This window comes from Kitasatospora brasiliensis, from assembly GCF_032654805.1.
GTDB lineage: Bacteria > Actinomycetota > Actinomycetes > Streptomycetales > Streptomycetaceae > Kitasatospora > Kitasatospora brasiliensis.
On record NZ_JAUOOW010000001.1, the window covers coordinates 115343 to 172402 of the forward strand.

General features: G+C 73.5%; 51 protein-coding genes (2 of these 51 only partly in view). 26 read left to right on the plus strand and 25 right to left on the minus strand.

What is annotated here, in order from left to right; all coding sequences use genetic code 11:
* The 3 genes from QWJ13_RS00420 to QWJ13_RS00430 form a co-directional block, all read right to left on the minus strand.
* Window positions 1-1864 carry the 5' portion of a non-ribosomal peptide synthetase/type I polyketide synthase gene (locus QWJ13_RS00420; RefSeq protein WP_316519758.1) on the minus strand. 7379 nt of this gene lie to the left of the window's left edge, so 1864 of the gene's 9243 nt are visible here — the first part of the coding sequence; the start codon lies at window positions 1862-1864; its stop codon lies off the left edge, out of view.
* A 70-nt stretch (window positions 1865-1934) separates the two neighbouring features.
* A complete protein-coding gene (locus tag QWJ13_RS00425) occupies window positions 1935-2792 on the minus strand; it encodes a sterol desaturase family protein (protein WP_432277400.1) in 858 nt (285 codons plus the stop codon).
* A 283-nt stretch (window positions 2793-3075) separates the two neighbouring features.
* The gene (locus tag QWJ13_RS00430; protein WP_316519760.1) at window positions 3076-4503 is read right to left on the minus strand and encodes a helix-turn-helix domain-containing protein; all 1428 of its coding nucleotides are present in this window, start codon (window positions 4501-4503) and stop codon (window positions 3076-3078) included.
* 357 nt (window positions 4504-4860) lie between these two features.
* Here QWJ13_RS00430 and QWJ13_RS00435 point away from each other — a divergent pair, with 357 nt between their 5' ends.
* Window positions 4861-8070, plus strand: a complete 3210-nt coding sequence (locus tag QWJ13_RS00435; protein ID WP_432277401.1) for a M28 family peptidase — start codon at window positions 4861-4863, stop codon at window positions 8068-8070.
* Window positions 8071-8151: 81 nt separating this feature from the next.
* Here QWJ13_RS00435 and QWJ13_RS00440 read toward each other — a convergent pair whose 3' ends face one another.
* Both QWJ13_RS00440 and QWJ13_RS00445 read right to left on the minus strand, forming a co-directional pair.
* The gene (locus tag QWJ13_RS00440; protein ID WP_316519761.1) at window positions 8152-8808 is read right to left on the minus strand and encodes a hypothetical protein; all 657 of its coding nucleotides are present in this window, start codon (window positions 8806-8808) and stop codon (window positions 8152-8154) included.
* A 257-nt stretch (window positions 8809-9065) separates the two neighbouring features.
* Entirely contained in the window at window positions 9066-9779 is a 714-nt protein-coding gene (locus QWJ13_RS00445) for a hypothetical protein (RefSeq protein WP_316519763.1), read from the minus strand.
* 184 nt (window positions 9780-9963) lie between these two features.
* Here QWJ13_RS00445 and QWJ13_RS00450 point away from each other — a divergent pair, with 184 nt between their 5' ends.
* Both QWJ13_RS00450 and QWJ13_RS00455 read left to right on the plus strand, forming a co-directional pair.
* Window positions 9964-11211: a cytochrome P450 gene (locus QWJ13_RS00450; RefSeq protein WP_316519764.1), complete on the plus strand. Its 1248-nt coding sequence runs from the start codon at window positions 9964-9966 to the stop codon at window positions 11209-11211.
* A 210-nt stretch (window positions 11212-11421) separates the two neighbouring features.
* Complete coding sequence (locus QWJ13_RS00455; protein WP_316519765.1) at window positions 11422-13254, plus strand: penicillin-binding transpeptidase domain-containing protein; 1833 nt, start codon at window positions 11422-11424, stop codon at window positions 13252-13254.
* 88 nt (window positions 13255-13342) lie between these two features.
* Here the strand turns inward: QWJ13_RS00455 and QWJ13_RS00460 are convergent, their stop codons facing one another.
* Together QWJ13_RS00460 and QWJ13_RS00465 are read right to left on the minus strand one after the other, a co-directional pair.
* A complete protein-coding gene (locus tag QWJ13_RS00460) occupies window positions 13343-13609 on the minus strand; it encodes a hypothetical protein (RefSeq protein ID WP_316519766.1) in 267 nt (88 codons plus the stop codon).
* Between the two features lie 154 nt (window positions 13610-13763).
* On the minus strand, window positions 13764-14204 hold the full coding sequence (locus QWJ13_RS00465) for a nitroreductase family deazaflavin-dependent oxidoreductase (RefSeq protein ID WP_316521575.1): 441 nt from the start codon (window positions 14202-14204) through the stop codon (window positions 13764-13766).
* A 230-nt stretch (window positions 14205-14434) separates the two neighbouring features.
* Here QWJ13_RS00465 and QWJ13_RS00470 point away from each other — a divergent pair, with 230 nt between their 5' ends.
* Entirely contained in the window at window positions 14435-15118 is a 684-nt protein-coding gene (locus QWJ13_RS00470; protein WP_316519767.1) for a TetR/AcrR family transcriptional regulator, read from the plus strand.
* 33 nt (window positions 15119-15151) lie between these two features.
* On the opposite strand, the gene QWJ13_RS00475 is transcribed toward QWJ13_RS00470, so the two are convergent.
* The 3 genes from QWJ13_RS00475 to QWJ13_RS00485 form a co-directional block, all read right to left on the minus strand.
* Window positions 15152-16399: an RNA polymerase sigma factor gene (locus QWJ13_RS00475; protein ID WP_316519768.1), complete on the minus strand. Its 1248-nt coding sequence runs from the start codon at window positions 16397-16399 to the stop codon at window positions 15152-15154.
* A complete protein-coding gene (locus tag QWJ13_RS00480) occupies window positions 16396-16767 on the minus strand; it encodes a YciI family protein (RefSeq protein ID WP_316519769.1) in 372 nt (123 codons plus the stop codon). The genes QWJ13_RS00475 and QWJ13_RS00480 overlap by 4 nt, the downstream gene beginning before the upstream one ends.
* Before the next feature lie 148 nt (window positions 16768-16915).
* Window positions 16916-17428, minus strand: a complete 513-nt coding sequence (locus QWJ13_RS00485) for an NUDIX hydrolase (RefSeq protein ID WP_316519770.1) — start codon at window positions 17426-17428, stop codon at window positions 16916-16918.
* Between the two features lie 552 nt (window positions 17429-17980).
* Here QWJ13_RS00485 and QWJ13_RS00490 point away from each other — a divergent pair.
* Window positions 17981-18688, plus strand: a complete 708-nt coding sequence (locus QWJ13_RS00490; protein WP_316519771.1) for a hypothetical protein — start codon at window positions 17981-17983, stop codon at window positions 18686-18688.
* On the opposite strand, the gene QWJ13_RS00495 is transcribed toward QWJ13_RS00490, so the two are convergent.
* Window positions 18682-19920: an FAD-dependent monooxygenase gene (locus QWJ13_RS00495; protein WP_316519772.1), complete on the minus strand. Its 1239-nt coding sequence runs from the start codon at window positions 19918-19920 to the stop codon at window positions 18682-18684. The genes QWJ13_RS00490 and QWJ13_RS00495 overlap by 7 nt on opposite strands.
* Window positions 19921-20399: 479 nt before the next feature.
* Here QWJ13_RS00495 and QWJ13_RS00505 point away from each other — a divergent pair, with 479 nt between their 5' ends.
* Together QWJ13_RS00505 and QWJ13_RS00510 are read left to right on the plus strand one after the other, a co-directional pair.
* Window positions 20400-21215, plus strand: coding sequence for a glycerophosphodiester phosphodiesterase family protein (locus QWJ13_RS00505; RefSeq protein ID WP_316519773.1), 816 nt, complete (start codon window positions 20400-20402; stop codon window positions 21213-21215).
* On the plus strand, window positions 21212-22624 hold the full coding sequence (locus QWJ13_RS00510) for an MFS transporter (RefSeq protein WP_432277402.1): 1413 nt from the start codon (window positions 21212-21214) through the stop codon (window positions 22622-22624). Before QWJ13_RS00505 ends, QWJ13_RS00510 begins: the two co-directional genes overlap by 4 nt.
* Window positions 22625-22697: 73 nt before the next feature.
* On the opposite strand, the gene QWJ13_RS00515 is transcribed toward QWJ13_RS00510, so the two are convergent.
* Together QWJ13_RS00515 and QWJ13_RS00520 are read right to left on the minus strand one after the other, a co-directional pair.
* Entirely contained in the window at window positions 22698-23063 is a 366-nt protein-coding gene (locus QWJ13_RS00515) for a hypothetical protein (protein WP_316519774.1), read from the minus strand.
* 381 nt (window positions 23064-23444) lie between these two features.
* Window positions 23445-24491: an alcohol dehydrogenase catalytic domain-containing protein gene (locus QWJ13_RS00520; RefSeq protein ID WP_432277403.1), complete on the minus strand. Its 1047-nt coding sequence runs from the start codon at window positions 24489-24491 to the stop codon at window positions 23445-23447.
* Window positions 24492-24959: 468 nt separating this feature from the next.
* Between QWJ13_RS00520 and QWJ13_RS00525 the strand changes: the two genes are divergently transcribed.
* Window positions 24960-25892, plus strand: coding sequence for an ROK family protein (locus QWJ13_RS00525; protein WP_316519775.1), 933 nt, complete (start codon window positions 24960-24962; stop codon window positions 25890-25892).
* Window positions 25893-26064: 172 nt separating this feature from the next.
* Here the strand turns inward: QWJ13_RS00525 and QWJ13_RS00530 are convergent, their stop codons facing one another.
* The 6 genes from QWJ13_RS00530 to QWJ13_RS00555 all read right to left on the minus strand — a co-directional run bounded on the left by QWJ13_RS00530 (window position 26065) and on the right by QWJ13_RS00555 (window position 31158).
* On the minus strand, window positions 26065-26460 hold the full coding sequence (locus QWJ13_RS00530; RefSeq protein ID WP_316519776.1) for a DUF2267 domain-containing protein: 396 nt from the start codon (window positions 26458-26460) through the stop codon (window positions 26065-26067).
* A gap of 247 nt (window positions 26461-26707) precedes the next feature.
* Entirely contained in the window at window positions 26708-27310 is a 603-nt protein-coding gene (locus tag QWJ13_RS00535) for an acyl-CoA thioesterase (protein ID WP_316519777.1), read from the minus strand.
* Window positions 27307-27504, minus strand: coding sequence for a hypothetical protein (locus QWJ13_RS00540; RefSeq protein ID WP_316519778.1), 198 nt, complete (start codon window positions 27502-27504; stop codon window positions 27307-27309). The genes QWJ13_RS00535 and QWJ13_RS00540 overlap by 4 nt, the downstream gene beginning before the upstream one ends.
* A gap of 566 nt (window positions 27505-28070) precedes the next feature.
* A complete protein-coding gene (locus QWJ13_RS00545) occupies window positions 28071-29456 on the minus strand; it encodes an NAD(P)/FAD-dependent oxidoreductase (RefSeq protein WP_316519779.1) in 1386 nt (461 codons plus the stop codon).
* A gap of 106 nt (window positions 29457-29562) precedes the next feature.
* Window positions 29563-30054: a flavoprotein gene (locus QWJ13_RS00550; RefSeq protein ID WP_316519781.1), complete on the minus strand. Its 492-nt coding sequence runs from the start codon at window positions 30052-30054 to the stop codon at window positions 29563-29565.
* 147 nt (window positions 30055-30201) lie between these two features.
* Entirely contained in the window at window positions 30202-31158 is a 957-nt protein-coding gene (locus QWJ13_RS00555) for an FAD-dependent oxidoreductase (RefSeq protein WP_316519783.1), read from the minus strand.
* 128 nt (window positions 31159-31286) lie between these two features.
* On the opposite strand from QWJ13_RS00555, the gene QWJ13_RS00560 reads away from it, so the two are divergent.
* Window positions 31287-32207, plus strand: coding sequence for a LysR family transcriptional regulator (locus QWJ13_RS00560; protein WP_316519785.1), 921 nt, complete (start codon window positions 31287-31289; stop codon window positions 32205-32207).
* Here the strand turns inward: QWJ13_RS00560 and QWJ13_RS00565 are convergent.
* Window positions 32204-32689 carry a cysteine/serine endopeptidase inhibitor gene (locus QWJ13_RS00565; protein WP_316519786.1) on the minus strand — a complete coding sequence of 162 codons (486 nt, stop codon included), beginning with the start codon at window positions 32687-32689 and terminating at the stop codon, window positions 32204-32206. The two genes, QWJ13_RS00560 and QWJ13_RS00565, sit on opposite strands and share 4 nt — an antisense overlap.
* A gap of 266 nt (window positions 32690-32955) precedes the next feature.
* Between QWJ13_RS00565 and QWJ13_RS00570 the strand changes: the two genes are divergently transcribed.
* From QWJ13_RS00570 to QWJ13_RS00615, 10 genes are all read left to right on the plus strand, one after another.
* Window positions 32956-33210 (plus strand): hypothetical protein, encoded by a 255-nt coding sequence (locus tag QWJ13_RS00570; protein ID WP_316519787.1) that lies wholly within the window; start codon window positions 32956-32958, stop codon window positions 33208-33210.
* Window positions 33211-33759: 549 nt separating this feature from the next.
* Window positions 33760-34749, plus strand: a complete 990-nt coding sequence (locus QWJ13_RS00575) for a TauD/TfdA dioxygenase family protein (protein WP_316519788.1) — start codon at window positions 33760-33762, stop codon at window positions 34747-34749.
* Window positions 34750-34777: 28 nt separating this feature from the next.
* A complete protein-coding gene (locus tag QWJ13_RS00580) occupies window positions 34778-36037 on the plus strand; it encodes an ROK family protein (protein ID WP_316519789.1) in 1260 nt (419 codons plus the stop codon).
* Window positions 36034-37623 (plus strand): ABC transporter substrate-binding protein, encoded by a 1590-nt coding sequence (locus QWJ13_RS00585; RefSeq protein WP_316519790.1) that lies wholly within the window; start codon window positions 36034-36036, stop codon window positions 37621-37623. Before QWJ13_RS00580 ends, QWJ13_RS00585 begins: the two co-directional genes overlap by 4 nt.
* A gap of 22 nt (window positions 37624-37645) precedes the next feature.
* The gene (locus QWJ13_RS00590) at window positions 37646-38590 is read left to right on the plus strand and encodes an ABC transporter permease (protein ID WP_316519791.1); all 945 of its coding nucleotides are present in this window, start codon (window positions 37646-37648) and stop codon (window positions 38588-38590) included.
* 4 nt (window positions 38591-38594) lie between these two features.
* On the plus strand, window positions 38595-39443 hold the full coding sequence (locus QWJ13_RS00595; RefSeq protein WP_316519792.1) for an ABC transporter permease: 849 nt from the start codon (window positions 38595-38597) through the stop codon (window positions 39441-39443).
* Window positions 39440-41050, plus strand: a complete 1611-nt coding sequence (locus QWJ13_RS00600; protein ID WP_316519793.1) for a dipeptide ABC transporter ATP-binding protein — start codon at window positions 39440-39442, stop codon at window positions 41048-41050. The genes QWJ13_RS00595 and QWJ13_RS00600 overlap by 4 nt, the downstream gene beginning before the upstream one ends.
* A 29-nt stretch (window positions 41051-41079) precedes the next feature.
* Window positions 41080-43425: an arylsulfatase gene (locus QWJ13_RS00605; protein WP_316519794.1), complete on the plus strand. Its 2346-nt coding sequence runs from the start codon at window positions 41080-41082 to the stop codon at window positions 43423-43425.
* A gap of 108 nt (window positions 43426-43533) precedes the next feature.
* Window positions 43534-44187, plus strand: coding sequence for a 4'-phosphopantetheinyl transferase family protein (locus QWJ13_RS00610; RefSeq protein WP_316519795.1), 654 nt, complete (start codon window positions 43534-43536; stop codon window positions 44185-44187).
* A 31-nt stretch (window positions 44188-44218) separates the two neighbouring features.
* Window positions 44219-44602, plus strand: coding sequence for a barstar family protein (locus QWJ13_RS00615; RefSeq protein WP_316519796.1), 384 nt, complete (start codon window positions 44219-44221; stop codon window positions 44600-44602).
* Window positions 44603-44726: 124 nt separating this feature from the next.
* Here the strand turns inward: QWJ13_RS00615 and QWJ13_RS00620 are convergent, their stop codons facing one another.
* Window positions 44727-45635, minus strand: coding sequence for a polysaccharide deacetylase family protein (locus QWJ13_RS00620; protein ID WP_316519797.1), 909 nt, complete (start codon window positions 45633-45635; stop codon window positions 44727-44729).
* Window positions 45636-45854: 219 nt separating this feature from the next.
* On the opposite strand from QWJ13_RS00620, the gene QWJ13_RS00625 reads away from it, so the two are divergent.
* Together QWJ13_RS00625 and QWJ13_RS00630 are read left to right on the plus strand one after the other, a co-directional pair.
* Window positions 45855-47510, plus strand: a complete 1656-nt coding sequence (locus tag QWJ13_RS00625; protein WP_316519798.1) for a CehA/McbA family metallohydrolase — start codon at window positions 45855-45857, stop codon at window positions 47508-47510.
* Between the two features lie 216 nt (window positions 47511-47726).
* The gene (locus QWJ13_RS00630) at window positions 47727-48221 is read left to right on the plus strand and encodes an ATP-binding protein (RefSeq protein WP_316519799.1); all 495 of its coding nucleotides are present in this window, start codon (window positions 47727-47729) and stop codon (window positions 48219-48221) included.
* Window positions 48222-48228: 7 nt separating this feature from the next.
* Here the strand turns inward: QWJ13_RS00630 and QWJ13_RS00635 are convergent, their stop codons facing one another.
* Window positions 48229-48687, minus strand: coding sequence for a DinB family protein (locus QWJ13_RS00635; protein WP_316521580.1), 459 nt, complete (start codon window positions 48685-48687; stop codon window positions 48229-48231).
* Window positions 48688-48938: 251 nt separating this feature from the next.
* Between QWJ13_RS00635 and QWJ13_RS00640 the strand changes: the two genes are divergently transcribed.
* The 3 genes from QWJ13_RS00640 (at window position 48939) to QWJ13_RS00650 (ending at window position 51387) form a co-directional block, all read left to right on the plus strand.
* Window positions 48939-49511 (plus strand): carboxymuconolactone decarboxylase family protein, encoded by a 573-nt coding sequence (locus QWJ13_RS00640; protein ID WP_316519800.1) that lies wholly within the window; start codon window positions 48939-48941, stop codon window positions 49509-49511.
* 32 nt (window positions 49512-49543) lie between these two features.
* Window positions 49544-50404 (plus strand): RNA polymerase sigma-70 factor, encoded by an 861-nt coding sequence (locus QWJ13_RS00645; RefSeq protein WP_316521582.1) that lies wholly within the window; start codon window positions 49544-49546, stop codon window positions 50402-50404.
* A 170-nt stretch (window positions 50405-50574) separates the two neighbouring features.
* Window positions 50575-51387, plus strand: a complete 813-nt coding sequence (locus QWJ13_RS00650; protein ID WP_316519801.1) for a class I SAM-dependent methyltransferase — start codon at window positions 50575-50577, stop codon at window positions 51385-51387.
* Between the two features lie 76 nt (window positions 51388-51463).
* Here the strand turns inward: QWJ13_RS00650 and QWJ13_RS00655 are convergent, their stop codons facing one another.
* Both QWJ13_RS00655 and QWJ13_RS00660 read right to left on the minus strand, forming a co-directional pair.
* Complete coding sequence (locus tag QWJ13_RS00655; RefSeq protein WP_432277441.1) at window positions 51464-52006, minus strand: ADP-ribosyltransferase; 543 nt, start codon at window positions 52004-52006, stop codon at window positions 51464-51466.
* A gap of 297 nt (window positions 52007-52303) precedes the next feature.
* Window positions 52304-53605 carry an MFS transporter gene (locus QWJ13_RS00660; RefSeq protein ID WP_316519803.1) on the minus strand — a complete coding sequence of 434 codons (1302 nt, stop codon included), beginning with the start codon at window positions 53603-53605 and terminating at the stop codon, window positions 52304-52306.
* A 215-nt stretch (window positions 53606-53820) separates the two neighbouring features.
* Here QWJ13_RS00660 and QWJ13_RS00665 point away from each other — a divergent pair, with 215 nt between their 5' ends.
* On the plus strand, window positions 53821-55224 hold the full coding sequence (locus QWJ13_RS00665) for a condensation domain-containing protein (RefSeq protein WP_316519804.1): 1404 nt from the start codon (window positions 53821-53823) through the stop codon (window positions 55222-55224).
* Between the two features lie 98 nt (window positions 55225-55322).
* A complete protein-coding gene (locus QWJ13_RS00670) occupies window positions 55323-56132 on the plus strand; it encodes an AAC(3) family N-acetyltransferase (RefSeq protein ID WP_316519805.1) in 810 nt (269 codons plus the stop codon).
* 80 nt (window positions 56133-56212) lie between these two features.
* Here QWJ13_RS00670 and QWJ13_RS00675 read toward each other — a convergent pair whose 3' ends face one another.
* On the minus strand, window positions 56213-57060 hold the 3' portion of the coding sequence (locus tag QWJ13_RS00675) for a M1 family metallopeptidase (protein WP_316519806.1). The gene runs 676 nt beyond the window's last position; the window shows 848 of its 1524 coding nt (coding positions 677-1524); its start codon lies off the right edge, out of view; its stop codon occupies window positions 56213-56215.

Consider the following 57060-nt stretch of genomic DNA (forward strand, 5'->3'; position numbering starts at 1 on the left):
GGCCGTGGCTTCGCCAGAGCGCCGAAAGGCCCACCTGGACGGCGAAGTTGGCGGGCTGGGCGAGCCAGGTCTCGGCCATCCGGGAGTCCGCTTCGCTGCGCTCCAGCTCGGTCAGCAGCGACCAGCCGGCCTGCTCGCGGATCTCCCGGTCGACGGCCCGCACGGCTTCCCGGTAGACCGGCTCGTGCTCGTACAGTCCCCGGCCCATCCCCCACCACTGGGGGCCCATGCCGGTGAACACCCAGGCCAGGCGCCGCTGTTTGCGTTCCCGGGCGCGGCCCTGGACCACCCGCGGGTGCTCCTCGCCGCGCTCGTACGCGGCCAGCGCCTCGTCCAGGTCCTGCCGGGTGGAGTAGACCACCGCGAGCCGCTCGGGCAGGTGCTGGCGGCGGTGCGCCAGGGTGTGGCCGAGGTCGGCGAGCGGCGCCCCGTCGGCGAGCTCCTGCCGTACGGCCGCGGCCAGTTCGGGCAGTCCGGCGGCGTCCTTGGTGCTCAGCGGCAGCACCGTGCGGACCGGCTCGGCCACCGGCTGGTCGGACTCGGGCTGCGGCGGCTCCTCCAGCAGGACGTGGGCGTTGGTGCCGCCGAAGCCGAAGGAGTTGACGCCCGCGCGGGCCGGGCCCACGTGCTCGGGCCAGACCGTCGGGACGGTCGGGATGTCGAACGGCAGCGCGTCAAGGTCGATGCCGGGGTTGGGCCGTTCCAGGTTGAGGTGCGGCGGGATGCTGCGGTGCTTGAGCGCGAGCACCGTCTTGATCAGCCCGGCGACGCCGGCCGCGGCCTCGGTGTGCCCGATGTTGGTCTTGACCGAGCCGACGTAGCAGCGGTCCCCGGGGCGGCGGCCGATGCCGAGCACCCGGCCGAGGGCGGCGGCCTCGATCGGGTCGCCGACCGGGGTGGAGGTGCCATGCGCCTCGACGTACTGGAGACTGCCGGGCACCACCCCGGCCTCGGCGCAGACCCGCTCGATCAGGGTGACCTGGGCGTCCGCGCTGGGGACGGTGATGCCGTTGGTGCGGCCGTCCTGGTTGACGCCGCTGCCGAGGATGACGGCGTGCACCGGGTCCCCGTCGCGCAGCGCGTCGGAGAGCCGCTTGAGCACGACCACACCGACGCCCTCGGCCCGGACGTAGCCGTCGGCGGAGGCGTCGAAGGCGCGCGAGCGGCCGTCCGCGGAGAGGAATCCGCCCTTGGTCTCGGCGATCGTGTACTGCGGCGTCATGTGCAGCAACGCCCCGCCGGCCAGGGCGAGTTCGGTCTCGCCGCGGAGCAGGCTCTGGCAAGCGAGGTGGACGGCGACCAGCGAGGAGCTGCACGCGGTGTCGATCGAGACGCTGGGCCCGCGGAAGTCGAAGCAGTGCGAGATCCGGTTGGACACCATCGTCATCATGGTGCCGGTGGCGGTGTGCGCGGCGATGGTGGAGAAGTCGAGGTCGGCGAACTGGAGGATCTTCCAGTCGAGGGTGAAGGCGCCCATGTAGACGCCGACCTCCCGGCCGGCCAGTTCGTCGGGGCGCAGGCCGCCGTCCTCCAGGGCCTCCCAGCTGACCTCCAGGAGCTTGCGCTGCTGCGGGTCCATGTGTTCGGCCTCGCGCGGGCTGATCCCGAAGAAGTCCGGGTCGAAGGTGTCGAAGCCGTCGATGTAGCCGCCCCGGCCGCCGATCAGCCGCCCCGGCTTGGCCCGGTCCCTGCTGCCCAGGGTGCCGGTGTCGTAGCGGTCGGCGGGCGTCTCGGTGAGACAGTCCCGGCCCTCGATCAGGTTGCGCCAGTAGGAACGGTGGTCGTTGGCGTGTCCCGGCAGGCGGCAGCCGATACCGGTGATCGCGATGCGTTCGCGGGGCACGGCGAAGGGCGAGGAGGTCATGATCCAATCCGAGGGTGATGGCGTGGCGCCGGGGACACGGGCAAGTGGGGGCGGCCTCGCGGGCCGGGGTTCAGACGGACTGTTCGGTCGTCTTCACCCGGCGCCAGGGATGCAGCAGGGTGGCGCCGAGCTCCCCTGTGGCGGGGAACGCGGCCGGGTCGGTGAGGCCGACGGTCTTCGGCGCTCTGCCGGGCCGCCACGTGAAGCTTCCGAACACGTGATCCCAGAGCGAGAGGTCGGAGGCGTAGTGGCCGGCTTCGGCGAGGTCGGTGCTGTGGTGCAGGCGGTGGAGTTCCGGGCCGGCCAGGACGTGGCTGAGCGGGCCGATGCGGACTTCGATGTTGGCGTGGACGAAATACCCCTGAGCCAGGACGAATATTCCGACCACGAACACCGAATCCGGTGAGAATCCGATGAGCGCCAGCGACAGTTGGACCACGGACTGCGCGACGAAGACGTCCAGGAAATGGTTCACGCCGTTGTTCGCGACGTTCACCTTGTCCGGGACGTGATGCACGCCGTGCAGCCGCCAGAGCCACCGATTGCGGTGGGACCACCGGTGCACGAGGTAGTCGCCGAGCGAGCCGACCAGCAGCGCGAGGGGGATCTCCACTGCGAACGGCAGCGCCGGATGGGCCGGGCCGAGCACTCCCACCAGCGTCGCCACCAGCCCTTGGGCCAGTGCGCCGCCGACCATGCTCAGCACGAAGTAGACGCTGTACCAGCGTAGTTCACGCCGACTCGGATGCCAGTCGATCCGGTACGGGATCACCCGTTCCAGGACCGCCAGATATCCGATCAGGGCTATCAGGAAGAGCGGCGAGACCCGATCCGGCGCCCAGTGGAAGTGCAGGGTGGCGATGGCCGTGCACAGCACACCCACGAGCAGGAGCGGATGGGCGAGCCGGCGGGCAATGGCTGACAGCACGCGCCCCCCGTTCTTCGCGGACTAACGACTGGAAACGTCAGAGACTCTAGGCGGAGTAGGACCGTCGTGACAGTCATTCGACGTGTTAACTCCATGAATGACCCGATCGGCGGACTATACGCGCACGAAGTTGACGTCTGTACGGCGCGAAGGGGGCGCATTTTCGAGAAGTAACGGGAGTTGACGGGGCGTGGACGCGACCGTGCCACCTTTCGGGCGCTGTTGCGCGCCCCTCCTGCGCCGGTCTGCGCCGCGACCGATCCGGCCAACCCTCCGCCCCCGGTCAGGAGCGGGCCGGCTCCGCCAATCGGTGCGCGGCACTGGGCGCGCACGCCGTGAGGCGGTCGCGCAGGCCGCGCAGCTCGTACTCGACGAGGGCGGGCAGGGCGGTGGCCCCGGTCGCCTCCAGTGCGGGGCCGAGCAGTTCGACGGCCGCCGCCGGATCATGGGCGCAGGCATGGCAGTCGGCCGCCCGGACGATGAACAGCAGTCGACTGGACGGCAGTTGGTTCGGACCGAGCAGGCCGAGCGCGGTCTCGGTGGCGCTCAACGCCCGGCGGGCCAGCCGGGGATCGTCGGTGGCCGCGGCGAGGTCGCGCAGTGCGGCGGCCGCCGCGGACTCGACCCGCATCCGCATCGAGGCGATGGAGAGCCAGGGCACGTCCAGTTCGTCGTCCGCGCCGATGTGGTCCAGGTGCGCACGGGCCAGGCCGATCTGCCGGACGGTCGCCGGCACGTCCCCGGCCAGCGCGTACGCCCGGGCCCGGCTGATCCGGCCCATCGCGCCGGCCCAGTGCCGGTCCGGGGCGACCCGGTCGATCTCCCGGGCGTAGCCGAGGGCGGCCGCCGGGTCCCCGTCCAGCCGGGCCAGGATGCTCATGTCGCTGAGCGTGCCGACCTGGGTGGCCTGGTCCGCGGCCAGCCCGGCCCAGGTGAGCGCGCGGTCGTAGCAGGCCATCGCGGTGGCGTTGCGGCCGTCCTGCATCCTCAGCGCACCGGCCGCGTGGGCGTGTTCGGCGGCGAGCCGGACCAGCGGGCCGCGCTGTGCGGCGGGGGCGGCGGCGAGCCGGGCGAGCACGGCGTGCAGGGTGCGTTCGACGGCGGCGGCCAGGCCGGGCCGGTCGCCGGTCTCGCCGGAGCGCAGGTGGGCGGCGAGCAGCCCGGTCAGCGCGTGCGCGGTGGCGGCGTCCAGCGGTCGCGCCGCGGACGGGTCGGAGAGCGCCCGTGGGGCGCAGAACTCGGCGTGCAGGGCGGCGATTTCACCGGGTTCGGGGACGGTGCAGCCCGCGGCGCCGTGCAGCGGGCAGAGCAGGCCGTAGTCGGGCAGCCGCAGCGGCGCCGGGGCGGGGACGGGCGCACCTGACGACGGTTCGCCCGGCAGCGGGTGGCGGAGCAGGGCCGGTGCGAGGGCCTCCAGGAAGCAGAGTTCGGCGCTCTCGGCGCGCTGGCAGGCGGCGCTCAACTCGCCGCCCGCGCCGAGCAGCTCGTCGATCCGGTCGGCCATCCGGGGAGTGACCCGGCGGGCACCGTGCTCGATCTTGCTGACCGCGGTGTGGTCGTAGCCGATCCCGGCGCCGAGCTGCGCCTGGGTGAGGCCGGCCCGGCGTCGCCAGTGCCGCATCCGGGCGCCGAACTCCCGCCAGGCGTCCCGCCCCCGGCCGGTCGGCGGTGCCGGCACCGCTGCCACAGGGGCCACCCGGTTGCGCTGCACGGCTGCCTCCCCGGGCGCGGCGCCCCGGCCGGTCGCACGGCCCGCCGACGATTCCAGTGGTTCCGACGACTCCGATGACGAGGACGGTACTCGATGGAGACCCGCCCCGTACATGACGTGGTCTCAACCACTTGAAGAAAACCCCAGCTTGACGCAAAGCCGAACCGGCGGGCTTGACGGAATTTGCCAACCCTATGCCCCGCGCGCACCGGCCATTGACCTGATCATGACGCCGTGTGAGGGTTCGGGCACCCGAGCGCGGACGGCCCGCACGGTCACCTCCCCCAGACCCGGCCCTGCGGTGCGCCACCAGCCTTGCCGTCCGCGGTCGAGGACCCCCACATGCGAGGAGCCTCGATGCAACGCAGAGTTTCCGCAGGTCGGTTGCTGACCACGGCGACCACCCTGACCGTGCTGGCCGGCATGATCGCCGCCACCGCCGGGCCCGCCACCGCCGCACCCGCCCCGACCCCGGCGCCGCCGAGCGCCCTGGCCGCCGCCGTGAACGCGGCCGACGCCGCGGCCGCGGCCGGGCTGGACGCGCTGGCCAAGGGGCCGGACGAGACCTACGAGCGCAAAGCCGTCACCCCGTGGGTCGGCGGCCTCTACTCCGTCGCGTACGAGCGCAGCTACCGCGGCCTGCCGGTGGTCGGCGGTGACGCGGTGGTGCTCGCGGACGGGCAGGGCAAGGTCCGCGGGCTCCAGTCGGCGGCCTCCGGCCCGGTCGGCGGCTCGACCAAGCCGCAGGTCAGCGCGGAGCAGGCGGAGAAGACCGCGCGGACCAGGCTGGCCACCGTGGACGCGGTGGAGTCCCGCCGCCTGGTCGTCCGGGTCAAGGACGGCGGCAGTGGCCGGCTCGCCTGGGAGACCGTGCTCACCGGGCGCACCGCAAGCGCCCCGAGCCGGCTGCACGTCTTCGTGGACGCCGCCACCGGCGAGGTGATCGACAGCTACGACGACGTCCGGGCCGGCACCATCAACAGCGAGTGGAACGGCCCGGCCCCGGTCACCATCAGCACCACCGGCTCGGGCGGCTCGTACTCGCTGCGCGACCCCAACCGGCCCGGTCTGTCGTGCTCCGACTACAGCACCGGCCAGGTGTTCTCCAAGTCCAGTGACTCCTGGGGCACCGGCAGCGCCTCCAGCAAGGAGACCGGCTGCGGCGACGCGATGTTCGCCGCCCAGAAGGAATGGGACATGCTCCGCGACTGGCTCGGTCGCAACGGGCACAACGGCAACGGCGGCAGCTGGCCGGTCAAGGTCGGCCTCAGTGACGTCAACGCCTACTGGGACGGCAGCACGATATCCATCGGCCACAGCCAGGCCAACAAGTGGATCGCCTCGATCGACGTGGTCGGCCACGAGTTCGGCCACGGCATCGACCAGTACACCCCGGGCGGCGCCAACAACGAGGCCGGCCTGGGCGAGTCCACCGGCGACATCATGGGCGCGCTCACCGAGGCGTACGCCAACGAGCCCGCGCCGTACGACAGCCCGGACTACACCGTCGGCGAGATGATCAACCTGGTCGGCAGCGGCCCGATCCGCAACATGTACAACCCCTCGCTGGTGAGCAACAACCCCAACTGCTACTCCGCCTCCATCCCGCAGACCGAGGAGCACGCGGCGGCCGGCCCGCTGAACCACTGGTTCTACCTGCTGGCCGAGGGCTCCAACCCGGGCGGCGGCAAGCCCACCAGCCCGACCTGCAACAACTCCTCCGTCACCGGCATCGGCGTCAAGCAGGCCGGCCAGGTCTTCTACGGCGGCATGCTGCTCAAGACCAGCGGCATGACGTACAAGCGCTACCGCACCACCACCCTGACGGCGGCCAAGAGCCTGGACGCGAGCTGCACCTTCTTCAACCGGGCCAAGGCCGCCTGGGACGCGATCAGCGTGCCCGCGCAGACCGGTGACCCGACCTGCACGCCGTCCGGCAACAACGACTTCTCGCTCTCGCTGAACCCGGCCTCCGGCACCGTCCAGCCCGGCGCCTCGACCTCGGCGACGGTGGGCACCGCCGTCACCTCGGGCACCGCGCAGAGCGTCAGCCTGACCGCCTCCGGCCTGCCGTCCGGCGTCACCGCGAGCTTCAACCCCTCGTCGGTGCAGGCCGGTTCGTCCTCCACCCTGACGCTCGCCGCCTCCTCGGCCGCGGCCGCCGGGACGTACCAGATCACCGTGACCGGCACCGCCGGCACCACCACCCACACCGCCCAGTACGGCCTGACGGTCGGCGGCGGGGGCAACCCCGGCGGGCCCGCGCCCGACATCGACGTCGCCAAGGTCCAGGCCCACCTGTCCCAGCTGAACAGCATCGCCAACCAGAACGGCGGCAACCGCCGGGCGGGCAGCGCCGGGCACAGCCAGTCGCTGGCGTACATCAAGGGCAAGCTCCAGGCTGCCGGTTACAGCGTCACCGAGCAGACCTGCACCTCCTGCACCTACCAGTCCAACAACCTGATCGCCGACTGGCCCGGCGGCCCGTCCGACCAGGTCACCATGTTCGGCGCCCACCTGGACAGCGTCTCGGCCGGCCCCGGCATCAACGACAACGGCTCCGGCTCGGCCACCCTGCTGGAGAACGCGCTGGTGCTCGCCCAGCAGAACCCCAGCCTGACCAGGCACGTCCGGTTCGCCTGGTGGACGGGTGAGGAGCAGGGCCTCCAGGGCTCCCAGTCCTACGTCGGCCAGCTGGGCTCCGCCCAGCGCTCCGCGATCAAGGCCTACTACAACTTCGACATGATCGGCTCGACCAACGCCGGCTACTTCATCAACAACGTCTCCTCCTCGGCCTCCGCGCCGATGAAGGCCTACTGGGACTCGCTGAACCTCCAGCCGGAGGAGAACGTCGAGGGCCAGGGCCGCTCCGACGACTACTCCTTCCAGCAGGCCGGCATCCCGACCTCGGGCTACGCGGCCGGCGCCAGCGCCGTCAAGACCTCGGCGCAGGCCGCCAAGTGGGGTGGCACGGCGGGCCGCTCGTACGACTCCTGCTACCACCAGTCCTGCGACACCACCGGCAACGTCGACGCGACGGTGCTCAACCGCAGCGCCGACGGCGTGGCGTACACCATCTGGAAGACCTCGGTCGGCGGCAGCACCCCCGCCAACGACTTCTCCCTCTCGGTGAACCCGGCCACCGCCACCGTCGCGCCCGGGGACACCGCCACCGCGACGGTCGCCACCACGACCACCTCCGGCTCGGCCCAGACGGTCAACCTGACCGCCTCGGGCGCCCCGGCCGGTGTGACGGTCTCCTTCAGCCCGTCCTCGGTGCAGTCCGGCGGCTCGGCGACGCTCACCGTCGCCACCTCCGCCTCGACCGCCGGCGGCACCTACAACATCACCCTGACCGGGACCGGCTCGGCCACCCACAGCACCAGCTTCTCCCTGGTGGTGGGCAACGGCCCGACCAACCCCGGCGGCACCTGGACGCCCGGCACCACCTACCAGGCGGGCGACGTGGTGACCTACAACGGGGTCGGCTACCGCTGCCTCCAGGGCCACACCGCCCAGGTCGGCTGGGAGCCGCCGATCGTCCCGGCGCTCTGGCAGCAGGTGTGACCTAAACCTGCCGGTCAGCGGCTGCGCCGCGGTCCGTCGAGGGGGACGGACCGCGGCGCAGCCGTGTCCGCGGGCGGGCGCTCAGCCGGCGTGGAAGGCCACCCTGGCGTTGGCGTCGACCGGCAGGACCAGCACGTTGCCGGTGGCCCAGGTCCATTGCCGCGGGATCAGGAACATCCGGTTGTCGGACTGCGCCAGCAGCCGCAGGCCTTCGTAGCGGTACCGGAAGTGCGCCCCCGCGCCCTCGGCCGGCAGCGGCGTCTCCCGCACGCCGGACCAGTCCAGTGCGAGCCGCTCCGACGTGTCGAGCATGACGGCCGGCCGCACCTGGAGGTTATGGGAGAGCGCTTCGGCCTCGGCCTGCCCCTTCTGCTGGGCGTAGTTGCCGACCGCCCAGTAGGCGCACAGCGCGAGGATACCCACCGTGACGCCCAGCGCCACCCGCTCCCCCGACACGGGGAACGCCGCGCCGGCGCCCCGCACGTACAGCAGCCGCGCCAGGAGGGCGAGCAGCAGGGCGCCGCCGATCAGCAGCGGGGTGCCCATCGGGCCGGCCTCGATGACCTCGAACCCCGCCGCCACGCCGAGCACCAGCAGCACGGCCGTCGGCAGGACGGCGGCGAGGCACACCCGGCGCAGCGCCCGGGTGGCGCCCGGGCCGCGGCGGGCGACGCCGGACACCAGCGGGAACGTCAGGGCGGCCACCAGCACCCCGGTGAGCGCGACCTCGGCGGGCACGTAGAGCGCCGAGGAACTGCGCAGGAGCAGTTCCTGGGTGGAGAAGCCGATCGTCGCGGCGTCGAGGCCGAAGTAGCCGTAGTACGCGTCGGCGTAGGCGTAGCCGAAGAAGAAGAGGAGCGCGGTGACGAAGGTGGTCGGGGCGATCCAGCGCGCGGCCGCGGTGATCCACCCGCCCCACGGGCTCGCGGCGGGCGGCTCCGCGGCGCCGGACGGCCGCGCCGCCGCTTCGGCGGGCCGGTCCTCCCCGGCAGGGCTCAGTGGGGGCTCCCGCTCTCGGGGCCGGTCCCGCCACCGCTCTGGTACGAGGTCGCGCTCGCGGTGCCGGTCACCCCGCCGCTCTGGTACGGGGTCGCGCTCTCACTGGGGCTGGTCGATTCGGTGCCCGGAGCGGTCGCGCCGGTGATGGGCGCGGTCGGGCTGGGAGACGTCGTACTGAGGACCACTCCCTCGGCCTTGAGCTGCCGGCTCTCTCCGCCGATGGTCACCGTGTAGCAGATCGGCCGGTTCTTCTCGCTCTCCGTCGGGAGGGCGAACGCCAGTGGTTCGCTGCCACTGGAGGTCACGGTCGTCGTGGCCTGGCTCGGGGTGGCGGGCACGGCGTTGACCGTGCAGTCGGTGACGTCACTGACGACGGCCTGGACCGGGGTGGGCGTGGAGCTCTTCAGCGTGACGACGGCCCTCGTGCCCCAGCCCCGCCCGGCGGCGGACACCGAACCGGCTTCCTGGAAGCTCGCGTCGGTCGCGCGGACCTCGGTCCGCTGCTCCTCGGGCGGCGGGCTGGTGGTCTGCGCGCCGGCAGTCTGTCCGTTGCCGGTCTGGCCGTTGCCGGTCTGGCCGTTGCCGTTGCCGTTGCCGTTGTTGCCGGAGCCGCCACCGCAGGCCGCGAGGGCCGGTACGAGCAGGGCGGCCACCAGCCACCAAACCGCCCGGCCGGTCGGGCCGCCTCCGAAGTGCCGGGTCCCGGGCATGCGTTCTCCCATCCGCGCAGCGCGTCAGGGCCGGTCGGCCCCGCCGCACGGTACCCGGGCCGGTCCCGTATGGCGGGTCACCGCGCTGCCCGGGCCACCGCCCGCCGCCCGTTCGGCGCAACCCGGGCCGGGCGGCCGTGGCATAGAGTCGGACGGTCCGTCAGTGACCGGAAGGAAGCGAACCGTGAGCACCGACACCCGCCCGGTACCGGAGCTGGCCGCCCAGATCGTCGAGCAGTGGCGGGCCGAGGAGGCCGAACTCGTCGACCTGCTGGCCCGCGCGCAGCGCGGCGTCGGCGGCGTCGCCGCCTTCCGGCTCGGCCCGACGCCGACCGTCCTGGTCACCGACCCGGCCGCCGTGCAGCACGTCCTGGGCCGCCACCCGGACCGGTACGTCAAGCGCTCGCACCGCGCCCGGATGCTGGTCGGGGACGGCATACTGTCCGCCACCGGGGACGCCTGGAAGCGTCAACGTCGGCGGCTGCAGTCACAGTTCACCGGCACCGGGATGCGCCGCTACGAGCAGCGGATCGCCGCCGCCGCGCGCCGCACCGCCGAGCGCTGGGAGGAGTACCGGCGCACCGGGGCGACCTTCGACGTCGCCGAGGAGATGCGCGGCTTCGCCCTGGACACCGTCTGGCGGGCGCTCACCGGGATGCCCCTGGACGACCGGACGGACCACGAACTCCGTTCGGTGGAACGGGTGGTGGCCGCGATGCCGACACTGCCGAGCAACGCGGCGGACGCCCGGGACGCGGTCGCCGAGGACCTGGCCCGGATCGACGCGGTGGCGCACGCGGCGATCGACGCGGCGCGCTCGTCGGGTTCGGCCGGCTCGACCGAACCGGCCGGGCTGCTTCGGGAGTTGGTCGAGGCGGGTGAGCAATTCCCCGAGTACACCGACCGGTTGATCCGCGACGAGCTGGTCACCCTGCTCGTCGCCGGGCACGAGACCACGGCCACCACGCTCACCTGGCTCTTCCTGCTGCTGGACCGCCACCCCGAGGCCCGGACGGCCGATCCGCAGACGCTGGTGAGCGAGACCCTGCGGCTCTACCCCTCCGCCTGGCTGCTCCCCCGGCACGCCATCGAGGACGACGTGATCGCCGGGCACCACATCGCGGCCGGGACGGACGTCCTGGTCTGCCCGTACCTCACCCACCGCGACCCGGCGCTGTGGCCCGACCCCGAGCGATTCGACCCGGCCCGCTTCGCCCCCGGCGCGGACCGCCCCGGGCAGCTCGGCGCCTACTTCCCGTTCGGCCTCGGCGCCCGCGCCTGCCTCGGCACCCAGTTCGCGCTGCGCGAGACCACGGCGCTGCTGGAACTGCTGCTGCCGATGGGGCCGTTGACCTTCGAATCCCGGCCGAAGGGCGCCGCGTACAGCATCACCGTGCGGCCGGACGGGCCGACTCCGGCCGTGCTGCGCTGAGGATTCCCGCTTTCTCCGGTGACGCATGCAACCTTCCGGGCGCGCGCCGCATCAGGGGGGTGGGCCGGTCCGACTGTCGACCGAGCACCCGTCTCGGCATAGGCTGATCCGCGCCCGAACGGACGTCCGTCCGTCGTCGGGCCTGGGGGGCCGATCCGCCGCAGGGGCGCGGGCCCGCAGTCCACGAAGGATCGCAGGGGGGATGGAAGCGTGTTCGAGGAGAACCGGGACAACCGGCACGACGGCTACCAGGAGTTCGACCAGCTCGCGGACGACGATGCCGGGTACGACCGGCACGCCCCGCACGGCTCGTACGACCCGCACGACTCCCATGACGCGGAGGAGGACGGCGACGGGCGCCCGCGCGGCTCGACCGCCCGCCGGGCCGTGATGGTGGCGGCCGGCGGGGTGTTCGCCGCGCTGCTGGCGGTCGGCGGCTACGGCGCCTACAACGTGATGAACGCCGTGTCGGACGGCGGCTCCTCCGGCGACGGCGGCCACCAGACCTCCGACACCGCGGCGAAGGCCCCGCAGTCCCCGCCGACCGCCGAGCAGGCCGAGTCGGCGGCCAAGGAGTTCCTGGCAGCCTGGGGCCGCGGCGACCTCACCGCCGCCGGCGGACTGACCGACCGGCCGGAGACCGCCCGGGCCGCGCTGGCGGCGTTCCACGACCAGGTGGGGGCCCGCGCGCTCACCCTCACCGGGACGGGCCGCGCGCCGGGCGACAGCCCCGGCGAACCGGCCCTCGGCTTCCGGGTGAAGGCGGAGTTCGAGGGCGTCCCGAACGCCTGGGAGTACGACAGCGTGCTCAGCTTCGTCCGCTCCGAGGAGGGGCGGGCGGTGGTGCGCTGGAAGCCGACCGTGATCCACCCGCAGCTCACCGCGGGCCGGACCATCGCGGTGAAGGCACTGCCCAACGCCGTGTCCAAGCCCGTCGACCGCAAGGGGCGGCCGCTGGACGCCTTCCCGTCACTGCGCACCGTCCTCCCCCAGATCGCCCCACCGGACGGCTCCGAGATCGTCACCGGCCGGGCCGTGGTGCTCTCGGGCGCGAGCGGCGGCGGTACCGCTGCCGACACCGGCACTGGCAGCGAATCGGAGCAGCTGTTCGTCCTGACCCCGGGGAGCGCCCCACAGGTCAAGCTCACCCTGGACGCCGACCTCCAGCAGGCGGCCGAGGACGCCGTCAAGCAGCAGTCGGCGAACGGCAATCCGGCCTCGCTGGTGGCCATCCAGCCGAGCACCGGCAACATCCTGGCGATGGCGTACTCGCCGCAGGGCGGGTTCAACCGCGCGGTCGCCGGCGGCCAGGCGCCCGGATCGACGATGAAGGTGATCACCTCGGCCGCCCTGCTGGAAGCCGGGGTGAGCCCCGACACGGCGGTGCCGTGCAAGGCCACCACCTACTCCCCTCGCGCCTGGCACAACGACGAGCCCGGCGACTTCCCGTCCTACACGCTCGCCGACGACTTCTCCCACTCCTGCAACACGGGCTTCATCGACAAGGGCCTGGAGAAGCTCCAGCCCAGCGTCCTCGGCAAGGTGGCCCGCGAGCAGTTCGGCCTCGGCCTGGAGTGGCACATCGGCATCCCGAGCCGGGACGTCACCATTCCGACGCCAGGGAACAAGGACGAGGCCGCGGCCCAGTACATCGGCCAGGGCCAGATCCAGGCCAACTCGCTGGCGATGGCCTCGGTCGCCGCCACCGTGCAGAACGGGACGTTCCACCAGCCCGTCCTGCGCGAGGACGCCAAGCGCGTGACGGCGCCCGGCAGGCTCCCCGCCGATGTCGCCCAGGGCCTGCGCGCCATGATGGCCAAGACCGCCACCCAGGGCACCGCCCGTACCCCGATGGCCGGCCTGTCCGGCCAGATCGGCGCCAAGACCGGCACCGTCGAGGCCGGCGGGCAGGCCACCAACAGCTGGTTCATCGCCTACCGCGGCGACCTCGCCGTCGCCGCCGAGGTCGAGGGCGGCGGCCACGGCTTCAGCGCGGCGGGGGTGGCCGCCGCCCAGGTGCTGAAGGAGGGCGGCAAGGGCTGAGCGGCAAGGGCTGAGCGACAGGGGCTGGGAGGCCAGGGCTGGGAGCGGCGGACGGCCGGGCCTGACCGAAGGGGTCGGACCGGAGACCTCAGGCCCGGCCTTCGCCCTGGATGAGGCGGAGGTTGGGCAGGCCGGGGAGCAACGGGGTGCGCTCCCCGGCCTGCCGGATGTCCTGTTCGGCGGCGTGCTCGTCGGCCAGGTCTTCGAACATCCAGGCGCCCCACGCGCGGAAGCGGGCCTTGCTCCCCTCGTCGGCCTCCTCCTCCCCCGGGTAGGGGACGACGTGGACGACGCCCTGTTCGCCGCCCCAGGTGTAGCCGCGGTACGGCGGCAGGTGTTCGGGCTCGTCCGTCATGGGGTGCCTCCGGTGGGTGTCCTCGGGTGGGTGTCCTCGGGTGGGGTTGACCCGGGGTTTGGGTTTCCTCGGCTGATGTGCCGCCGCGGGAAACGATTCGGGAGCACGAAGGGCCCGCCGACGCAGCGCGATTCCCTCTTCCGGTGCGGGCGGTTCAGTCGCTCGTGACGCGGAAGACCGGGTAGCCGGGGGCGATCCGGAGCAGCTCCTCGGCCGGGGCGTCCGGGCCGGTCCCCTCGAAGAAGGTGCTGACCTCCCAGTTCCAGCGGCGCAGGTAGGCGCGGAGGACCTCGGGCTTGTCGGCGTCCGGGAGTTCGATGGCGTGGAAGACCTCGGTGCGACGGCCGACCCGGAGTTGGCCGGTTCCGGCCGCTCGGAGGTTGCGGACCCACTGGGTCTGGCCGCGCGGGGCGACGAGGTAGCGCTCGCCCTCATGGGTGAGCAGGTTGACGGGGGTGGTGCGCCACTCGCCGCTCTTGCGGCCGCGGACGGCCAGCACCCGGGAGCCCCAGAGGCTGACCCCGGCCTTGGTGAGGGCGGCGACCATGTTGTTGAGCAGCTTGCCGGCCGCGACGCCCAGGCGGCTGGTCGGCATGATCAGGCGAGTGGTGGGGCTGGGCAGGTGCTCGGTGCGGGACATCGCGGCTCCTCGATTCCGTGAGTACTGCTTCCCTTCGCGACTGCCGCTCCTGATTGCGACTATCGCTTCCTTTCGAGAGCACTGCTCTCGCTTTCGGCGCCCTCAGCATGTCACGAGCAGCGACATGAAACAAGAGCAGTGCTCTCACTTGCGTGCGGCGCTCCGAAATGTGGCAGGCTGTCCCCATGCCAGCGATCCGGACCGCCCGCGAACGGGCCCGCGAGGAACTCACCCGCGAGATCAAGCAGGAGGCCCGCCGCCAACTCACCTCGGTGGGCGCCCAACAGCTGTCGCTGCGCGCCGTCGCCCGCGAGCTGGGCATGGCCTCCTCCGCGCTGTACCGCTACTTCGCCAGTCGCGACGAGCTGCTGACCGCGCTGATCATCGACGCCTACAACGAACTCGGCGACGCCGCCGACCGCGCCCTCGCCGCCACCGCCTCCGGCACGGCACGCGAGCGCTGGCGCGCCCTGTGGGCGGCCACCCGCGACTGGGCCCGGGCCAACCCGCACGAGTTCTCGCTGGTCTTCGGCACCCCCGTGCCGGGCTACGCGGCGCCGCAGACCACCATCCGGCCCGCCGCCCGGCTGCCGCTCGCCCTGCTCGGCGTGGTCCGCGACGCCCGGCCCCGGCCGGCCGCGCCCGTCCCGCCCCCGCGCGGCACATTGGCCGGGCAGCTGTCCCGGCTCACCGAAGAACTCGGCCTCGACCTGGCGCCGCACATCCTCGCCCGGAGCATCGGCGCCTGGGTGCAGCTGATCGGCCTGATCGGCTTCGAGCTGCACGGCCACCTGGCCGGCCCGATGGAACCGGCGGACGACTTCTTCGCCTGGACCGCCGAACAGACGGCCGACGCGATCGGGCTCTGAAGCCCGGCCGGCCGCCCCGCCCAGCAGGGCGGCTCACGCCCCCGGCCGCACCCGGCCCGCCCGTGCCTCCAGGTACCGGCGCTCCGTCAGGCTCGCGGTGGCCCGGGCGGCGCGCCGGTAGTGGTCGTACGCCCCGAGCGCGTCGCCGGTCCGCTCCAGCAGGTGCGCCCGGACGGACAGCAGCCGGTGGTGCCCGGCCATCCGGGCGTCGGCGTCCAGGGTGGCGAGGAGCGCCAGGCCGGCCTCCGGACCCCCGATCTCGGCCAGGGCGATCGCCCGGTTGAGGGTGACCACCGGGTTGGGCGCGATCCGCTCCAGCACCAGGTACAGCCCGTGCACCTGCCGCCAGTCGGTGGCCTCGGCGGTGGCCGCGTCGGCATGGGTGGCGGCGATCGCGGCCTGAAGCCGGTACGGGCCGAGCTCGGGCTCCGCCAGCGCCTCCTTGACCAGCGCCGTTCCCTCCGCGATCAGCGCGCGGTCCCAGCGCGTACGGTCCTGCTCGGCGAGCGGGACGAGGTCGCCGGAGGCCGTGGTCCTGGCCGCGCGGCGGGCGTCGGTCAGCAGCATCAGCGCGAGCAGCCCGGCCACCTCGCCGTCCCGGGGCAGCTGCGCGCGCACCATCCGGGTCAGCCGGATCGCCTCCCGCCTGAGGTCGAGTCGGTGCGCCTCGGCGCCCGAGGAGGCGGTGTAGCCCTCGTTGAAGATCAGGTAGAGCACCTGGAGCACGACCCGCAGCCGCTCCTCACGCTCACCCGCCGGCAGCGCCCCTTCGGGCAACGCTCCCTCGGGCGGTGAGAACGAGCCGGCCGCCGCCCTGATCCGCTGCTTGGCCCGGCTGATCCGGGCCGCCATCGTCGCCTCCGGCACCAGGAAGGCGCGGGCGATCTCGGCCGTGGTCAGCCCGCCGACCGCCCGCAGCGTCAGGGCGGTCTGCGAGGCGGCGGTCAGCGCCGGGTGGCAGCACAGGAACAGCAACAGGAGCGTGTCGTCGGTGTCGGGCACCTCCTCCGGTGCCACCTCGGCGGCCGCCGTCGCCAACTCCCGTTCACGCCGGGCGCGGTCGCCGCGCAGCTGGTCGATCAGCCGCCGCCCGGCGACGGTCACCAGCCAGCCGCGCGGGTTGTCCGGCATCCCCTCGGACGGCCACTGCACGGCGGCGGCGAGGACCGCCTCCTGCACCGCGTCCTCGCAGCCCTCGAATCTGCCGTACCGTCGTACCAACGTGCCGAGGACCTGCGGCGTGAGTTCACGCAGCAGGTCCTCGAAGTCCGGTGCCGTCATGCCTCCAAGTGTCCGTCGCAGAACATCACCTGGCGCACCTCGACGCCCAGCCCCTCGATCGCGGTGTCGGGGATGCGGGTGGCCACGTCGATCGCGCGCTGCTTGTCCTCGCAGTCGATCAGGTAGAAGCCGCCCAGGAACTCCTTGGCCTCCAGGAACGGTCCGTCGGTCACCACCGGCTGACCATCACGGACGGTCACCACGGCGGCCTGCGAGGGGTCGGCCAGTGCCTGGGTGAGGATGAACTCGCCGGACGCCTTCAGCTCCTCGATGAACCGGCCGTGCCCGACCCCGAGCGCCGCCCGCTCCTCGTCGGTCAGCGCGTCCAGCACGGCCGGGTTGATGTGCAGGCTGATCAGGAACTTCATCTCGTCCTCCTCGGGTGCGCGGGCCCCGGGCCGGGCCGCCTTCGAGCGGTGGTCGGAGCGGGCGCCGCGATCTCGACGTCCTCCGAGGAGGAATCTCGCACGAATCCGGGAAGCGAGGGCCGGGCGAGGGCCGAGCGAGGGCCAGAGGCTACGGCTCACAGCGCCGGACGGCCCTCGCCTCGGCCCGTTCCACCGTCGCCCGCCCGTAGACGTGCACCAGCGCCAGGTGGAACAGCGACGGGGCCACCGGGGCCCAGCGGTGGATACGGTCCGGGTGCAGCAGGTACGCGGCCACCGTCGCGGCGCGGAACGGAACGCCGTCGATGCTCTGGTGCTCCCACCGGTCGGCGACCCCTCGGCCCAGCCGGGTCCGGAGCCCCTGGTGGGTCAACTCGGTCAGGCGCGCGTAGAAGTGGGCGCTCCACTGGCGCTTCTCCACGTCCAGGACGAACGCCAGGAGTTCGAGGGAGTACTCGTGCGGCTCCAGGGCCAGTTCCTCCCGCATGCCGCGCCGGGCGACCGCGTGGAGGACCGGCGCGCTCCTGCCGGAGGAGTCGATGTGCCGGGACACACCCTCGTTGACGGAGGAGTTCCAGATGCCCGGTGCCGTCCGGACCCGGTCGCTGCGCCGGCTGACGACCAGCATGTCGTCGGCGGTCACCACGGCTATGTTGACGCCCAGGCTGCACTGGAGGAACGCCGGAGCGTCCAGCGGACGGTCGGGGTCGAGGTGGCGGGAGCGCAGGGTGGTGCCCTACTACACCTTCCTCGCCGCCCAGCAACTCGACCGCCGGCTGCCCCGTGGTGCGCAGCGGGCCCAGCGAGAAGGTCGTCCACGAGGGGCCGGGCTCCTCCCGGGACCGCAGGCTCCGCACCGTGCCGAACCAGCACCTGCGCACCCTGAACCACGAGTCCTGGAGGGGCTGTTGGAACAGCACGGCGACCAGCATCCCGAGTACGGCCCCGGCAACGCCGTTGACCAGGTCTATTCCGCCCATGCCGCGGAGCGTAGCGGGGGCGGTCGCCCCTCGGGCGGCCTTCGCCTTTCCTTTACCTCGCCCCCTTTACCCGGCCCCTCTACCCGTCCCCCTTGCCTCGGCGCTCCTTCGACCCGGGCCGACCGCCGTTGCCATCACGACCTGTCGCCGACGGGTTCGGCGGTGAACGACGCCCTCGGGCGACCACCATCACCTCCTGGAAGGGTTTCTGACGGATGGACGGATCCGTTCACCACGAGTCCTGGCTGCGCGGCGTCGCGGCCAACCCCGGCGCGCCGTCCGATGTCCTGCTCCGGTTGCTGGCACCGGCCGGGCGGGCGGCCGTCGACCGGGTGCTCGGCCCGACGGGCGGGGGCGTCGGGCCGGTCGACGAGATGATCGACGAACCGGAGCTCGGCTGGTACGAGGCCTGTGCGGGCTCGCCGCACCCGGGCCTGCGGCGGGTCGCCGCGACCTGCCCCCGGCTGCCGGAGGAGCTGGTGCACCGGCTGGCCGGGGACCGGGACGACCTGGTCCGCCATCTGCCGGCCTGCAACCACCCGCCGGCGCCGCCCGCGACCGTCCTGGCGGCGTTCCTCGCCGTGCCGCGGCAGCGCCCGTACCTGCTCTCGCCGGCCCGGCTCCCCCGCACCGGCCTCGGGCACCTGCTGGACCACGAGGACCCGGAGGTGCGCGCGCCGGCCGCGGCCGACACCGGCCTCGCCGAGCCGCCGGTCCGGTTGCTCGGCGATCCGGATCCACGCGTCCGCCGGGCCGCCGCGGCGAACCGGCTGCTGCCGCTCGGACTGGTCGAACCTCTGCTGGAGCAGCGCGAATTGGCGGAGGGAGCGGCCGCCAACCCGGGCCTGTCGGAGGCCCGGCTGCACGCGCTGCTCGACCGCGCCGGACTGCCCCGGATCGCAAGGCAACCCGGCGGTCAGTAGGCCGGCAGGTCGAAGTCCAGGGCCTTCCGGAAGGCCGCCTCCAGCGCCGGGTCGGACTGTCCGAGGTTCACGACCGTCTCGGCCCGGGCCCGCCGGTCCCCGGTCACTTCGAGGATCGCCTGGTTGGCGGCCACGTGGTCGCGCAGCAGCCGCTCGTACGCGGGGTAGGCCGTGCGATGGTCGCCGTCGGCCGCGCGCAGTTCGCCCGCCAGGACGTAGGCGGCGGTCAGGGCCACGCTGGTGCCCTGGCCGGTGAGCGGGGAGCAGCAGTACCCGGCGTCGCCGAGCAGCACGACGCGGCCCTTGGCCCAGCGTTCCATCCGGATCTGGGCGATGACGTCGTAGTGGAAGGCGTCGGTCTCCCACATCGCCGGGAGGAAGCGCGGCAGCTCCCAGCCGGCGTGGGCGGAGCGCTCGGCCACCAGCCGGCGCTGGCGGTCCGGGTCGCGCGGGAGCATCCGGTCGAGCGGCTCGTCGGTGTGGAAGCCGACGAAGACGCGGAGTTCGCTGTTGTCCCGGACGGTCATCGCCATGCAGAACCAGTTCGGGTCGCTCCCGTCGCGGTAGCCGATCTCCCAGCGGTCGAGGCCGAGGTGGTTGGGCACGCTCCAGCCGGCGAGGTAGGCGCCGATGGGGTGCAGGTAGTCCGCTTCGGGGCCGAAGACGAGGCGGCGGGTGTTCGAGTGCAGGCCGTCGGCGCCGACGACCAGGTCGAAGGACCGCTCGGTGCCGCTGCGGAACCGGACCTGGACGCCGTCCGGGTGCTGCACCAGGGTGTCGATGGCGTCATCGAAGCGGTAGTCGACGGCGCTCCTGTCCGCTCCGGCGCCCTTCCCCCCTCCGGAGCCCTTCTCCCCTCCGGCGTTCTTGTCCGCCGCGACGATCAGTTCGGCGAGTTCGTCGCGCAGGATCTCCACGTCCGGGCCGCCGACCGGACCGCCGGTGGCCGTCCACTCGGTGGTGCGGCGCAGCTCGCGGCCGTCCGCGTCGACGACGGACATCCCGCGCAGGCCGGTCCGGCGGGCCCGGACGTCGTCCAGCAGGCCCATCCGCTCGACCACCGTCAGGGCGGTGCCGCGGATGTCCACGGCCTGGCCGCCGCCGCGCAGCGAGGGGGCCCGCTCGACGACGGTGACCTCGAAGCCGTAGCGGTTCAGCCAGTAGGCGAGGGCGGTGCCGGCGATCCCGGCGCCGGAGACCAGCACCGAGGTGGCGCGGGCGCTGTTCGACATGGGGTACCTCCCGTGGGTCGCTCTGTGTCAACACCACTGTGCGGGGCGGCACTTGCAGGATGCCTACAGGGCACTGTCACCGCTGACAGGACGGCGACAGCCCCTGGTTCACCGGCACCGTCGGCCGCTCTCCAGGGTTGGCGCCATGCCGAGAACCACTCCCCCGCGCCCGCTCGACATCGAGGCGCTCTTCCCCGAGCCGGCGCAGCACCGGGGTACCACCACCCGACTCCATCCGCGCCCCGGCCGACCGGACGCCATGGCCAGTTCCGTCGACGGTCCGCTGCTGCGGCCCGCGGCCGAGCCCTGGCCGGTGTGCACCGATCCCCATCCGCACGCCCGCGGTCTCCGACCGGCGGGCGTCCACGAGAGTCACGTTACGGCTTGACAGGGTGCGTCATACTGTAACGCGCTGTCGCCCGACGGCTCCCGGCCCCACCGGGCCGCCGGGCCCCTCCCCCAGCGGCTCGGAGCACGCCATGCACCCCTTCCTCGACCACCCCGGGCCGCTCGCCTTCGCCCACCGGGGCGGTGACCTCGGGCGCCCGGAGAACTCGCTCGCCGCCTTCGAGGCCGCCGTCGCGCTCGGCTACCGCTACCTGGAGACGGACGTGCACGCGACCGCCGACGGCGTGCTGGTGGCCTTCCACGACGCGCGCCTCGACCGGGTCACCGACCGCACCGGGGCGGTGGCGGAGCTGCCCTGGGAGGCCGTCAGGCGAGCCCGGATCGGCGGCGTCGAGCCGGTGCCGCTGCTGGCGGACCTGCTCGGCGCGTTCCCCGGAGCCCGCTTCAACATCGACGTCAAGGCGGCGCCGGCCGTGGGGCCGCTGGTCGAGGCGATCCGCCGGACCGGCGCCTGGGACCGGGTCTGCGTCGGCGGCTTCTCCGACACCCGGCTCGCCGCCGTCCGCGCCGCCGCAGGCCCCCGGCTGGCCACCTCGCTGGGGCCGCGCGAGGTGGCGCGGCTGAGGCTGCGTTCGCTGGCCGAATCGTTCCTGCCCATGCTCCGTCCGGCGCAGGGCTCGCCGTACGCCGGGCTGTGCGCGCAGGTGCCGGAGCGGCACCGGGGCGTCCGGGTCGTCGACCGGGCCTTCGTCCGCACCGCCCACCGGCTCGGCCTCCAGGTGCACGTCTGGACTGTGGACGATCCCACACGGATCAGGTCTCTCCTTGACCTGGGTGTGGATGGCATCATGGCCGATCGCATCGACGTCCTGCGGGACGTCCTCGGCGAGCGCGGCTGCTGGAGCGACGGCAGCACCGGCTCCAGCACGGTGATGGGGACCCCATGAGCACCACGAACTCGGCGACGCACCTGCCGGACGATCCACCGTCCGGCCCGACGTCCACCGCCACCGACGACGCCCGCGCCCTGCGCCGGATGCAGTTCGGCTGGTACGTCAACGACTGGGCCAACGCGGCCTTCTCGGCCACCGTCCTGACGGTGTTCCTGGGCCCGTACCTGACCACCGTCGCCAAGGACGCCGCCGACGCGGCCGGCAACGTGCACCCGCTCGGCCTGTCGATCCGCGCAGGATCGTTCTTCCCGTACACGGTCTCCTGCTCCGTGCTGCTGTCCGTCGGGGTGATGCTGCTGACCGGCACCGTCGCCGACCGCACCGGGCGGCACAAGGAGCTGATGTGCGGCTTCGCGTACGTCGGCGCGCTCGCCACGATGGGGATGTTCTTCCTCAGCGGCGACCGCTACCTGCTCGGCGGCGCGCTGCTGGTGGTCGCCAACATCTCGTACGCGGTCTCGGTCGCGCTCTCCTACGCCTACCTGCCCGGCCTGGCCTCCCCCGACGAGCGCGACAAGGTGTCCTCCAAGGGCTGGGCCTACGGGTACGCGGGCGGCGGACTGCTGCTGATCGTCAACCTGGCGCTGTTCCAGGGGCATGACGCCTTCGGTCTGGACTCCGGCACCGCCGTACGGATATGCCTGGCCTCGGCCGGCCTGTGGTGGGCGCTGTTCACCGTCGTCCCGCTGCTGCGGCTGCCCTCCCGGGCCGGTGTCGCTCCCAGTCCCGCCACCGGGACCGCCCCGGACGGCAGGGCCGCCGGCGGCAGCCTGCGCGAACTCGCCCGCACCCTGCGCGGCATGCGCGAGCACCCGCTCACCCTGCTCTACCTCGCCGCCTTCCTCTGCTACAACGACGGCATCCAGACCGTCGTCTCCCAGGCCTCGCTCTACGGCAGCGAGGAACTCGGCATGGAGCAGACCTCCCTGGTCATCGCCGTGCTGCTGGTCCAGATCGTGGCGATCGGCGGCGCGCTGCTGCTCGGCCGGATCGCCCACCGCCACGGCGCCAAGCGGACCATCCTCGGCTCCCTGGTCGGCTGGGTCGTCACCCTCGCCCTCGGCTACTTCATGCCCGCCCATCAGCCCGTCTGGTTCTACGCCCTGGCCTGCATGATCGGCCTGGTGCTGGGCGGCAGCCAGGCGCTCTCCCGCTCGCTGTTCTCCCACCTCATCCCGCCGGGCCGGGAGGCCGAGTACTTCAGCTTCTACAAGGTCAGCGACCGGGGCACCAGTTGGATGGGACCGCTGGTCTTCGGCCTCGCCTACCAGCTCACCGGAAGCTACCGCTCGGCGATCATCTCGCTGCTGGTCTTCTTCGTCATCGGCTTCGCGATCCTGCTGAAGGTCCCCGTCCGCCGCGCCATCGAGGCCGTCGGCAACCCGGTCCCCGAGCGCCTCTGACGGCCGGACCGACCCACCGCGACCGAGGAGCCCCGCCAGGTCCGGCGGGGCTCCCGCGCGTCGCGGGTCGGCGTCAGCAGCTGATGTAGCGCATGGAGATGCCGGTGATGTGGGTGCCCGAGGGGGCGTAGAGGGTGATGGCGCGGGACTTGCCCTTGCCGCCGGCCCAGTCGCTGTCGACGTGGTTGCCGTTGGAGAGGCTGCCGCGCACGTAGGGACAGCGGCCGTCCGCCTTGGTGTCGTGCACCGTGCCGACGACCTTGGTGTTGTAGTTGCAGTACTTTCCGTTCGCGTAGCCCTCGCCGGAGCTGACGCTCCAGTTGTGGGTGCAGGAGTCCGCGGGCGGCGCGGCGTGGGCCCCGGCGGCCGGGAGGATCAGGGAGGCGAGGGTCAGGGCGGCGACGGCGATTCCGTGGACGGCAAGACGGCGCTTGGGCATGGCGGTACCTCCACACGGGGTGTTCGATGGACAACCGGGCCGGGCATCGGAGCGACACGTCACACAGTCAACAGCCCGGCCTCGTCGGTCCATTGAGCCTGACGTGTTCGAACAACCATCGTCAACCGGTTAGTTGGATACTGTCGACTTTCCGCCACCCCTGCGACACCGGGGCGGCCGGGCGGCTCAGGGGCCCGTCCCGCACCACGCGGGTGGGTCCGACTGGTCGTCCACCCGCTCGAACCACGGCCCGAAGTTCGGCAGTTGACCCACTGCCGACCGAACCTCACAACGCCTCCCCCCTCCTGCGCCCGGTGCACGGCGAGCCGGACCCGGGTGGCGCAGCGCCGGTGGACAGCGGCCCCAGGGCCTGGACGGCGGTCAGCGGCCGGTGGTGAGGACCATGCGGAAGCGGGCCCGGCCACTGGCCATCCGGTCCACCGCGGCGGCGGCCTCCGTCAGCGGCACTTCCTCGATCCACGCCCGGACGCCCGTCCGGGCCGCGAAGCGCAGGGTGTCCTCGGTGTCGAGGGCGACCCCCGAGGCGTGGCCGTAGACCCTGCGGCCGCCGGCGATCAGCTGCAGCGGGCTGATCGCCAGCCGGTCGGTCGAAGCACCGAGGATGACGAGTTCGCCGCGCCGGCCGAGCCCGTCGACGGTGGCGGACATGGCGTCCGCGTTGGCGGCGGTGGCCAGCACCACCTTCGCGCCGCCGAGTCCCTGGAGGGCCTGGGCGACGTCGACCGCGGTGCTGTCGATGTAGTGCTCGGCGCCGAGTTCGCGCGCCAGCGGCTCCTTCGCGGCACCCCGGGCGATGGCCACGGTACGGAAACCCATCGCACGGGCGAACTGCACGCCCAGATGGCCCAACCCGCCCAGGCCCAGGACGGCGACCGTGTCCCCGGCCTCGGCGGCGGAGCGGCGCAGCCCGTTGAAGACGGTGATCCCGGCGCAGGCCAGCGGCGCGGCCTCGGCGGCGCTCAGCCCGTCGGGGATCGCGGCCAGCGCCATGGCCGGGACGACCACGCTGTCCGCGTACCCGCCGGGGTAGGCCGCACCGGGGACCTGGAGCCGCGCGCAGTGGATCGCGTCCCCCGCGCGGCAGTCCTCGCAGCGCCCGCAGCTGCCGCCGTACCAGCCCACGGCGACCCGGTCCCCGACCTGCCGGCCCTCCACTCCCTCGCCGAGGGCCTCGATCCGGCCGGCGATCTCATGACCGGGGGTGACCGGAAAGCTCGTGCCGGGCAGGGCGCCGCCGGCGATCAGGAGGTCCGAGTGGCAGACGCCGCACGCCTCGACGGCGATCCGCACCGCCCCGCGCCCCGGCTCCCGGACCGGGACCTCGGACAGTTCGAGCGCCGATCCGGGCGCGGCGACCCGCACGGCGCGCTGCATGCCGCCGGAGGAGGTGGACGAGGTGACAGCCATGGCGGAGAACCCTTCGCTACGGGAGACCCGGGCGGTGCGACACCCGCACCCGCCGGTCCCACCAGCTTCGTACGCCCACCGCCGTTTGTCCGCGCACGGCCGCTCCGCCGGGTGCCCCCGGCCCACCCGCGCCCTCCTGCCGCGACCGGCTCCGGCCGGGTGTTCACTCGCTGCGCCCATGCCCGCTTCCCCCGCATCGGTTGGAACGTGTCACCTCGGATGCCGGACAGGCCGCGGCCCTCGGCAGCCATCCGGTACCGGTTCGAGACCATCCTGCACGCCATTTGAACGCGTTCAATTCTGCCTCGGGGTCGACTTCACTCCCAGCGCCCGCGGTGGCTCACCCGCCGGACGGGCAACGAGGCAGGGGCTACCCGAGCCGTCGCACGCCCGCTTCACCTACGCTGTTCGGCGCCCCGGCCCACCTCGGGCGGGGCGCCTTCCCGCCGACCGCCCTTGGAGCCCGCCGTGCCCGTCGCCCCGCTGTTCGCCGCCCTCGACATCGGGGGCACCAAGATCGCCGGGGCGCTGGTCGACACCACCGGACGGCTGCGGCACCGGCTCCAGCTGCCCACCCCGGCCGCCGATCCCGGCGCGGCCGTGCTCGCCGTGGTGCACCGGGTGCTGGACCGGCTCGCCGCGGCGCCCGACTGGGCCGCCGTGACGGCCGTCGGCATCGGGAGCGCCGGCCCGATCGACCTCGTCGGCGGCACCGTCAGCCCGGTCAACATCCCCGGCTGGCGCGGCTTCCCGCTGGTCGCCGAGGTCGCCGCGCACCCGGCGGTGGCGGCCCGCGCGATGCCCGTCCGGCTGGCCGGGGACGGGGTGGCGATGGCCGCCGCCGAGCACTGGCAGGGCGCGGCCCGGGGCGCCGACAACGCGCTCTGCCTGGTGGTGTCGACCGGCGTCGGCGCCGGGCTGGTGCTCGACGGCACGGTACGGCCCGGCCCCAGCGGCAATGCCGGGCACCTCGGCCACATCACCGTCGAACTGGACGGTGAGCCCTGCCCGTGCGGTTCGCGCGGCTGCCTGGAGGGCCTGGCCAGCGGCACCGCGATCGCCCGCCGGGCCCTCGCCGCGGGCTGGCGACCGGCGGACGGCGATCGGACGGCCCGCGCCGTCGCCGCCTCCGCCGCCGCGGGAGACCCGGTGGCGCTCGCCTCCTTCGACCGCGCCGCCCAGGCGCTGGCCGCCGGGATCGCCGCCACGGCCGCCCTGGTGGACCTCTCCCGGGTCGTGGTCGGCGGCGGTGTCGCCACGGCCGGGGACGTGCTGTTCACCCCGCTCGCCCGCCACCTGGACCGCTACGCCGCGCTCTCGTACGTCCGCGGCCTGGACGTGCGCCGGGCCGAACTCGGCACCGACGCCGGGCTGATCGGCGCGGCCGCGCTCTGCCGCTGAGCCGCGCCGAAGCCGGGCACGGGCCTGTCGCGCGCCCATCTCCGGGGAGTGGGCGTCGAGTTGACGGCCCCACCCGCCCGGCCCGGGGCGGCGGGCTCAGGCCGGGGCAGCGGGCTCAGGCCGGGGCGGCGGGCTCAGGCCGGGGCAGCGGGCTCAGGCCGGGGCAGCGGGCTCAGGCCGGGGCCGGGTGGCCGAACAACAGGTCGTAGCCGTCCGGGAGTTGCTCGATCACCCGGTCCATCAACTCCTTCGGGACCAGGTCCTCGACGGTGCTGAGCACGGCCCCGATGTCCCACTGCGCCGTCGCGGGCGTGGCCCCGTTGATCCACCCCACCACGGCCTGCACGAAGCGCTCGGCGGTCAGTGGCTCGGCGGTGGGCCGGGCGTCGCGCAGCAGCGGGGCGTAGGCGAGGGGCAGCGCGTCGGCGAGCTCGGACGACTCGGAGCCCACCAGGTGCTCGCCGAGCAGGGCCAGCACGACCCGGGCGGCGTGATCCGCCTCGGCCTCGCCCCGGTACTCGCCGCGCTCCACGACGCGGGCGAGGAAGTCCTCCCAGGAGATGGTCATCGCGTCCTCCTTCCGGTCGGCGGGCTCCGGCCGGACCGGCGGCGGTCCACCCCCGGGCCAGGAGGGAGATCGCAGCGCGTGACCACCGTGGGACGTACCGGTGCCCGTGCTGCTCAGGGTAACTCGCCCCGGCGCCCACGGAACCGGCCGCCTACAGAATCGGCCGCCTACGGCACCGGCGCCCAGGGAACCGGCCGATCGGCCCGGACGCACAAGGCCGACCATGCGAGCCGGGTCCGGGTCCGGGTCACCCCATCGAGGCGTGGCACCGCCTGCGCGGCCGGCGGAACGGCACCACCGCACCGGCCGGTACGCGCTGCGCCGGCGGGACCGCCTGCGCGGCCACCGGCGGAGCCGGGGACACCGTCGGCGCGGTCACGGTCGCCGCGGTCACCGTCGTGGCCGCCAGGGCGGCCCGGTCGCGGGCGGTGTCCGTCATGAACGCCGAGAGAAAGATCCGCTCGGCCGGGCTCAGCGCCCGCGAGCGGCCGGATTCGCGGTCCCGCGCGACCACCACGGTCCGCGCCCGCATATAGATCAGCCCGTCCCGGCAGACATTGACCTCGATCTGCGTGGAACTCCGGCCCAGCCGCTCCACGGTGAGCCGCACCGACAACGGCTCCGGCCGGTGGTGCAACTGTTCCAGGTAATCGATCTCGTGCCTCGCGATAATGAACCCGGCGGAGAACAGCGATTCCCGGACGGCGGTTTCGTGGTGGCGGAGCAGGTCGTAAATCCCCTCCTGGATGTAGCCGACCAGACGGGCGTTGTTGATGTGACCGTTCTCGTCGACGTCGCTCCACCTGGTCGGGCAGGACAGCACGTGGGCGCCCGTCTGCACCGTGTTCACTGCCGGGTCAGCCCGGCACCGGCGGGGAGCAGCGCGCGCTGCAACCTGGCGTAGTAACCGGAGTGTTCGGCCGCCATCCGGGCCGCGGTCCAGCCCTCCTCGGCCGCCTCGGCCGCCGCCTGGACGACCAGGCTGTCCAGCACCGTGTCGACCGCCCGGCACAGCTCGTGGACGGCCGCGAGCCGTTCGGTCACGTCCGCCCCGCTCCCTGCGTTCCGGGACGGGAAGGCGGCCAGTGATTCCATCGCGAGTTGAAGGTCGTCGACCCCGTCTGGCCGGTTTCCCACAGGGAAATGCCGCATGTTTTTCTCCATGACTCATTCGGCCTTACGGCCCAGTAGCTAGCGTTCGAATACACCGGATCGGTGTCGACCCCCCGACCCCACGACGCTATCCCAGCCGAAGGGGGTCAACTGATGGTTTGCGGACCTCGACGGGAAACTGACCACCATCGGAGTAGTTTGTCGGTGTACACAATATGCCCCGTCAGTCGAATGCCGTCCGCAATTCGGGTGGTATCTCCGACGCGCGCGCCAGGATCGACGGCCCTGGGGCCAAACTCTGCTACTGGCGTTCTCGTCCGCACGCCTTCACCGTCGTCGCTGCGAGCCGCCGCCGCTCGGCGATGCGTCCGAACGGACGATCGATGCGCCGGCGGCGCCGACGTGCGGATCCCCTGGACTGAGTACCGGACGCGGCCCCGAGCTCAGCGCCCCGAGCTCAGCGCCCCGAACTCGGTGCCAGACTCGGTGCCACGGACTCAGCGCCCCGAGACGAGGTCCGCGACCCGGGCGATCGGCGAGGTGGTGGCCCGGCCGGCCGACTCCTGCCGGTCGGCGGCGTGGTACGCGGCGTACATCGCGTGCACGCCCAGCCAGCGCAGCGGTTCCGGCTCCCAGCGCCGCACGGTGTGGCCCACCCATGGCAGCCGGGTCAACTCGGTGTCCCGGCCGAGCACCAGGTCCCGCAGGGTGCGCCCGGCCAGGTTGGTGGTGGTCACGCCGCTTCCGACGTACCCGCCCGCCCAGCCGAGCCCGCTCGCCCGGTCCAGCTCGACGGTGGCGCACCAGTCCCGGGGGACGCCGAGCACGCCCGCCCAGGCATGGTCGATCCGGGCGTGCGCGGCGGCGGGGAAGAACCGGTTGAGGATCCGCCGGAGCTGGCGCACCGTCTCCACCTGGGTGCTGCCGTCCGAGTCCGTGCGCGAGCCGAACCGGTACGGCACACCCCGCCCGCCCAGCGCGATCCGGTCGTCGGCGGTGCGCTGCGCGTACATGTACGCGTGCGCGAAGTCGCCCAGCACCTCGCGGCCCTCCCAGCCGTACTCCGCCCAGAACTCGGCGGGCAGCGGCTCGGTGGCGACCATCGCGGAGTTCATCGGCAGCCAGGTCCGCTTCTCGCCGCGCAGCCCGGCGGTGAACCCCTCGGTGGCGCGCAGCACTTGGCCGGCGGTGACGGTGCCGTACGGGGTGACGGCGCGGGGCTTGCGATGGGCGTCGCCGGGCAGGATCGCGGTGACCGCCGTCCCCTCGTACACCTCGACGCCCAACTCGCGTACGGTGCGGGCGAGTCCGCGGGCGAGCCGGGCGGGCTGGATGCGGGCGCCGTACCGGGTCCAGCAGCCGCCGATGGTGCCGGCGACATCGATCCGGGCGGCCGCCTCCTTGGCGCTCAGCAGCTCGACGCGACCTTCGCCGTAGGCCCGTTCGGCCTCGACGTGCTCCCGCAGTCGGTCCAACTGGGGCTTGCTGCGGGCGACTTCGAGCACGCCGCCGCGGACGATGTCGGCCTCGATGCCCTCGGCCTCGGCGATGCCGATGACCTCGCCGACCGCCTCGTCCATCATCCGCTGCATCGCCGCGGCGCGCTGCTGCCCGTACCGCTTGGCGAACGCGCCGCGCCCCGCGAAGCCGTTGTACAGCCAGCCGCCGTTGCGCCCGGAGGCGCCGTAGCCGCAGAAGCGCTGTTCGAGGACGGCGATCCGCAGGGAGGGGTCGGCCTTCTTCAGGTAGTAGGCCGTCCACAGTCCGGTGTACCCGCCGCCGACCACGCACACGTCGACGTCCCGGTGCCCCGGCAGGGCGGGCCCGGCCTCGGGCACCCCGTCCGCCGCGTACCAGAACGACACCTCACCGTTGACCGCCACCGGAACCCTCCCACACCCTCGCTGACCTGCCCGGACGCTATCTCTGACAGGGTGGCGGGGCCACCCCTCACAGTGCAAGGATCGCCGGGCCCGATCAGCCACCCTGTCAGTCCCGCAGCAGCTCCAGCGCCCCCGTCCAGTCGTACGAGCCGGGCGTGAAGTCCGCGATCCGCACCCCCATCCGCCGCAGCTTCGCCAGGCTGTCCCGGTGCGCCGGGTGCGCCGCCTGGGCGGCGCTGAGGCACGGCTGCACGGCGACGGGGATGCCCCAGCCGTAGGACTCGCAGAGGATGCCGAGGGCGAGGGTGTCCGAGATCCCCAGGGCCCACTTGTTGATCGAGTTGAAGGTGGCGGGCGAGACGACGATCGCGTCCGGGTCCGGCAGCGGCCGGGGCTCCCCCGGCTTCCGCCAGGCCGAACGGATCGGGAACCCGGTCTGCGCGACGATCGCGTCCGCGTCGATGAGCGCCATGGCGTCGGGAGTCGCCACCACCCCGACGTCCCAGCCCTGCTGCCGGGCCTCGGAGATCAACTCCCCCACCCCGCCCGCGACCCCGGCCGCGCACACCACGACGTACAGCATCGGCTTCTTGGCCATCCCCGGCCGTCCCCTCTGGTCACCGCCGGCCCACGACCGGGCCGGCATGCACCACCTTCCCAAACCGCCCGGCACCGCACCCCGGCGGCCCGGGAGCCGTTGCCCGGGAGTCGGCGGCCGCCGTCGGACGCCGACTCCCGAACCGCCTCACACCGACGCCGCCGCGAGGTCGGCCGCGGCGTCGGCACAGCCCCAGCTGAGGGTGACCCCGGCGCCGCCGTGGCCGTAGTTGTGGACGGTCCGCCCGTCCGGTTCCGCCTCCAGGCGGGGCCCGCCGTGGCGGGCGGGCCGCAGGCCGACGACGTGGTCGATGACCCGAGCCCCGCGCAGCTCGGGGACGTGGGCGGTGCACCGGGCGAGGATGGCCTCGGCGGTGGCCGGGTCGGGCGCGGTGTTCCAGTCGTCCGGTTCGAAGGTGCCGCCGAGGACGACGTCGGCGCTGCGCGGGTGGATGTAGGTGTAGCCGGCCGGGTCGTCCTGGATGCGGGTCGAGGTGGGCAGTCCGGGGTTGCGGACCAGGACGAGCTGGCCGCGCACCGGGTGCACGGCCCGGTCGTCGCAGAGCTGCCGGGCGCCGATTCCGGTGGCGTTGACCACCACGGGCGCCCAGACCCGGGCCTGGTCGAGGACGTCGAGGCGGCGGTGGACGATCTCGCCCCCGTTGTCGATGAACCGGCCGAGCAGCCAGGGCAGGTAGAGCGGCATCTCGATGGCGGGGGCCGTGAACGACCAGCCGTCCGCGCACTCCGGTCCGCGTTCGGCCGCCGTCAGCCGTCGCAGGTCCGGGACGGCGGCGCCCCACCAGGGCTCGCCCGGCTCCCGCTCGTGCGACAGCATCCGGGTTCTGCGCATCGAGACGCCGGGGACGCCGTCCGCGGCCTGCCGGACGAACTCGGCGAACGCGACCGCGGACCAGTGCGCCACCTCGCTGCCGGTGCCCGTGGCGACCGGGAACCAGACGGCCGCCGCCACCGCCGAGGTCGTCGACAGCAGGCCGTCGGCCGTCACCACGACGACCCGAAGTCCCTTCTCCTGCAAGCGGATCGCCGTGGTGAGCCCGATGACTCCGCTGCCGACCACGACGACGTCCACCGCACCATCCATCGCGTACTCCTCCTCCGAAGGGCCGCCCGCTGGGGTGGCGGCATCCGTCTCCAGGAAATCCGGCCGCCCTGGAATCCGTCCAAGACCGGTTCTGTCCGGAGCCGATCAGCCGCGCTTATCATCGCCGGATGGATCTGCGGTTGGACCTGCGCCGGATGCGCTACTTCTCCGTGCTGGCCGAGGAGTTGAACTTCACCCGGGCCGCCGGCCGGCTGCACCTGGCACAGTCGGCGCTCAGCCAGCAGATCAAGGCGCTGGAGCGGCAGCTCGGAGTCCAGCTGATCGAACGCACCAGCAAGGGCTGCCTGCTGACCCCGGTCGGCCGGGCGGTCGCCGAGGAGGCGCGGCGGGTGCTGGGCGAGGTGGCGGCGGCCGAGGAGCGGGTCGCCGCGGTGGTACAGGGGCGGGAGGGGCGGCTGCGGGTGGCATACACCCGCTCCTCCCGCGGCGGGGTCTGCGACGCCCTGGTGACCGAGTTCCGCAACCGGTACCCGCGGTTGGACGTCGCGTTGCAGACCGGCTGGACGTCGCACAACGTCGGGGAGCTGCTCGCCGGGCGGTTGGACGCGGCCTTCGTCCGGCCGCCGCTCGACGTCCCCGGGCTCGACTGCCGGATCATCGCCGAGGAGGAGCTGCTGCTGGCCGTACCGGCGGGCCATCCGCTCGCCCGTAGCCGCGCCAGGATCGGCCTGCACCGGATCGCCGACGAGCCGGTGGTGCTGTGGCCGCGCGAGAACGGGCCCGGGATGCACGCGCTGATCACCGGCCAGCTGTGGCCCGGCCGCTCGCCGCGGATCGTCCGAGAGGAGCCGGACGACGAGCAGTTGCTGCTGGCGGTGGCGGCGGGTTACGGCATCGCGCCGATCCCGGAGGGGCGGGCCCGGGTGTTCCGGATTCCCGGGGTCTGCCTGCGCCGGCTCACCGCACCGGTGCCGACCGTCTCGCTGGGGCTCGCCCACGATCCGCGGACCGCTCCCCCGGCCGTCCAACTCCTGCTCGCGATGGCCCCGCCGCTGCCGGCGGGGCCACGCCCGGAGCCCGGCTCCTAGCGGGCGAGGAAGCCGGTGAGCGGGGCGTCGAGCTCGATCGTCTTGCCGTTCAGGCCGGTCTTGACGAACTGCCAGCTCAGGCCGTTGATGACGCCCTGGCCCAGCGGGGCGAAGGTGGCGAAGGCGGGCTGGCTGAGGTCGATGTGGGTGGAGTCGCAGGAGGGACACTGGTCCTTCACCGGGACGGTGATGGTCTTGCCCTGGTAGCTCACCTTGACCGAAATGCCCTGGCAGACCGGGTCGTTGTTCGGGTTCGCGGTGGTCCACCAGGCGCGCGAGACCGCGACCAGCATCTGGGTGGAGGCGTTGATCTGGGTGCCGCAGGCGCCGTAGCCGGAGTCGGTGTAGTAGGTGGCCTTGCCGGCCATGGGCGTGTTGAGCGGTATCGCGGCGCTGGCGGAGCCGGCCGTGAGGGCGATGAGGGCAGCTGCGGCGAGCGGGGCGCCCGCGAGGATCCTGAGGTTCTTGCCGATGGCGCGCATGGTCGTTCCCTCCGGTTGCAGTGCTGGTGACTGTCATGGGCATGACAGTGGCAAGTCGACGCGTTCGCACGACTGTTCACTGCTCGAACGCCCTTGGGGAGGAAAGGTATGCGTCGCCCCGCATCGCGGTCCAGACCTGTGCCGCATCAGCAGCAACACAAGGCCGGAATCCGCCCCTGATGCGGCCGAAGGGGCGAAGATCCGTGACCGCTTCGCCACGGAGGGTGTTGACAACCCGTCACCCGATTCCCCGGAGGCTCCCTCAGATGCGCACCTCGCTCGCCGCCCTGCTCCTCGGCACCGTCCTGCTCCCGACCACCGCCCCCGTCGCCGCCGGCGCGGCGCCCCGCGAGGCGATCCAGGCGCCGCACGACGCGAGCCAGGCACCGCGCGATGCACGCCAGGCACCCCGCGCCGTGAACGGGGGCTACAGCATCCCGGTCGCCGGTGTGACCGACCTCGGCGCACTGCCCGTCCTCGGCAGCCTCGGGCTGGACTTCGCCCGACTGCTCACCAAGTAGCGTCCGACACCGCCGTCACCGAACGTCACGGACGCGCCGGGTCGCCGGACTCCGGGCAGGCGTCGACCCCGGCGACGGGAACCGCCCGCGCCGGCCCGGATTTCTTCCGCTCCGAAAATTAGTAACCCCACACCCCGGGCGACAAGCCCGAACGCCCGCCCGCATTGCGCCCGCCATCCCCCCGTCATCCGCCGCAACACGCCGCAACGCGCCGCAAGAAACCGCAAGCGGCCGAAACGAAGCGGCAACACCCTTTCTCACCAGCCAAGATGACGATTGACAGAAGTCCGCACGGTTCAGCACGATGAGGCCCGAGCCCATCCAGCAGCGACCCGGAAGGAGGGCCGATGCACACCGCCGTCCGCCCCGCCCCCTGCCGCTGCCCGCGCCGCTGTTGTCGCGGCGCGCTCGCGCTCTGACCGTCCGCCGCAGCGGACCACCGCGCCCGTGCGCCGCGCCCCGCCCTGCGGAGCCGTACGCCCCCAGCTGCCCGGGCGCCCCTCACCTCATCACTTGCCGTCACCACGCCCGTCCCGAAAGGGCCCCGTCATGACCACTGCCACCTCCAGCCCGACCATCCTTCGCCTCACCCCCGTCGCCGGCCGGATCGGCGCGATCGTGCACGACATACGCCTGGCCGGCGACCTCCCCGCCGAGACCGTCGCCGCCGTCGAGGCCGCCCTGTACGAGCACAAGGTGCTCTTCTTCCGCGGCCAGCAGCACCTGGACGACGCCGAGCAGGAGGCCTTCGCCCGGTTGCTCGGCCGGCCCGTCGGCCACCCCACCGTGCCCAGTGTGGACGGCCGCTACATCTTCGAACTGGACGCCACCAAGGGCGTGCGCGCCAACAACTGGCACACCGACGTCACCTTCGTCCCGTCCTACCCCAAGGCCTCGATCCTGCGCGCCCTGGAACTCCCGTCGGCCGGCGGCAGCACCGCCTGGGCCAACACCGCGGCCGCCTACCGGGACCTGCCCGCCCCGCTGAAGGCGCTCGCCGAGAGCCTGCGCGCCGTCCACACCAACGACTACGACTACGCCGCCCGGCTCGCCCTGCGCCCCGAGCTGGCGAACAACCCCGAGGTCGCCAAGCTGTTCCGGGACGTCTTCGTCTCCACCGCCTTCAAGACCGAGCACCCGGTGGTCCGGGTCCACCCGGTGACCGGCGAGAAGACCCTGCTGCTCGGCGCCTTCGCCCAGCGCCTCCAGGGCCTCTCGGGCGACGACAGCAAGGCGCTGATCGACCTCTTCCAGCGCTACGTCGAGCGGCTGGAGAACACCGTCCGCTGGGACTGGCAGGTCGGCGACGTCGCGATCTGGGACAACCGCGCCACCCAGCACTACGCGGTCGCCGACTACGGCGACGAGCCGCGCCTGGTGCGGCGGATCACCCTGGACGGCGATCTGCCGGTCGGCGTGGACGGCGTCCCCAGCCGGCTGCTGGAGCCCACCGACCCGCCGCGGGTGCCCGGCCTGGTGCCCGCCGACGAGCTGGAAGCCGAACAGCTCGGAGCCCAGAAGTCCGAAGCGGCCAACTGACGCCCAGGGCCCGAGGAGCAGCACGTCCGTGACCACGTCCACCGCCCCGCGCGCCGGCGACGACCGCCGGGACGCCAACGCCGCCGCCGTGCTGCGCACGGTGCTCGACCACGGGCCGATCGCCCGCAGCCGGGTCGCCGCGCTCACCGGGCTCAGCGCCTCGGCCGTCTCCCGGCAGGCGGTGGACCTGGTCGGGCTCGGACTCCTGTACGAGCGGCCGGAGTTGGCGGTCGGCGGCGCCGGCGCGCTGGGCCGCCCGCAGCTCCCGCTGGACCTCGACCCGGACCGGCTCGCGGTGGCGGGGCTGCACATCGCCGTGCCGTTCACCACCGTCGCGCTGCTCGACCTGCGCGGCCGGGTGCTGCGGCGCAGGGAGATCCCGCACCGAGGCCGGACCGGACCCGAGCTGCTGAAGCCGCTGCTGGCCCGGCTGCCCCGGCTGATCGAGACCCTGCGCGGACACCGTACGGTGGTCGGGCTGGGCGCCGTCACCGGTGGCGCGGTCGACCCGGCGAGCGGCCTGATCGTCCGGCACGGCCCGCTCGACTGGCACGACCTGCCGCTGCGCGAACTGCTGGCGGACGCCACCGGGCTGCCCGTCCGAGTGGACAACCACGCCCGGGCGCTCGCCCAGGCGGAGATCCTCTTCGGCCACCCGGCGGCCCGCCGCAGCATGGTGCAGTTGTTCGTCGGCCATGTGGTGGACGCGGCGCTGGCGGTCGCGGGCACCGTCCACCTGGGCCCGCTCTCGGTCACCGGCGACCTCGGCCACCTCCCGGTCACCGGCACGGTCACCGATCCGGACGCGGACAGCCGGGAGCGCTGCCACTGCGGCCGGCGCGGCTGCCTCTCGGTGGCCGCCTCGGACACCGCGCTGTTCGCGGCGGCCGCCGCCGAGGGCGTCACCGCCGAACCGGACCGGGCCCAGCTGATCGCCGCCGTCCGCCGGGGCGACCCGGCGGCGAACCGGCTGGTCCGCAACCGGGCCCGGATCATCGGCCGCGCGCTCGCCCTGCTCGCCGACGTGGTCAACCCCGACCTGCTGGTCCTGACCGAGCACTTCACCGCCCTCGATCCGGCCCATCTCGACGTCGTCCGGTCCGAGTTCGCCCGGCGCTCACACCTCCACCGGGACGCCGGCCTGCTGATCTCCCAGCAGCGCGGCCCGGACGTGCTCGCCGTGGCCGCCGGAGCGCCGGTGCTCGGCGAGCTGTACGCCCGGCCCGTCCACGCGCTGGCCCCCACCGCGTGCCGTCTGCCACCACGATCCCCCGAAGGACCGCCATGACCGCGCCGCCCCGCCTCCCCACCGCCCCGAGCCGCCGCGCCCTGCTGCGCGCGGGCCTCGCCGGTGCCGGTCTGCTGACGCTCGCGGGCTGCCGGTCCGCCGTCGAGCACGCCCGGAACGCGGCCGGCGCCGCGGACGCCGGCCCGCCGCGCCGGGGCGGCGTGCTGACCGTCGCCACCGGCATCGACGTCACCCCGAGCCTGCTCTTCGCCCAGAGCGCCAACACCCTGATCCAGCGGCTCGTGTTCAACACCCTGACCAGGTACGACGACCGGCTGCGCCCGCAGCCCGAGCTGGCCACCGCCTGGGAGGTCTCCCCGGACGGCCTGAGCGTCACACTCAGGCTGCGCGAGGACGTGCTCTTCCACAGCGGCCGCCGGTTCACCGCCGAGGACGTCGTCTTCGCCGTCCGGAACCTCCAGAACCCGGCCCGCTCCGCCCAGTTGAGATCCACCGCCGCCGCCGTCACCGACTTCCGCAGGAACGGGGACTTCGAGCTGACCCTGGTGCTCGCCCATCCGGTGAGCAATCTCTTCGACCTCTTCGAATTCATGATCATCCCGGACCGGGACAGCGTCGAGGACGCCGTCGCCGGCACCCGGCTGATCGGCACCGGCCCGTTCACCCTCACCGACCGCAAGCCCGGCTCCTCGCTGGCCTTCGCCCGCAACGACCACTACTGGAACCCCGGCCGCCCGTACCTGGACGGCGTGGAGATCCGGATCATCCCGCAGGCCGAGTCGCTGCTGTCCTCCCTCAGGACCGGCCAGACCCACCTCTCCTACAACGTCCGCGGCAAGGACGTCGCCACCCTGCGCACCGACCCGCAGTTCCGCATCCACCCGTACGACACCGGCTCCGGCGCCTACTACATCGGCGTCAACACCACCGCCGAGCACGTCGGCGACAAGCGCGTGCGCCAGGCCATCGCCTGGGCCATCGACCGCGACCGGCTGGTCCAGCAGGCCCTCGGCGGCTACGGCAGCGTCTCCTCGGCGCCCTGGCCCACATCCTCCCCGGCGTACACCGAGGCCGGCGCCACCCACTACCGGCACGACCCGGATCGGGCCCGGGCGCTGCTCAGGGAGGCCGGCGCGGAACGCCTCACCCTGCCCTTCGCCCACACCAACGAGGCCGGGCCGACCGCCGTCGCGCAGATCCTCCAGTACGACCTCCAGCAGGTCGGCATCGACACCGTGCTCCAGCCCACCGACTCGCCGACCATGCAGAAGCAGCTCATCTCCCAGTCCATGCCCGCCCTGTGGTCGCTCAGCCACGGCTTCGCCCAACTCCACCCCGCCACCCTCGCGGTGAGCGCCTACCCCTTCAACGAGGCCAAGAACAGCTCGCGCTTCACCTCCCCCGCCTACACCGACGTCGTGCAGCGGGCCTGGAACCGCAGCGACAGCGACAGTCCGGAGGCCCTGGAGCTCTACCAGCGGATCACCGACGTGCTGCTGGAGGAGCAGTTCGTGATCAACCTCGCCATCGCCGGACTGATCGAGGTCGCGGGCCACCGGGCCCGGGGCGCCACGCTCAACAAGTTCGGCTACCTCAACCTCGACGACGCCTACCTCACGGCCTGAGCAGGACGGCCCCCGGATACCCATGCGCACGTTCCTCCTGAAACGCCTCCCCAGCGGACTGCTCGTCCTGGTCCTCGCCTCCTTCCTCGTCTTCCTCATCCTCCGGCTGATCCCCGGCGACCCGGCCACCACGCTCGCAGGACCGGACGCCGGCCCCGCCGCCATCGAGGCCATCCGCTCCGAACTCGGCCTCGACCAGCCTCTGTTCGGCCAGTACGCGAGCTGGCTCGGCCGCCTGCTGAGCGGCGACCTCGGCCCGAGCTACGCGATCGGCGGCCAGGTCACCGACCTGATCGGCAACGGCCTCGGCGCCACCGCCCAACTCACCCTCGGCGCCCTGCTGCTGGTGGTGCTGATCGCCCTGCCGCTGGCCGTGCTCGGCGCCACCAGCAGACGCCGCCCGGTCGCCGCCGCCGTCCAGGCCGTCACCACCGGGGTGCTGGCGATCCCACCGTTCGTCACCGGCGTGCTGCTGGTGCTGGTGTTCGCCGTCGGCTTCGAACTGCTCCCGGCCGGCGGGCACGAATCCCTGCTGGCCGAGCCGGACTTGGCCGTGCAGTACCTGGCGATGCCGGCCCTCTGCCTGGCCCTGCCCAGCGCCGCCGTCCTGGCCCGCTACCTCAAGGACGGCATCGAACGCGCGCTCGCCGAGGACTACGTCCGCACCGCGACCGCGCTCGGCGTCTCCCGGCGGCGGATCGTCTGGCGGCACGCGCTGCCCAACGCCCTGCCCTCAGCCGTCACCGTCCTCGGCCTCCAGATCGGCCACCTCGTCGCCGGGGCCGTCCTGGTGGAGCGGATCTTCGCCTGGCCGGGCCTCGGCCAGCTGATCGAGCAGGGCGTGGTGCGCCGGGACTACCCGGTGGTGCAGGACCTGCTGCTGCTCGTGGTGGCGGTCTACGTGGCCGTCCAACTGCTCACCGACCTGGCCTACACCTGGCTCGACCCCCGGATCCGCTGGGAGTGACCCGATGACCACCACCACGATTCCCCGCAAGTCAGCTGCCCCGGGCGGCCGTTACCGCGCCGCCCTGCTGAGCGCGCGCGGCCTGACCGGCCTCGCGCTGGTCGGCGTCGTCGCCCTCGCCGGGCTGCTCGCACCGCTGCTCACCGGCACCGACCCGAACGCCCAGAGCGCCCTCGCCCTGGCCGGCCCCAGCGCCGAACACCCCTTCGGCACCGATGACTTGGGCCGTGATCTGTACAGCCGGGTGCTGCACGGCATCGGCACCGACCTCGCGCTGATCGTCACCGCCGTCCCGATCGGCGCGCTGCTCGGCTGCTCGGCCGCCCTGCTCGCGGCCAGCTCCCGGTGGGCCGACCTCGCCGTCCAGCGGGCCTTCGACCTGCTGCTCGCCTTCCCCGGGCTGATCCTCGCGCTGGCCGTCACCGCCGTCCTCGGCCCGGGCCGCTGGCCGGTGGTGATCGTCATCGCGCTGGCCGAGATCCCGGGCTTCGGGCGGCAGTTGCGGGCGGGCATCCTGGTCCAACGGGAGCGCGAGTACGCCCTGGCGGCCCGGGTCGGCGGGGCCTCCCGGGCCCGGGTGCTGCTGCGCCACGTACTGCCCAACGCCGTCGACCCGCTGATCGTGCAGACCGCCGTGGCACTCTCGCTCGGCGTGTTCATCGAAGGCGCGATGAGCTTCCTCGGCCTCGGAGTCCGCCCACCGGAGCCCACCCTGGGCAGCATCCTCAGCCAGTCCGTCGCCTACCTGGCCACCGATCCGGCCTTCGCGGCCGTCCCGCTGGCCGCCACCACCGCGCTGGTGCTCGGCTTCACGCTGATCGCCGAGGCCCTGAACCGGGGGATCCGCCGATGACCACCGTGCTCCGAGTCACCGACCTCACCGTACGGTTCGACGACCCCCCGGGCGCCGCCGCGGGTACCGCCCCCGCCGCCCCCGCCGTCGACGGCGTCGGATTCGACCTGGAAGCCGGCGACACCCTGGGCATCGTCGGCGAGTCCGGCTCCGGCAAGTCCACCACCGCCCTCGCGCTGCTGCGGATGCTGCCGCCCGGCGGCCGGATCACCGCCGGCTCGGTCGAGCTGGCCGGGCAGGACCTGGCCGCCCTCCCCGAGGACGCGCTGCGTGCCCTGCGCGGCCGCCGGATCGCCATGGTCTTCCAGGACCCGATGTCCTCGCTCAACCCGGTGCTCACCGTCGGCCGCCAGCTGGACGAGGCGCTGCGCGCCCACGGCGGACGGCCACGGAAGGCCGAACGAGCCGCCCGAGCGGCCGAGTTGCTCGACCTGGTCGGCATCCCGGACGCCACCGGACGGCTGCGCGACCATCCCCACCAGTTCTCCGGCGGCCAGCGCCAGCGCATCATGATCGCCCTGGCCCTGGCCCACGACGCCGAGGTGCTGGTCGCCGACGAACCGACCACCGCGCTGGACCCGACCGTCCAGCGGCAGATCCTGCGCCTGCTCGCCCGGATCAACCGGGAGACCGGCACGGCGCTGGTGGTGATCAGCCACGACTTCGGGGTGATCGCCCAGACCTGCCGCCGGCTGCTGGTCATGCGGCACGGCCGAGTGGTCGAGCAAGGCGCCACCGCCGAGATCCTCGCCCGGCCCGAACACCCCTACACCCGCGAGCTGTTGGCCGCCGTGCCACGCCTGGCGGAGCCCTCCGGGGCGGCCGCCAACAGCACCCCGGGCGACCAGCCCCTGCTCACCGTGCGCGGCCTGACCAAGAGCTACGGCTCGCGGCGGCGCGCCTTCACCGCGCTGCACGGCATCGACCTCGACCTGCACCCCGGCGAGACGCTGGGCCTGGTCGGCGAGTCCGGCTCCGGGAAGTCCACCCTGGCCCGGGCCCTGGTCCGGGCACACCCGCCGTCCGGCGGCAGCATCCGCCTGCGCGGCGAGGAGATCGGCCGCTCACCGCGACGCGACGTCCAACTGGTCTTCCAAGACCCGTACTCCTCGCTCAACCCCCGGATGACCGCCGGGCAGATCATCGCCGAGCCGCTGATCGCCCACCGTCTCGGCGACCGGGAGCAGCGCGCCGCCCGGGTCGCCGAACTGCTGGAGCAGGTCGGGCTGGACCCGGCCACGGCCGACCGCCACCCGCGCGCCTTCTCCGGAGGCCAGCGCCAACGCATCGGCATCGCACGGGCGTTGGCCCCCGAACCGAGCGTGCTGATCTGCGACGAGCCGGTCTCCGCACTGGACGTCTCGGTGCAGGCCCAGGTGATCGAGCTGCTCGCCCGGCTCCAGCGGGAGCTCGGCCTGGCCATCCTGTTCATCGCCCACGACCTGGCGGTGGTCCGCCAGGTCAGCCATCGGATCGCGGTGATGCACCGCGGCCGGATCGTCGAGACCGGGCCCGCCGACCGGGTCGTCACCGCGCCCGAACACCCCTACACCGCCGATCTGTTGGCCGCCGTTCCGGGCCTGGAGCCGACCGCGGCCGCCCGCTGAACCCGCCCACCCCCTTTCGGAGCCGTCCCATGAGCGTCACCCCCGAGCCGAACCCGCACCGCCGCGACCCGTACGCCGGCTTCCCCGGCACCGTCGGCCGCACCTTCGCCGAGTCCTCCCCTCACTGGCCGCGGCCCGTCCGCCCGCACGAGGGGGCGCCCAACATCGTGGTCGTCCTGATCGACGACATGGGCTACAGCGACATCGGCCCGTTCGGTGCCGAGATTCCCACCCCGACCCTGGACCGCCTCGCCGCCACCGGCGTCCGGCTCGCCAACTACCACACCATGCCGCTCTGCTCGCCCGCCCGGGCGGCCCTGCTCACCGGCCTCAACCCGCACCGGGTCGGCTACTCCTTCGTCGCCAACGCCGATCCGGGGTTCCCCGGTTACGGCATGGAGGTCGCCGGGGACATACCGACCCTGGCCGAGCTGCTGCACGACGCCGGGTACGCCACCTACGCGGTCGGCAAGTGGCACCTCACCCGGGACTCCGCCTCCAGCGCCGCCGACGACCGCGCCAACTGGCCGCTCCAGAAGGGCTTCGACCAGTACTACGGCGTCCTGGAGGGTCTGACCAGTCTCTTCCATCCGCACCAACTCGTCCGCGACAACAGTCCGTTGGACATCGATGAGTTCCCCGACGGCTACTACTACACGGATGACATCACCGACCAGGCCATCGCGATGGTCAAGTCACTGCGCGCCCACGACTCCGACAAGCCGTTCTTCCTCTACCTCGCCCACAACGCCGTCCACGGCCCGCTCCAGGCCAAGCCCGAGGACCTCGCCCGCCACCGCGGCCGCTACGACGGCGGCTGGGACGAGCTGCGCCGCACCCGCTTCGCCCGCCAGCTGGCCGCCGGCCACTTCCCGCCCGGCACCGAACTGCCCGAGCGCAACTCCGAGGCCGGGCACGAAGTCGGCCCCTGGGGCGAACTCACCGATGTCCAAAAGAAGCTGTACGCCCGCTACATGGAGGTGTACGCGGCGATGGTCGACAACGTCGACCAGAACCTCGGCCGGCTCGCCGACACCCTGGCCGCCCTCGGCGAACTCGACAACACCATCATCGTGTTCACCAGCGACAACGGCGGCACCGGCGAGGGCGGCGCCGAGGGCACCCGCAGCTACTTCAGCCGCTTCGTCCACCACCCCGGCCTCCCGGACGACTGGAACCCGGACGTCCAACGCGAGATCGACCTGATCGGCGGCCCGCAGAGCCTGGTCCACTACCCGCGCGGCTGGGGCATGGCCTCCAACACCCCGTTCCGCCTCTACAAGGGCCAGACCTACGCGGGCGGCGTCCGCGTCCCGTTCGTGCTCTCCTGGCCGGCCGGCCTGCCGCGCGCCGAGGGCGACACCGGCATCCGCGCCCAGTACCAGTACGTCACCGACATCCTGCCCACCCTGCTCGAACTCGCGGGCGTGGCAAGGCCACTGGAGCGCCGGAAGCAGCCCGTCCAGGAGCTAGACGGCATCAGCTTCGCCTCCGTACTGCGCGACGGCGGCGCGCCCAGCACCCACCACGAGCAGTACTGCGAGATGACCGGCAACCGCAGCTACTACCGCGACGGCTGGAAGCTGGTCACCCTGCACCGCCCCGGCACCCCGTACGACGACGGCGAGTGGGCGCTGTACGACCTGCGCACCGACCCCACCGAGATCCACGACCTCGCCGCCGAACACCCAGGCCTGGTCAAGGAGTTGTCCGCCGCCTGGGAGGCCGCCGCCTGGCGCGACGGGGTCTTCCCGCTCGCCGACGGCAGCGGCGCCCTCGCCCTGCGCGGCCCGGAGGCGGAGCGGCTGCGCCGCCCGGTCACCCTGCTCGCCGGCACCCCCGAGCTGGAGCGCTACCGCTCCTCCCGGCTGGTCTCCTTCCGCTCCTTCACGGTCGAGGTCGCGCTCGACGGCTACCGGGACGGCGACCAGGGCGTCCTGGTCTCGCACGGCGACCAGGGCGGCGGCTACAGCCTCTACGTCGAGGACGGCCGGCTGCGCTTCGCCTACAACCAGTACGGCGAACTGCTGGAGGCCGACGCCGGCCCGCTGCCGGTCGGCACCCGGCGGATCACCCTGGCGGCCACCGCCGTCGCCGACCTCAAGTGGGAGTTCCGGCTGCTCGTCGACGGCCGAGTGGTGGACGGCGCCGTACTCGGCCCGGTCCACCAACTGATCGGCATGGCACCGTTCCAGGGCATCAGCGTCGGCATCGACCGCAAGTCCCCGGTCTCCTGGCCGGTGCACGAGCGTCACCGCTCCTTCCGCTACACCGGCGCCCTGCACTCCGTCACCTACCTGCCCGGCGAGCCCGCGCCCTACGACCCGGAGACGGTCGTCCGGGCCCTGCGCGAGGCCGCGGCCGCCTTCGAGTAGCCGGCCCGACCGGCGGCAGGTACCCGATCCGCCCACCAAGATCCGCCACTCGGGTTACCCTCGTCCCGCGCGGACGACCATCCACGCGGACTTCCGAGGGGGGAACGAATGATCGCGGACCTGCTGCCGGACGTCGTGGTGACCGAGGTGGCCTACGACGACCCGCCGGAGGCCCGGCTGGAGCCCGAAGAGGAGCCGGCCGTCGCCCGGGCCGTCGAGAAGCGGCGCCGGGAGTTCACCACCGTCCGGCACTGCGCCCGGGCCGCCCTGGCCCGGCTCGGCGTCCCGTACCGCCCGCTCGTCCCTGGCCTGCGCGGCGCACCGAGCTGGCCGGACGGCGTGGTCGGCAGCCTCACCCACTGCGACGGCTTCCGCGCGGCCGCCGTGGCCCGGTCCGGGGACCTCGCCTCCCTCGGCATCGACGCCGAGCCCGCGCTGGCGCTGCCCGAGGGCGTGGAGGAGGCCATCGCGCTGCCGATCGAGCGGCAGCGGCTCGCCAAGCTGGCCGCCGAGCACCCGGACATCCCGTGGGACCGCATCCTGTTCAGCGCCAAGGAGTCGGTGTACAAGGCCTGGTTCCCGCTCACCCTGCTCTTCCTGGACTTCAGCGAGGCCGAGCTGGACCTCTCCCCCGACGGCACCTTCACCGCCCGGCTGCTGGTCCCTGGCCCGACGGTCGGCGGTCGGCGGATCGACGGCTTCGACGGCCGGTGGGTGGTCCGGGACGGGCTGCTCGCCACCGCGATCGCCGTCACCCCCTGACCGGCCGGCGGCCCGGCATATCCTCGTCCCCGTGACGGTGACCTATGTGATCGACGGCGACGGGATCAAGACCCTGGAGGACTTCTGGGACGCGGTCGGGCGGGCGATCGGGGTGGACGGCTACTTCGGCCGCAACCTCGACGCCTTCGCCGACTGCCTGCGCGGCGGCTACGGCACGCCCGAGGACGGTGACTGGGTCATCGAGTGGCGCCACCACGAGGTCTCCCGCCGCAACCTCGGCCACCCGGAGACGGCCCGCCAGCTGGAGCTGCGGCTGGCCCGCGCCCACCCCACCAACCGGGCGCACATCTCCGCCGAGCTGGCCGCCGCCCGGGCGGGCCGGGGGCCGACCGTCTTCGACCGGCTGGTCCGGATCATCGAGCAGGAACACCCGGGCGGCCTGCGCCTGGCGTGAGCCTCGGCTTCACGGCTGTTCTCGGCAGGCCTGTTCATGACGCCGATCGATCGACACGTCCGTTCACGGCACATCCGTCGGCCGACACGCCCGTTCACGGCACATCCATCGGCGACAGGTCCGTTCACAGCACGTCCGAGAGCCGGACGAAGCGCCGCCCCGCCGCCAGCAGCTCCGGCACCGCCGCCGCCACCCCGGGGGCGGTGCCGCCGCCCGGGTGGTTCAGGTGCCCGATCACGATCGCGCCCGGCGGGGCGGAGCCGAACTCCTCCCGCACCTCGGCGGGCCGCAGCGTCGCCCCGCCGTCCCCGTTCACGGTGAAGCCCGCCACCTTCTGCCCCAGGTCCGCGACCACCCGGGTGGCGACGTCGTCGTAGTGCGCGGTGCCGGAGCGGAAGAACCGGGGCCGGCGCCCGAGCAGCCCGGCGAGTTTCTCGGCGTTGCCCGCCACCTCGTCGTACACCTCGCCGACGCCTCCGGTGCCGGCGATGCCATAGGCGGAGCGGCCGGTGACCGAGAGCGGGCGGTGGACGGTGCCGTGGTTGCCGATCTCGAACAGCGGGTCGGCGGCGAGCTGCTCGAACTCGTCCGGGTTGGCGTCGATCCAGCGGGCGTTCAGGAAGAGCGTCGCCGGCACCTCGTACGACCTCAGGACGTCGATCAGGTCGGCGTCGTAGCCGTTGCCGCCGGAGCCGCCGCAGGCGTCGAAGGTGAGCGCCATGGCGGTCTCGCCCTCGGGCAGCTCGGTGATCACCCCGGAGACCTCCAACCCCCACTCGCTCGGGGCCAGGGCGCCGTACCGCTCCACGACCTCGTCCCGGGTCGGCTCGGGCGCGGGGGTGGCCTGGCCCGTCGGCGAGGCGGCTTCGGCGGGCCCATCGGCCTGGCCCGCGGACGGTATCGCCGAGGCCGGGGCGGAGCCGGACGCCGAGAGCGACGGCAGGGCCGAGCCGGCGCCGGACGACCCGGTGCGGCACCCTGCCAGCGCTCCTCCGGCCACCGCCAGGAGCAGCGTCCGCCGACTCACCGACACGCCCGTCTCCCATTCGCGTGATTGCTCACATAATCCGATGACATGACTATGAACCGACCATTCATCACTCCCCGCAACTCGCCCCCACCCCCACCCGGCCCCTCTTCACCGGACCGCCGCACCCCCGTGGGCCGCGACTCACCCCCGGTTCACTCACCCGGGTAGGCACGCGAGCGACCCGCCCGCCCCGAGCCGCCCCACCCCGATCCGGAGGCCTCGATGCCGATCGAGCCCAGCGCCCCACGCCCCGACCAGCCGAGCCACCAACCGACCTCACAGACCACCGATCAGCGCCCCGACCAGCCCGCCCGCCGCGACCTGCTCCGCACCGGCCTCGCCACCGGCGCCGCCACCGCCCTCGGCCTCGCCGCCACCACCGGCCAGGCACACGCCACCCCCGCCGACGCCCCCGACCCGGGCGCCACCCCCGTCGCCGCCCCCGCCGACCGCACCCTCACCCTCACCGGTCACCTCCCCACCGGCGCCCCCGACTTCGTCCACCTCCCGGTCGAAGTCCCCGCCGGAGTCCGCGAGATCGCCGTCTCCTACGGCTACGACAAGCCGCCGGTCCCGCCCGGCACCCCCGGCAACTCCTGCGACATCGGCATCTTCGACGAGCGCGGCACCGACCTCGGCGGCCCCGGCTTCCGCGGCTGGTCCGGCGGCTTCCGCACCGAGTTCGTCCTCGCCCGTGACACCGCGACCCCCGGCTACCTCCCCGGCCCGATCAACCCCGGCACCTGGCACGTGGTCCTGGGCCCCTACCAGGTCGCCCCGCAGGGCCTGGACTACCACGTCCAGGTCACCCTCCGGTTCGGTGCGCCCGGCCCCCGGTTCACCCCGCGGTACCCGGCGGAGCGGGCCCGCGGCCGCGGCCGGGCCTGGTACCGCGGTGACTGCCACCTGCACACCGTCCACTCCGACGGGCGGCGCACGCCCGAGGAGGTCGCGGCCGGAGCCCGCGCGGCCGGCCTGGACTTCATCGTCTCGACCGATCACAACACCAGTTCCTCGCACGCCGCCTGGGGCCCGCTGGCCGGCCCGGACCTGCTGATCGTCCCGGGCGAGGAGATCACCACCCGCAACGGCCACTGGCTGGCCCTCGGCCTGGAGCCCGGCCAGTTCGTGGACTGGCGCTACCGTTCGCGCGACGGGCAGTACCCGCGCTTCGTCCGCCAGGTCCACCGCGCCGGCGGTCTGGTGGTGCCCGCGCACCCGTACTGCCCGTACGTCGCCTGCCAGTGGAAGTTCGGCTACGAGGAGGCCGACGCCGTCGAGGTGTGGAACGGCCCCTGGACGTACGACGACGAGTCCGCGGTGGACACCTGGGACGGCCGGCTCGCCGTCGCCCTGCGCGAGGGCCGCTCCTGGCTGCCGGCCATGGGCAACAGCGACGCCCACAGCGAGCCGCAGCCGATCGGCTCCCCGCACACCGTGGTGCTGGCCGAGGACCTCACCCGGGCCGCGGTCCTCGACGGGCTGCGAGCCGGGCGCAGCTGGCTGGCCGAATCCTCCGCGGTCACGCTGGAGTTCACCGTCACCGGGCACGGCCGCCGGGCGGGCATCGGCGAGGAGCTGACCGTCCCGGCCGACGCCCCGTTGGACGTCCGGCTCACCGTGTCCGGGGTGCCCGGCGGGACGGTCCGCTTCCTCACCGACGAGGGGCAGCTGCACCAGGAGTCGCTGCCCGCCGACGGCTCCGGCACCGTGGTCTGGCGCACCACCGCCTCGCTCGCCGCCTACGTCCGGGCCGAGGTGCGCCACCCGAAGGCGGACGGCACGCCGGGCAGGGGCAACGCGATGGGTCCGGACCTGCCCTGGGGCCCGATGGCCGCGCTCACCAACCCGATCGTGCTGCGCACCGGCGACCGGTAGCAGCCGGCGAAGCCCCCGGGCACCCCCGCGACCCGCCCAGGAAGCGGGTGGGGGACGACTCGGACCACCCGTTTGGACTAGGTTGATCCCCGAAACGCATCAGTCATTGGGACGAGGCGGTCAGTTGACCGACACGGGCCGACCAGCCCCTTCGCACGCCGATCGCCCCGCCCCCGGCTACCCGCCCGTCCCCGGCCCGCGAAGGGATCAGCAGCTGTGAACCGTACGACCGTAGGTGGGCCGGAGCTCGGGGGCGGCCGGGGCGCCGGGGGCGTCCTCGTCCTCGTCGACCCGGACGGGGCCGGGAACAGCCCGGTCGCGGAGCTGCTCGCCCGGGATCTGACCCCGAGCGTCCACCTGCGGACGGACGACTTCCTGCGGGTCATCCGCAGCGGCCACCTCCCGCCCCACCTGCCCGAGGCCGCGCACCAGAACACCACCGCCCTGGCCGCCGCCGCCCAGGCCGCCTTCGCCTACGCCACCCGCGGCTATCAGGTCGTGGTGGAGTCCCCCGCCGTCCCGGCCGCCCTCGACACCTTCCGCCGCGAGAGCCGCACCACCGGCGCCGCCCTCCACTACGTCGTCCTCCACCCCGGCCCGGCCCCCGAGGACCTCACCCACACCCTCGACACCACCACCCACACCCCCGAGACCACCGCCGCCGCCGTCCTCACCGCCCTCGCCCAGCACACCCATCTCCTCGGCTGGTAGGAGCGACTCAGGCGCCCGTCACGCCGTCGATCGCCTCGCGCAGGAAGTCCGCGTGCCCGTTGTGCCGGGCGTACTCGTGGATCAGGTGGAGCATCACCAGGCGCAGCGACACCTCGGCGTCCCACCGGGCCTGGTAGCCGGTGATGTCGAGGGATTCGGCGGCGAGCTCGATCCGGCGGGAGTGCTCGACCTCGGTCTGCCAGGCGGTGAAGGCCTCGGCCCGGGTGGCGCCGGTGGGGTCGTACGCCGCCTGGTAGTCGCCGTCCTCGGACCAGACCAGCGGCACGTCCTCGCCGTCGATCACCCGGCGGAACCAGGTGCGCTCCACCTCCGCCATGTGCCGGACCAGCCCGAGCAGGCTGGTCGTGGAGGGCGGGCTGGAGCGCAGGCGCAGCTGCTCGTCGGTCAGGCCCTCGCACTTCATGGCGAGGGTCGCCCGGTGGTAGTCGAGGAAGCCGCGCAGCATCTCGCGCTCGCCGCCGGTCAGCGGCGGGGCCGGGCGTTCGTCGGGGACGGTCACGGTGTCGTTCTCCTCACGGTGGCCCGACAAGGCCGGACGGCCGTCGGGGCGGAAATCCCCGCGGACTGTAGCGGACGGTCCGTCCCATCCGGAAAGGCTTTTCCGCGGCGGCCGCACCTCCGTCTGTCACATCCGCCCGCCCTCCGGTGTCTCCATGTCCGGCAACCCGGACAACCCACCGAACTTGGGAGGACACCATGGCACTGCGACTGCCGAAGGCCCAGCTGCCCGCCGAGCTGAGCGAGAACATGATCAAGGGCTTCGGAACCGTCTTCGAGCCCGTCGAGGTGGTGTGGCACAGCCCCGCGGTCGCCACCGCGAACCTGGAGTTCTCCGGGAAGGTCGCCGGGTGGGACGTGCTCGACGAGGGCCTCAAGTCCTTCGCGCACATGGCGGTGGCCGCACTGGTCGGCTGCGGCTGGTGCCTGGACATCGGCTACTTCCAGGCGCGGAACCGGGGCCTGGACCCGGCCAAGGCGAGCCAGGTGCCGAACTGGCGGGCGTCGGAGGTGTTCACGCCGCTGGAGCGGGAGGTCATGGAGTACGCCGAGGCCATGACCGCGACCCCGCCCGCCGTCACCGACGCGATGTACGGGCAGCTGCTGGACGAGCTCGGCCCGGCGGCCATGGTCGAACTCACCGCCTACGTCGCCTTCGTCAACATGGCCACCCGGAACAACATCGCGCACGGCGTCAGTTCGCAGGGCTTCTCCGACTCCTGCGCGGTCCCCCTGGCCACGCGCGCCTCGACCGGAGCGTCCCCGGCATGACCGAGGAACCGCTCGTCGCGGAAGACCCGCTCATCGCGGAGGACCCGTTCGTCGTGCACCGCGGCCTGCTCTTCACCGTCGCCTACGAGCTGCTCGGCTCCGCCGCCGACGCCGAGGACGTGCTCCAGGAGTCCTGGCTGCGGTGGGCCCGGGTCGACCGGCAGCGGGTGCACGACCCGCGCTCGTACCTCATCCGGATCGTCACCCGCCAGGGCCTCAACCGGCTGCGGACGCTCTCCCGCCGGCGCGAGCAGTACGTCGGCGAGTGGCTGCCGGAGCCGCTGCTCACCACCCCCGACGTCGCCGAGGACGTCGAACTCGCGGAGAGCGTCTCGTTCGCGATGCTGACGGTACTGGAGACGCTCGGGCCGACCGAGCGGGCGGTGTTCGTGCTCCGCGAGGTCTTCGAGCTGCCGTACGAGGAGATCGCCGAGGCCCTCGGCAAGACCTCGGCCGCCGTACGGCAGGTCGCCCGGCGGGCCCGCGGACACGTGGCGGCCCGCCGGCCCCGGGTGCGGGTGACCCACTCCGAGCAGCGGCGGGTGGTGGAACGGTTCCTGGAGACCCTGCGCACCGGCCGCTTGCAGGACCTGATGGAGGTGCTGGCGCCGGACGTCGTCCTGATCGCCGACGGCGGCGGCATCGTGGCGGCCGCGGTCGCGCCGGTGCACGGCGCCGAGGCGGTGGCGGCGCTGCTCGCGCGCGCCGGCCGGCTGCCGGTCTCGCTCGCCGCGGTGTGGCTCAACGGCGCACCGGCCGGCCGGATCGACATCGGCGGCGAACCCTCGGTGGTGAGCCTCGCGGTGGAGGACGGCCTGATCACCCGGGTCTACGTCGTGCGCAACCCGCGGAAGCTGACCCGTCTCAACTCCCCGGCCGACCTTGCCCGATAGCCGAGGGGGCGCGCGATGGCGGTTCAATCCCCCCGTACCGCCACCGCACGCCCCCTCCGCTCCCTGGACACCGGACGATCACGTACCGTGTTCGGACCACCACAGGTTTGGGTACGTACCTCGGCGCACCCGATGGCCGGGCGCCCACCGAGCAGGAGACCCAGCGGCCCATGGACCACAACCGCATCCCCCCGACCGTGCGCCAGACCTATGGCGTCGACGACCTCTCCACCGCGCCGTCGTTCGCCGGAGGTTTCATCAACTTCGGCTACTGGCAAGGGATCGACCTCGCCGCCCCGACCCCCGAGGATCGTGTGCGCAGCCAGGAGCAGCTCTACCGGCGGGTGCTGCGGGAGTTCCCCGAGCCGCGCGAGCAGCTGCGGCTGGCGGAGGTCGGCTGCGGCCGCGGGCTGGGGGCGGCACTCGCCCTGCGGGAGTTCCGCTTCGCGGCGGTCACCGGGGTGGACATCCACCCCGACCAGATCCAGCGCGCCCGCGCCGTCAACGCGAGAGCCCTCGCCACGTACCCCGATCGGCTGGCGTACACCCTCGGCTCGGCCGACGAACTCCCCTTCTCCGACGCCTACCTGGACGGCGTCTTCTCCGTCGAGGCCGCCCAGCACTTCCGCGAACTCACCGGCTTCGCCCGCGAGACCTCCCGCGTCCTGCGCCCCGGCGGCCGGCTCGTCGTGACCACCTTCTTCACCGCCCCCGGCCCCGAAGCCGCCGAACGCCTCAAGATCCTCCTCGCCAGCTTCGCCGACGGCCTGGACATCGCCCACCCCCTGGACGACTTCACCGCCGACCTCACCCGGGCCGGCTTCACCGACATCACCACCACATCCATCGGCGCCGACGTCTGGCCCGGCCTCGACCGCTACCTCGCCGACACCGTCCCGCCCGCCCACTGGACCCGCCACTTCCTCCCCGCCTGGCGCGACAGCCTCATCGACTACCACATCGTCACCGCCACCCTCGCCTGAGTCGGGGACCGCACAGGGCGGCGGGCGGGGATCTCGGATCCCTGCCCGCCGCCCTGGGGGTGCGGTCGCGCTCCCGTCAGCGGAGCCAGGCGTGGTAGTTCGGGTTGTCGACGCAACCGGACTCCACCAGTGAGGCGGTGTCCCGGTCGACCGGGCAGGCGCGGCGGATGAAGTGGCGGTCCACGCCGCCGGGGAAGGCGACTTCGAGCTGGTCGGCGTACTTGTGCTGGTCACCGATGGTCGCGTTGACGTCGATGCCGCCGGGGGCGTCGATGAAGTAGCTCCAGGGCACCTTCTTCCACTTCTTGTAGAGCGCGGGGTCGTAGGTGGTGCTGACGAACGGCGAGGGCTGGTTCTGGAGGACGTAACTGGTGATGTCGTACTGGCCGCTGACGTCCTTCGGGGCGAAGCCCTGGTCGAAGATGACCGACGGGTCGCGGCCGTCCGAGCGGTAGAGCTGCCGGCAGCCCTTGCGCCAGTGCGGGGTGGGGGTGGTGCGGGCCACGTCCACCTTGCGGTCCACGGCGGCGTACAGCGGGTCGGGGCCCTTCGGGAGACCCTCGAAGGCCGCGGCGGGGAGGGTGACGGCCGGCCGGTCGGCGCAGCCGTCGGCACGCAGCTCGGCGTCGTCGGCGTAGTCGATCCGGCGTCCGTCCAGAACGATGGCGACGGCGCCGGTCCCGAGCTCGTGGACGACCAGGCCGTCGCACTGCGGGCCGCTCCAGAGCGCCTTCCCGCTGGGGTCGAGGCAGCGGAACGGAGCGGCGCCGGCGGCGGCCGCGGGAGCGGCGAGGGCCTGACCGGCGGGGGCGAGGACGACGGCACAGACGAGCGCAACTGCACTGGCGGCAGCGCGAGTTCGAATGGTGATCATAGGCATTACTCTGGCTTCCCGCCGCCCTTGGGGCACCGCATCTCACCTGATCGAGGGCGCGTCCACAACCTCGGTTGACGCCGCCCGGTCCAGTTCCGCCAGCCGCCGCCGGCTGGCCCGGCGCTGGAGCGCGCCGAGGCCGACGGCCGCCGCACCGAGGCCCAGCCAGCCGAACGGCCCGGCCACCATCACCACGCCGGTCAGCAGCAGCGGCCCCGCCGACTTCTGCACCGACTGGGACATCCCGGCGACCCCCAGGTACGAGGCCCGGGCGCCCGGCGGCGCCAGCACGACCGCCAGCTCCCAGGAGCTCACCGAGCGCATCAGCTCCGCCAGGGTGACCAGCAGCGCCGCGGCCAGCAGCGCGACCGAGGCCACCCACGGTCCGGCGTCGGTGGCGAGCACGATCAGCAGGCAGCTGCCCGCCACCGTCACCCCGTACCAGCGCAGCGCCGCGGCCGCCCCGCGCGGGCCCTCCGCCCAGGCCGAGAACCGCAGTTGCAGCAGCACCACGAGCACCGTGTTGAGCACCAGGAAGACCGGGACGACGGCGTGCGGCGCGCCGGTGTGGTGGACCAGCCAGAGCGGCAGGCCGACGTTGAGGATCGAGTCGTCCAGGTTCAGCGGCATGTCCAGCAGGACGAACAGCAGGTACCCGCGGTCGCGCCAGGGGCTCGGCACGGCCGACGGCTCCCCGCCGGCCACCGCGCCGGGCTCCTCCCCGGCCTTCACGGCGACCAGGCCGCGCCCGGACGGCTCCCGGGTGCGCCAGACCAGCGCGGCGGCCAGCACGTAGGACAGCCCGTTGGCCGCGATCAGCACCCGGTAGGCGCCCGCGGTCCCCACCGCCGGCCCGATCGCCGCGACGCCCGCGCCGAGCGCGTACCCGGCGTTGGCGACGCTGCGGAACAGCGCCTGGTAGGTGGCCCGCCGCTCACCCGCCACCCGGGTCGCGAACAGCATCTCCAGCGTCTTGGCCGCCCGTTCGGCCAGGCAGATCAGGGCCACCACGGGCAGCAGCGCGGCGAAGTCGTCGACGACCAGCAGCAGCCCCATCGCGCCCAGCCGCAGCAGGTGGCAGCCGATCAGCAGCCGGCGTACCGGGACCCGTTCGGCCGCCCGGCCGGCCAGCGGGGAGCCGGCGATCCCCGCCACCGCCCCCACCCCGAGCAGCAGCCCCAGCTGCCGGGCGTCCATCCCGCACGCGTAGGTGAAGTACAGCACCGAGGCGGCCGCCCACACCCCCGTCCCGGTCCGGTCGACGCACTGCGCCAGCAGCATGATCCGCGCGTCCCGCCCGCCCGGCGGCCGCCGCAGCTGCGCCAGCAGTCCGTTTCCCCGCATGGCAAGCCCCCGTCGCGTCAGTCACGCAGTCGCGTGATCGGCATTAATCTCGACATCAAGATACTTCACGTCAAGAGACCTGCGGAACCCCCGAAGACGCCGGCGGCGCGACCCTCGACGCACGACGGGCCGTGCGCCACACTCTCCCCAGCAGCACCCGCGCTCCCAACGCACCGGCACGACGCCATGACCACCGCACAACGGAGAGCCCCACGGTGACCACTCGTCAACTGCTGGAGATCGCCTTCTCGTCCGGACGCAGCGGGTCCGGACCGGCCACCTGGGGCCAACGGGCCGTCTGGGACGCCATACGGCGGCTGCCACCCGCCGACGCGCCGCGCTACAACATCACCACCGCGGCACCGCTGGACCCGGGACTGCCGCTGCCCACCCTGCTCGCCGCACTCGGGCAGCTGCTGCACCTGCACGACTCGCTGCGCACCCGACTGCTCCCGGAGGAGGACGGCAGGCTCCGCCAAGTCCTCGACGCCGACGGCACCCTGGGCGTCCACCTGCTGCCCGCCGAGGAGCACCAGGACCCCGCGGAACTCGGCGCCCGACTACACGGGGAGCCGGCGGCCCAGGCCTTCGACACCGCCACCCAGTGGCCGATCCGGATCGGCGCGGTGACGGCGGCGGACGGGCTGGTCCGGCACATCAGCCTGGTGCTCTCGCACACCGCGGTGGACGGCTCCGGGATGAGCCGCCTGGTCGCCGACCTGTCCGCGCTCTGCCTCGGCAACTCCCCCGAGCAGCTGGACAAGGCCCGCGACCCCGCCCAACAGCCGCTCCAGGAAGCCGAGTTCCAGATCTCCGAACGAGGCCTACGGCGCGATGCGGGGGCCCGCAAGCAATTCCTGCGCAAGCTCCGACCGGGCCCGGCCCGACTCTTCCCGCCCGCCACCGAGGAGCCGGCCACCGAAGAGCCCGCCCGGTTCCCGAACGCGGTGCTCCGCTCCCCCGCCCTGCCGCGCGCCCTGGAGCGGGTGGCGGCCGTCCACCGGGTCAGCACCGGCTCGGCCCCGCTCGCCGCGACGGCCGCGATGACCGCCCGGCTCTCCGGCTCGCCCGAGGCCGTGCTGAACGTCGTGGTCAACAACCGCTTCCTGCCCGAGCCGGCCAACGCGGTGAGCGTGATCGCGGGCGACGGACTGTTCCATCTCCCGGACGCCACAGCCGAGTTCGGCGATGTCGTCCGGCGCACCCACGCCGCCGCGATCGGCACGTACCGGCACGCCTACTACGACAAGTCGGCGCTGGACGCCGAGATCGCCCAGCTGGCCGCCGAAGGCATCCAACTGGCCGACCGGTCCTGCGTGTTCAACGACACCCGCGAGCTGCTCCCGGCCGCGCCCGACCCCGGCACCGACCGGACCACCCTCAGCTGGCCGGTGGAGTTCGAGCCGCGCCCGGGGCTGACCTACGCCCTGGACGCCCTCCAGTCCGAGGAGGCCCTGAGCCTGGCCATGACGGCGGACCCGGCCCTCCTCCCGCGCGCCGCGATGGAGCGCTTCCTCTACGGCATCGAGGAATTGATCCTCACCGAAGCGCAAGCCGGGAGCGGGACGGTGAGCACGGCCGAGACCGGAGCCGAGACCAGAGCCGAGTCCGCGGACTGACGGAGGGTACCCCCGCCCTGACCGATTGTCAGTGCCACGCGCTATGGTCGACCCCGAACCATCCAGCACCAACAGCACCGCCGTCATCAGGGGGCACCATGACCACACCGAGCACCGGCCCACTCACCACCGCCGACCTCGTGGAGGGCTGGCGCCGGGTGGGCGTCCGCGACGGCATGGCGCTGATCGTGCACTCCTCGCTCTCCAGCCTCGGCCGGGTCGAGGGCGGCGCGGCGGCGGTCGTGGCCAGCCTGCGCGAGGCGGTCGGGCCGGAAGGCACCGTCGCCGCGCCCGCCTTCACCTCCGACACGGTCCACGACCCGGTGCCGGGGCACAGCGGCCCGCCCACCGCCGAGGTCGCCGAACGGCGGGCCGCCGTCCCGCTGTTCCACCCCAGGCTCCCCTCCGGCATGGGCGCGGTCGCGGAGGCGCTGCGCACCCTGCCGGAGAGCCTGCGCAGCTCCCACCCCCAGGTCTCGGTCGCCGCGGTCGGCGCGCACGCCCGGGAGGTCACCGCCCGTCGCTCGCTCGGCTTCGCCGTCGGCCGGGAGTCGCCGTTCGGCGCACTGCACGACCTCGGCGGGTACGTGCTGCTGGTCGGCGTCGGGCACAACCGCAACACCTTCCTGCACTACGCCGAGACCTTCGCGCCCAACCGCCGGCTCAAGCTCCGCCGCTTCCCGATGGCGATCCAGGGCGAGCGGGTCTGGATCGAGGCGCCGGACGTGGCGGACGACAACGACACCCACTTCCCGGTCGTGGGCCGGGAGTTCGAGGAGCACACGGGCATCCGCGAGGTCCTGGTCGGCACCGCGCCCTGCCGACTGGTCCCGGTCCGCGAGCTCATACCCTTCGCCGTCCGCCGTCTCACCGAACTCCTGGCGGCGGACGGCCCGGGAGTGGCGTAGCCCTGACCCCGACCGACGGTTCCCGCCGTACGCGCGAACCATCGGCCGGAGGCGCCGTGCCGTGGCTGCCGTCGGTGCCGTCAGCGCCGCGACTCGTGCACCGCGGTGGCCTCCTGGATCTTCTTCCAGGACTTCGGCTCCGTCGGAAGCTGCGCCTGTGCCTGGCCCGCCACCAGCGGGGCAGCGACCGCCGCCCCCGGCGCCACCGGCCCGACGGCGGGCTTGCCGGGGGTGAACAGCCAGGTGTTCAGCAGGTCGCCGAGCTTCTGCCCGGAGACCTTCTCCGCATACGCCTGGAAGTCCTGGATGGTGCCGTTCCCGTAGCGGCGCTCGGTGGGCCAGCCCTTGAGGATCCGGAAGAACTTCTCGTCCCCGACGGCGTTGCGCAGCGCCTGGATGGCCATCGCGCCGCGGTAGTACACGGCGGCCGCGAACTGGTGGTCGGCACCCGGGTCGCCCGGCTTCACGCTCCAGAACGGGTCACTGGCCGGGCGGGCGGCGTAGAGGTAGTCGACGAGTTCCTGGGCGGTGCCCTCGTTCTCGTGCTCCGACCAGAGGAACTGCGTGTACTCGGCGAAGCCCTCGTTCAGCCAGATGTCGCTCCAGCGGTTGAGCGAGACGCTGTCGCCGTACCACTGGTGGGCCAGCTCGTGCACGACCACCGAGGTGTTGGAGCCGTCGCTGAACGCCCCGGGGCCGTAGCGGACCCGGGTCTGGGTCTCCAGGGCGCCGCCGGAGTCGATGTTGGGGACGTAGCCGCCGACCGAGCTGAACGGGTACTCCCCGAAGTAGCCGCTCAGCCAGTCCACCAGCTCGCCGGTGCGCTCCACGCTCGCCCTGGCCGCGGCGGCGTTGTCGCCGAGGTCCTTGCTGTACGCGTTGTAGACCGGGATCCCGCCGACCGTGGTGTCCTGGGTGATGTCGAACT

Excerpts from the sequence above, each read along its gene's own strand:
- QWJ13_RS00435 (WP_432277401.1), top strand. The coding sequence starts at position 4,861 with ATGCAACGCAGAGTTTCCGCAGGTCGGTTGCTGACCACGGCGACCACC.
- QWJ13_RS00445 (WP_316519763.1), bottom strand. The coding sequence starts at position 9,779 with ATGCCCGGGACCCGGCACTTCGGAGGCGGCCCGACCGGCCGGGCGGTT.
- QWJ13_RS00460 (WP_316519766.1), bottom strand. The coding sequence starts at position 13,609 with ATGACGGACGAGCCCGAACACCTGCCGCCGTACCGCGGCTACACCTGG.
- QWJ13_RS00465 (WP_316521575.1), bottom strand. The coding sequence starts at position 14,204 with ATGCCGACCAGCCGCCTGGGCGTCGCGGCCGGCAAGCTGCTCAACAAC.
- QWJ13_RS00470 (WP_316519767.1), top strand. The coding sequence starts at position 14,435 with ATGCCAGCGATCCGGACCGCCCGCGAACGGGCCCGCGAGGAACTCACC.
- QWJ13_RS00475 (WP_316519768.1), bottom strand. The coding sequence starts at position 16,399 with ATGACGGCACCGGACTTCGAGGACCTGCTGCGTGAACTCACGCCGCAG.
- QWJ13_RS00480 (WP_316519769.1), bottom strand. The coding sequence starts at position 16,767 with ATGAAGTTCCTGATCAGCCTGCACATCAACCCGGCCGTGCTGGACGCG.
- QWJ13_RS00490 (WP_316519771.1), top strand. The coding sequence starts at position 17,981 with ATGGACGGATCCGTTCACCACGAGTCCTGGCTGCGCGGCGTCGCGGCC.
- QWJ13_RS00495 (WP_316519772.1), bottom strand. The coding sequence starts at position 19,920 with ATGTCGAACAGCGCCCGCGCCACCTCGGTGCTGGTCTCCGGCGCCGGG.
- QWJ13_RS00505 (WP_316519773.1), top strand. The coding sequence starts at position 20,400 with ATGCACCCCTTCCTCGACCACCCCGGGCCGCTCGCCTTCGCCCACCGG.
- QWJ13_RS00510 (WP_432277402.1), top strand. The coding sequence starts at position 21,212 with ATGAGCACCACGAACTCGGCGACGCACCTGCCGGACGATCCACCGTCC.
- QWJ13_RS00515 (WP_316519774.1), bottom strand. The coding sequence starts at position 23,063 with ATGCCCAAGCGCCGTCTTGCCGTCCACGGAATCGCCGTCGCCGCCCTG.
- QWJ13_RS00520 (WP_432277403.1), bottom strand. The coding sequence starts at position 24,491 with ATGGCTGTCACCTCGTCCACCTCCTCCGGCGGCATGCAGCGCGCCGTG.
- QWJ13_RS00530 (WP_316519776.1), bottom strand. The coding sequence starts at position 26,460 with ATGACCATCTCCTGGGAGGACTTCCTCGCCCGCGTCGTGGAGCGCGGC.
- QWJ13_RS00550 (WP_316519781.1), bottom strand. The coding sequence starts at position 30,054 with ATGGCCAAGAAGCCGATGCTGTACGTCGTGGTGTGCGCGGCCGGGGTC.
- QWJ13_RS00555 (WP_316519783.1), bottom strand. The coding sequence starts at position 31,158 with ATGGATGGTGCGGTGGACGTCGTCGTGGTCGGCAGCGGAGTCATCGGG.
- QWJ13_RS00560 (WP_316519785.1), top strand. The coding sequence starts at position 31,287 with ATGGATCTGCGGTTGGACCTGCGCCGGATGCGCTACTTCTCCGTGCTG.
- QWJ13_RS00565 (WP_316519786.1), bottom strand. The coding sequence starts at position 32,689 with ATGCGCGCCATCGGCAAGAACCTCAGGATCCTCGCGGGCGCCCCGCTC.
- QWJ13_RS00570 (WP_316519787.1), top strand. The coding sequence starts at position 32,956 with ATGCGCACCTCGCTCGCCGCCCTGCTCCTCGGCACCGTCCTGCTCCCG.
- QWJ13_RS00575 (WP_316519788.1), top strand. The coding sequence starts at position 33,760 with ATGACCACTGCCACCTCCAGCCCGACCATCCTTCGCCTCACCCCCGTC.
- QWJ13_RS00585 (WP_316519790.1), top strand. The coding sequence starts at position 36,034 with ATGACCGCGCCGCCCCGCCTCCCCACCGCCCCGAGCCGCCGCGCCCTG.
- QWJ13_RS00590 (WP_316519791.1), top strand. The coding sequence starts at position 37,646 with ATGCGCACGTTCCTCCTGAAACGCCTCCCCAGCGGACTGCTCGTCCTG.
- QWJ13_RS00595 (WP_316519792.1), top strand. The coding sequence starts at position 38,595 with ATGACCACCACCACGATTCCCCGCAAGTCAGCTGCCCCGGGCGGCCGT.
- QWJ13_RS00600 (WP_316519793.1), top strand. The coding sequence starts at position 39,440 with ATGACCACCGTGCTCCGAGTCACCGACCTCACCGTACGGTTCGACGAC.
- QWJ13_RS00605 (WP_316519794.1), top strand. The coding sequence starts at position 41,080 with ATGAGCGTCACCCCCGAGCCGAACCCGCACCGCCGCGACCCGTACGCC.
- QWJ13_RS00610 (WP_316519795.1), top strand. The coding sequence starts at position 43,534 with ATGATCGCGGACCTGCTGCCGGACGTCGTGGTGACCGAGGTGGCCTAC.
- QWJ13_RS00625 (WP_316519798.1), top strand. The coding sequence starts at position 45,855 with ATGCCGATCGAGCCCAGCGCCCCACGCCCCGACCAGCCGAGCCACCAA.
- QWJ13_RS00635 (WP_316521580.1), bottom strand. The coding sequence starts at position 48,687 with ATGCTGCGCGGCTTCCTCGACTACCACCGGGCGACCCTCGCCATGAAG.
- QWJ13_RS00640 (WP_316519800.1), top strand. The coding sequence starts at position 48,939 with ATGGCACTGCGACTGCCGAAGGCCCAGCTGCCCGCCGAGCTGAGCGAG.
- QWJ13_RS00650 (WP_316519801.1), top strand. The coding sequence starts at position 50,575 with ATGGACCACAACCGCATCCCCCCGACCGTGCGCCAGACCTATGGCGTC.
- QWJ13_RS00660 (WP_316519803.1), bottom strand. The coding sequence starts at position 53,605 with ATGCGGGGAAACGGACTGCTGGCGCAGCTGCGGCGGCCGCCGGGCGGG.
- QWJ13_RS00670 (WP_316519805.1), top strand. The coding sequence starts at position 55,323 with ATGACCACACCGAGCACCGGCCCACTCACCACCGCCGACCTCGTGGAG.